This is a genomic window from Paenibacillus silvestris, assembly GCF_009882985.1.
In the GTDB taxonomy this organism is placed as follows: domain Bacteria; phylum Bacillota; class Bacilli; order Paenibacillales; family NBRC-103111; genus Paenibacillus_E; species Paenibacillus_E silvestris.
In genome coordinates, this window is the sequence record NZ_WTUZ01000022.1 from 346,029 (window position 1) to 403,699 (window position 57,671).

36 protein-coding genes (2 of these 36 cut by a window edge) are annotated in these 57,671 nt (G+C 47.0%); 32 read left to right on the top strand and 4 right to left on the bottom strand.

Features of this window, described 5'->3' with window-relative positions; all coding sequences use genetic code 11:
- The 32 genes from GQF01_RS22085 to GQF01_RS22240 all read left to right on the top strand — a co-directional run.
- Nucleotides 1-1,230, top strand: the 3' portion of a protein-coding gene (locus tag GQF01_RS22085; RefSeq protein WP_235960160.1) for a sn-glycerol-1-phosphate dehydrogenase. 87 nt of this gene lie to the left of the window's left edge; only the last 1,230 of its 1,317 coding nucleotides appear in the window; the start codon falls outside the window, past its left edge; the stop codon is at nucleotides 1,228-1,230.
- Between the two features lie 659 nt (nucleotides 1,231-1,889).
- The gene (locus GQF01_RS22090) at nucleotides 1,890-6,029 is read left to right on the top strand and encodes an S-layer homology domain-containing protein (protein ID WP_161408835.1); all 4,140 of its coding nucleotides are present in this window, start codon (nucleotides 1,890-1,892) and stop codon (nucleotides 6,027-6,029) included.
- A 203-nt stretch (nucleotides 6,030-6,232) separates the two neighbouring features.
- The gene (locus GQF01_RS22095; protein WP_161408836.1) at nucleotides 6,233-7,618 is read left to right on the top strand and encodes a family 4 glycosyl hydrolase; all 1,386 of its coding nucleotides are present in this window, start codon (nucleotides 6,233-6,235) and stop codon (nucleotides 7,616-7,618) included.
- 13 nt (nucleotides 7,619-7,631) lie between these two features.
- Nucleotides 7,632-9,011, top strand: a complete 1,380-nt coding sequence (locus GQF01_RS22100; protein WP_161408837.1) for an MATE family efflux transporter — start codon at nucleotides 7,632-7,634, stop codon at nucleotides 9,009-9,011.
- Between the two features lie 24 nt (nucleotides 9,012-9,035).
- Nucleotides 9,036-11,249 carry an alpha-galactosidase gene (locus GQF01_RS22105; RefSeq protein WP_161408838.1) on the top strand — a complete coding sequence of 738 codons (2,214 nt, stop codon included), beginning with the start codon at nucleotides 9,036-9,038 and terminating at the stop codon, nucleotides 11,247-11,249.
- Between the two features lie 2 nt (nucleotides 11,250-11,251).
- Complete coding sequence (locus GQF01_RS22110) at nucleotides 11,252-11,626, top strand: cupin domain-containing protein (protein ID WP_161408839.1); 375 nt, start codon at nucleotides 11,252-11,254, stop codon at nucleotides 11,624-11,626.
- Nucleotides 11,623-13,401 carry a glycoside hydrolase family 36 protein gene (locus tag GQF01_RS22115; RefSeq protein ID WP_161408840.1) on the top strand — a complete coding sequence of 593 codons (1,779 nt, stop codon included), beginning with the start codon at nucleotides 11,623-11,625 and terminating at the stop codon, nucleotides 13,399-13,401. Before GQF01_RS22110 ends, GQF01_RS22115 begins: the two co-directional genes overlap by 4 nt.
- Nucleotides 13,402-13,439: 38 nt before the next feature.
- A complete protein-coding gene (locus GQF01_RS22120) occupies nucleotides 13,440-14,432 on the top strand; it encodes an aldo/keto reductase (protein WP_161408841.1) in 993 nt (330 codons plus the stop codon).
- 38 nt (nucleotides 14,433-14,470) lie between these two features.
- A complete protein-coding gene (locus GQF01_RS22125) occupies nucleotides 14,471-15,670 on the top strand; it encodes a glucuronate isomerase (RefSeq protein ID WP_161408842.1) in 1,200 nt (399 codons plus the stop codon).
- 120 nt (nucleotides 15,671-15,790) lie between these two features.
- Entirely contained in the window at nucleotides 15,791-16,747 is a 957-nt protein-coding gene (locus GQF01_RS22130) for an ABC transporter permease (protein ID WP_161408843.1), read from the top strand.
- Between the two features lie 30 nt (nucleotides 16,748-16,777).
- The gene (locus tag GQF01_RS22135; protein WP_161408844.1) at nucleotides 16,778-17,647 is read left to right on the top strand and encodes a carbohydrate ABC transporter permease; all 870 of its coding nucleotides are present in this window, start codon (nucleotides 16,778-16,780) and stop codon (nucleotides 17,645-17,647) included.
- Nucleotides 17,648-17,692: 45 nt separating this feature from the next.
- Nucleotides 17,693-19,267, top strand: a complete 1,575-nt coding sequence (locus tag GQF01_RS22140) for a type 2 periplasmic-binding domain-containing protein (protein WP_161408845.1) — start codon at nucleotides 17,693-17,695, stop codon at nucleotides 19,265-19,267.
- A 125-nt stretch (nucleotides 19,268-19,392) separates the two neighbouring features.
- Nucleotides 19,393-20,967, top strand: a complete 1,575-nt coding sequence (locus tag GQF01_RS22145; RefSeq protein ID WP_161408846.1) for a type 2 periplasmic-binding domain-containing protein — start codon at nucleotides 19,393-19,395, stop codon at nucleotides 20,965-20,967.
- 166 nt (nucleotides 20,968-21,133) lie between these two features.
- Nucleotides 21,134-22,096: a Gfo/Idh/MocA family protein gene (locus GQF01_RS22150; protein ID WP_161408847.1), complete on the top strand. Its 963-nt coding sequence runs from the start codon at nucleotides 21,134-21,136 to the stop codon at nucleotides 22,094-22,096.
- An 18-nt stretch (nucleotides 22,097-22,114) separates the two neighbouring features.
- Nucleotides 22,115-24,253 (top strand): glycoside hydrolase family 31 protein, encoded by a 2,139-nt coding sequence (locus GQF01_RS22155; RefSeq protein ID WP_161408848.1) that lies wholly within the window; start codon nucleotides 22,115-22,117, stop codon nucleotides 24,251-24,253.
- Nucleotides 24,254-24,301: 48 nt separating this feature from the next.
- Entirely contained in the window at nucleotides 24,302-25,321 is a 1,020-nt protein-coding gene (locus GQF01_RS22160) for a response regulator transcription factor (RefSeq protein WP_161408849.1), read from the top strand.
- Nucleotides 25,322-25,434: 113 nt separating this feature from the next.
- Entirely contained in the window at nucleotides 25,435-27,138 is a 1,704-nt protein-coding gene (locus tag GQF01_RS22165) for a cache domain-containing sensor histidine kinase (protein WP_235960164.1), read from the top strand.
- A gap of 134 nt (nucleotides 27,139-27,272) precedes the next feature.
- On the top strand, nucleotides 27,273-29,168 hold the full coding sequence (locus GQF01_RS22170) for a PrkA family serine protein kinase (RefSeq protein ID WP_161408851.1): 1,896 nt from the start codon (nucleotides 27,273-27,275) through the stop codon (nucleotides 29,166-29,168).
- 613 nt (nucleotides 29,169-29,781) lie between these two features.
- Entirely contained in the window at nucleotides 29,782-30,012 is a 231-nt protein-coding gene (locus tag GQF01_RS22175) for a hypothetical protein (RefSeq protein ID WP_161408852.1), read from the top strand.
- 115 nt (nucleotides 30,013-30,127) lie between these two features.
- Entirely contained in the window at nucleotides 30,128-30,304 is a 177-nt protein-coding gene (locus GQF01_RS22180) for a hypothetical protein (protein ID WP_161408853.1), read from the top strand.
- Between the two features lie 99 nt (nucleotides 30,305-30,403).
- On the top strand, nucleotides 30,404-30,850 hold the full coding sequence (locus GQF01_RS22185) for a hypothetical protein (RefSeq protein ID WP_202556597.1): 447 nt from the start codon (nucleotides 30,404-30,406) through the stop codon (nucleotides 30,848-30,850).
- 406 nt (nucleotides 30,851-31,256) lie between these two features.
- Nucleotides 31,257-32,423, top strand: coding sequence for an ROK family transcriptional regulator (locus GQF01_RS22190; RefSeq protein WP_161408855.1), 1,167 nt, complete (start codon nucleotides 31,257-31,259; stop codon nucleotides 32,421-32,423).
- Nucleotides 32,424-32,439: 16 nt separating this feature from the next.
- Nucleotides 32,440-33,447 carry an asparaginase gene (locus GQF01_RS22195; RefSeq protein ID WP_161408856.1) on the top strand — a complete coding sequence of 336 codons (1,008 nt, stop codon included), beginning with the start codon at nucleotides 32,440-32,442 and terminating at the stop codon, nucleotides 33,445-33,447.
- An 85-nt stretch (nucleotides 33,448-33,532) separates the two neighbouring features.
- Nucleotides 33,533-34,861: an ABC transporter substrate-binding protein gene (locus GQF01_RS22200; RefSeq protein WP_161408857.1), complete on the top strand. Its 1,329-nt coding sequence runs from the start codon at nucleotides 33,533-33,535 to the stop codon at nucleotides 34,859-34,861.
- 78 nt (nucleotides 34,862-34,939) lie between these two features.
- Nucleotides 34,940-35,827 carry a carbohydrate ABC transporter permease gene (locus GQF01_RS22205; RefSeq protein WP_235960166.1) on the top strand — a complete coding sequence of 296 codons (888 nt, stop codon included), beginning with the start codon at nucleotides 34,940-34,942 and terminating at the stop codon, nucleotides 35,825-35,827.
- Nucleotides 35,828-36,667 (top strand): carbohydrate ABC transporter permease, encoded by an 840-nt coding sequence (locus GQF01_RS22210; RefSeq protein ID WP_145659858.1) that lies wholly within the window; start codon nucleotides 35,828-35,830, stop codon nucleotides 36,665-36,667.
- A 9-nt stretch (nucleotides 36,668-36,676) separates the two neighbouring features.
- Nucleotides 36,677-37,381 (top strand): copper homeostasis protein CutC, encoded by a 705-nt coding sequence (locus GQF01_RS22215; protein WP_161408858.1) that lies wholly within the window; start codon nucleotides 36,677-36,679, stop codon nucleotides 37,379-37,381.
- A 10-nt stretch (nucleotides 37,382-37,391) separates the two neighbouring features.
- The gene (locus tag GQF01_RS22220) at nucleotides 37,392-38,381 is read left to right on the top strand and encodes an ROK family protein (RefSeq protein ID WP_161408859.1); all 990 of its coding nucleotides are present in this window, start codon (nucleotides 37,392-37,394) and stop codon (nucleotides 38,379-38,381) included.
- 52 nt (nucleotides 38,382-38,433) lie between these two features.
- Nucleotides 38,434-39,168, top strand: a complete 735-nt coding sequence (locus GQF01_RS22225; RefSeq protein ID WP_161408860.1) for a glucosamine-6-phosphate deaminase — start codon at nucleotides 38,434-38,436, stop codon at nucleotides 39,166-39,168.
- A 293-nt stretch (nucleotides 39,169-39,461) separates the two neighbouring features.
- Nucleotides 39,462-42,905 carry a S8 family serine peptidase gene (locus GQF01_RS22230; protein ID WP_161408861.1) on the top strand — a complete coding sequence of 1,148 codons (3,444 nt, stop codon included), beginning with the start codon at nucleotides 39,462-39,464 and terminating at the stop codon, nucleotides 42,903-42,905.
- Nucleotides 42,906-42,953: 48 nt separating this feature from the next.
- On the top strand, nucleotides 42,954-47,219 hold the full coding sequence (locus GQF01_RS22235) for a S8 family serine peptidase (RefSeq protein WP_161408862.1): 4,266 nt from the start codon (nucleotides 42,954-42,956) through the stop codon (nucleotides 47,217-47,219).
- A gap of 197 nt (nucleotides 47,220-47,416) precedes the next feature.
- Complete coding sequence (locus GQF01_RS22240; protein ID WP_161408863.1) at nucleotides 47,417-48,199, top strand: alpha/beta fold hydrolase; 783 nt, start codon at nucleotides 47,417-47,419, stop codon at nucleotides 48,197-48,199.
- Between the two features lie 144 nt (nucleotides 48,200-48,343).
- Here GQF01_RS22240 and GQF01_RS22245 read toward each other — a convergent pair whose 3' ends face one another.
- From GQF01_RS22245 to GQF01_RS22260, 4 genes are all read right to left on the bottom strand, one after another.
- Nucleotides 48,344-52,612, bottom strand: a complete 4,269-nt coding sequence (locus GQF01_RS22245) for a S8 family serine peptidase (protein WP_161408864.1) — start codon at nucleotides 52,610-52,612, stop codon at nucleotides 48,344-48,346.
- Nucleotides 52,613-52,656: 44 nt separating this feature from the next.
- Nucleotides 52,657-55,992, bottom strand: coding sequence for a S8 family serine peptidase (locus GQF01_RS22250; protein ID WP_161408865.1), 3,336 nt, complete (start codon nucleotides 55,990-55,992; stop codon nucleotides 52,657-52,659).
- Nucleotides 55,993-56,512: 520 nt separating this feature from the next.
- Nucleotides 56,513-57,388 (bottom strand): LysR family transcriptional regulator, encoded by an 876-nt coding sequence (locus GQF01_RS22255; RefSeq protein WP_161408866.1) that lies wholly within the window; start codon nucleotides 57,386-57,388, stop codon nucleotides 56,513-56,515.
- A gap of 270 nt (nucleotides 57,389-57,658) precedes the next feature.
- Nucleotides 57,659-57,671, bottom strand: partial view of a nuclear transport factor 2 family protein gene (locus GQF01_RS22260; RefSeq protein ID WP_161408867.1) — the final stretch only. The gene runs 329 nt beyond the window's last position; the window shows 13 of its 342 coding nt (coding positions 330-342); its start codon lies beyond the right edge, outside the window; it ends in the stop codon at nucleotides 57,659-57,661.

Genomic DNA, 57,671 nt, shown 5'->3' on the forward strand with positions numbered 1-57,671 from the left:
ATTGAGCGAGATGCGCTGGGGCAGGTGGCCGGTTATTTGAAAGAAGCCGGCTACCGTGAAGTCACGCTTGTCGCGGATGAGAAGACGTATCAAGCGGCGGGCGTGAAGCTGCGCGGGCTGCTCGAAGCCGCGCAAGTCAAGGTCAGCATCAGCGTGATCCGTGAGAACGCGATGGGGGAAGTTGCCGCCGATGAGGAAGCGATCGTCCAGCTGATGCTGGACACGCCATTATCGTCGGAGGTTCTGCTTGCCGTGGGGGCGGGAACCCTGCACGACATTGTGCGCTTCGTCGGTCACCGCACGAAGCGGCCGTTCTTGTCTGTGCCGACGGCTCCATCCGTCGACGGCTTCGCTTCGGTCGGCGCGCCGCTCATCGTGCGCGGCTTCAAGACCACGATCCCGGCGAGCTCACCGGAAGCGATTTTTGCCGATCTCGCGCTGCTGGCGGAAGCGCCGCAAGCGATGATCGCAGCCGGCCTCGGCGACATGCTCGGCAAGCACACTTCGCTGGCCGACTGGTCGCTGGGACGCGTGCTCCTTGACGAGCACTACTGCGAGCTGAGCGCGCGGTTGACGCTGGAAGCCGTGGAGCTCTGCACGGCTCACTTGGACGAGATCGCGCAGCGCACGGATCTCGGCTTGTTGAAGCTGATGGAAGGCCTGCTGCTATCCGGCCTTTCCATGCTCTTGGTCGGCCACTCGCGGCCGGCCTCCGGAGCAGAGCACCATCTCTCCCACTACTGGGAGATGGTGCTTCTGCAGCAGCGCCGCCGGGCGCTGCTGCACGGCGCGAAGGTCGGCGTCGCGACCGTGATGATGGCGCAGCGCTATGCGTCGCTGCGGGACATCACGGCCGCTGAGGCCGCTGCGCGCCTAGCGCAAAGCCAGGCCCCAAGCCGGCAAACGGATGCGGAGCGCATCCGCAAGGCCTATGGGGCCATGGCGGAGCAGGTCATCGCCGAGAATTTCCCGGCGGATGGCGGCGTTGTTGATAGCGAGGCGCTGAAAGCGCGCATCGCGGAGAGGTGGGGCGATGTGCAAGCCATCGCCCGCGCGGTCCCTGCACCCGAGCAGCTGACGGCGTGGCTCGGGGCTGTGCAGGGACCGGTGGCGCCGGAGCAGCTCGGCGTAGAGCCGGACCTGGTGGAGGCGTCACTGCGGGATGCGCTGTTTGTGCGCAACCGGTTTACGGTGCTGCGTTTACTGCGACTGCTGGACGATTCCAAGTAGAGCCTAATGGACTGAGACGCTGCTAATTTCCATTATTGGCCGAGGTTTCATAGTGGTGTCTCATAGTTTCTTTTATTGGTTTCGGTTTCTTTACCGTATCTTACTATTATCTCTAACGGACCGAGACGCCGCTAATTCCCATTTTTAGCTCGAAAATAGAACCTAACGGACTCAAGAGCCGCTATCTGCCTTGAAACACCCCAAAACCAGTCTTGAATAACCAGATAAAGGCTGTACAGTCCGTTAGCTCTCACAAATACAGCCGGGAACCCAAATAGCGACCCGTGTGTCCGTTACATAAAAACTCCTGAGGTAAAGTCTCAGGGTTTTTTTGCCTTTTCACCGCGTAGCTCGAACTCACCAAATGATAAAAAAAGACAAAAGCATCGTAAAAAACTGCATCTAGTTTTTCCTGATCGGGGATTATGATAGAAGCATTCAAGGTTTGAAAGCGTGTACACCAAGGTTTCCTTGATGCAGAGCAGATGCAGATTGAGATTCAGATTGAGATTCAGATTCAGATTCAAATTCTACGGAGAGAGGAGGAATCTTACCGAGCAGCATGAGCCGACTTCATCAGCAACCTATAGAATCGCGGTTACGGGTAAATCCGGAATCCAGTACGCCAATCTATTACTATGAAAGGGGTTAGCCCCCGAATGAAATCATTTAAACATTTTAGAAGAAGAGTAGCTTTGTCATTGGCCGTATTCCTTATTTGTCATCTTGCTATTGGACAGTTTTCCCTATTGTCAATGACGAATGTCGCTAGTGCTGCCGGAGCTTCCTCTGTTGATGTGCTCGATTCGCAGTTCATTAACAGCCACGGCGGTAATTCAGTTTCCATACATGCAGACCCATCCAGATCGCCTTACGACGTTTTTGGCGAAGCATTTGGAACAGATAATCCTGTTGAAGGTGCCACCAAAACGGCAAGAGATATTCTCGGCGAAGAGGCCGAAAGACATGTGGCCAATTACTATGATCAGGCATTAGGAAAAGATGTTTTCAAAGTTGAAGTGAATGGCAACGATTGCTTTTCCTGTTATTTGCATAATACAACCTATGACAGTACAACCGGGCAGTTCGTTGGAGGGAATGATGACAGACAGCGAATTGAAATCAGACCGCCAGATGAGAACCAAGACCGAATTGGTTTGGAAAATGATATTACGGCATACAACTGGAAGTTGAAGATTGATAAAGACTTGACCAAGCCGGATGGTTTTTTTCATATTTTCCAATACAAGGCATACAACTCCTACGGATTGGTGGGTAACAAATTACCGCTTCATGACGCTGCTAATTATCCAAACTTCTCTAGCGCCGAAGATGGTAATCCGATACTTACGTTTACGGTTTCCTCATCTGCCACGCAGAATTTGGAGTTCCGCTATGCCAATATCGGTACGGATGCCGGGCAAGAAACGCTTGCCAGTATTCCGCTGAATGACGTGAAAGACAAATGGGTGGATATAACGGTTAAAATTTTAAACTCGGAATATGGTTGGGTCACAATGATTATGAAGGACGTCGAGACAGGCAAAGTATTGATGGAATACAACGATCCTAACCGGGTTCTTGATATTTGGAGACGTCCTGAGATCAAGTATAACGGGTCGACGTTCGAGGGGCCGTATCCTGCCGTGGATGATATGATTAACCGTCCGAAATGGGGTATCTATCGAAAAGCGGATAAGTCAAATCCCAATGTGAAGGATGCCAAGATTTACCTTGCTGACATGACGCTGTATAAGTCGGCTGTAGATGTTTCACCGGTTAACTTGGCTTACGGTAAAAAGGCATATAATTACGGCCCTGCAAGCGGCAATACGTTCCAGGTCGCGAATGCTAAACCAGAGAGACTCCTGGATGGGGTTCAAACAGACCCGGTAAAGTATACGAACGTGACGCAAGTGCCTCAGAACAATACATCAGCGTTAGGAGATCTGAGTTGGATCGGTACGGAAAGCTCCAAAAAGGGCAGCGTAGTCATCGATTTAGGGAAGAAAATGCCGTTTAGTCAAGTCAAGCTATTCGCCAAAACTTTAAGATTGCAGACGGTGAATATAGCCGTTTCAGATGACGAGACAGATCATACCGAAGCAGATTTAAGTACTATTATTTTTAAAGCAGATACCTCCTTTACCTATAATGGCCCTAATAGCGGGGGAGATGATGCGGCAGATAAGGAGTATGTGATTGATCTAGGGAAGTCGTTAACCTCCCGATATGTCAAATTTTATTTTGTAAATGGTACAGGTTCTAATGGTACGGGCACGCCACTTAATGGACTACCTACATATGTTATGACAGGACCGCCTCGGATCACGGAGCTTGAAATGTACAATGCGCCTCAAACGCCATCGAATGTGGTAATTGAATACACCGGCGGATCTCAAGCGACTATTTCCTGGAATGAGGTTCCTGCCGATCATTTCATTATTTACGATAACGGAAAGGTACTTGTTGATGGGGTGGGCGCTAATAGCGTTAACCTGACGAATTTAGACCCTGGTGCCTTATATAATCTTTCTGTTAGGACGGTTTATACGGATCCGTATTCGTTCAAGCCGTTGCTTTCAGCGGTAAGTGAAGTGAAGGTGCTGCACACCGATGGAGACCCGATTATTCCTAATCCGCCTACATCCGTTACAGCGACAGCGTTATCTGATAAATCTATCCAAGTTGTATGGGACGCTGTAGCAGATGCCCAGAATTATAAGGTGGCACTAGTTAATGGTGATACGGAAAGGATCGTGGCTGCTGAGGTTCAGGATACCTCCTATACGATCAAGGATCTATCTCCTGGTACGACTTATAAAGTGAAGGTTTACGCGATTCGCAGAGGTACTTTGTCAGCTACCGGCGCAGAAGGCGAAGTCACGACTACAGGTATCAAGAACGCTTCCGACAATCTGCTATTCAATAAGGAAGTCCAGTATCCACGAGTTTGGAACGATGATACAAGCAGTTATAGTGCTGGCAAGGCTCTGGACAATGAGACAGGTTCCAGGTGGGTTGCGCTAAAAGGCTCGACTTCCTCATGGATGATGGTGGATATCGGGGAACCGACGTCGGTAAACAGCCTTGCATACAATAGCTTTCAAAACAAGCTGAAAAAGGTTTCGTTTTATTATGCCACCGACAGTGAAGCGTTCACGAATCCAAACAGTGATAAATGGATAAAGTTATTGACCGATGACCGTGTAAGCCAAGGGAAATACGGCAATCCGAATATTACGAGTATAGATGAGAAAATATCACTCCCTGCGCCTGTAGAGGCAAGATATATCAAATTTACAGTCGATGAGGTCGATGGTGATATTAATGTCAATGAGGTTAAAGCTTATGGACCGATATCCTTTACGGGGAATTCTGCCCTTAAGGCGACGGAAATAACGGATCGCAGTGCTGCTTTAAGCTGGTCTGGCGCCACGACGACCTTACCGGTATCTGCGTACGACATTTATCAAGGAAATACCAAATTAACAAGTGTGACAGCCGATGTCTATACCTACAGTGCAGTCGGATTGATACCAAGTTCAGCTTATACCTTTAGGGTGAAGGCTGTTAGTCAGTCTGTCTATGGCTCCGTGTACGAGACACTGGGCGGACTGCCGCTTCAGTTAACTACGTTAGGACCGATCACGCTTCCGCCTACAGATTCGGATTCAGAAGGCTCTGGTGGCACAGGTTCTGCTTCTGGACCTTCAACCCCTTCAACGCCTGCGAACCCCGACACTACGAACAGTGCAGGAGTGATTACAGCTGTTCGAGTGCAGGGAGAGAACGCCTATTTAGCTGCTATTCCGGCCGAATTCCTTAGTAATGGCTCCCTGACAAGGAAGACAGAGGTCAGGTCGGAAATTGGGAATGTGATCTTGCCAGGGAATATGTTTAGCTCCGGCGCGCTTGGAGATAACAAAACGGTTGAATTAAAGCTTACTATGACGGATAAGTCGGCGCTCCCCGACACACTTCAGACGTTGATTGGAGATAGACCAATTGTTGATTTAACTCTATGGGTAGAGGGCAAGAAGGTGGAATTTAATAATCCTTCCGCTTCTGTTGAAGTAACCATGCCTTATCAACCGACAGCCGAAGAGTTAGCCAATCCGGAACACATTGTTGTTTGGTATGTGGATGATAGTGGCGCTCTAACACCAGTTCCGAGCGGGAAGTATGATGCTGGCAGCGGAACAGTCACGTTTAGGACCACACATTTTAGCAAGTATGCGGTAGGATTCGTTGTAAAAAGCTTCGACGATCTTACGAGTGTTGAGTGGGCTAGGAAGTCTATTGAAGTGTTGGCGTCCAAAGGCATCATTAACGGAAAGTCTGACGTAGAGTTCGCGCCGGGCACGCCAATAACACGAGCGGAATATATTACGCTGCTCATGAAGACGTTAGGTCTATCAGCTGCAACTGAGGCTGTATTTGATGATGTGAAAACATCCGATTACTTCTATCAAGAAGTCATGATCGCGAAGGCGCTTGGGATTGTGGAAGGGAAAGATCGGAACGTGTTTGCTCCCAATGAAGAGATTACCCGCCAAGATATGATGGCGATGACAGCAAGAGCCTTGAAGCAAGCAGGCAAGCTGAATACGTCGGTCCGTACAACGAGTCTAAGTGCATTCGCAGACTCTAAAGATGTTGCGGACTATGCCGCAGAAAGTGCCGCTTTATTAGTTGGTAAAGGCTTGATTCAAGGTAACGGTAATTTGCTGCAACCGCTGAATAAGAGTACACGAGCAGAAGTAGCCGTTCTGATGTACAGAATTTATAACGATTAATTTTATCTATGCAGGCATGGTCTGTATAGATGGACTGGACGCCCTGGGGAGCATGCTCCCTGGTTGGCGTCTTTTTTATGCATGGCTCCGTAGCAAAAGTGTAAAAAATCACAACCCAGCTAAATTTTTGCCATCCCTTTCATTCAGATTGTTTTCTATACTTGTAGCGTATGCATGACTGCACGATGGTGAGGAGGAGCAAAATGAAATTCAATAACGGGAAAGTAAACGAGATACAAATTGCTTATATTGGTGGAGGCTCTATGTATTGGGCCAAAAATCTCATAGCGGATCTTGCGCTGGATGAACAACTGTCGGGTACGATTAGGCTCTATGACCTTGATTATGACAAAGCTAGAAATAACGAGAAATTAGGTAATTCAGTTTCTGAGTATGCTGAAGCGAAGTCCAAATGGACCTACAAGGCATATCCGACTCTGAAGGAAGCCTTGAGCGGTTGTGACTTTGTGTTCATTTCGATTCTTCCCGGTACATTCAACGAGATGGCATCGGATGTGCATGAACCGGAAAAATACGGCATTTACCAAGCGGTAGGCGATACAACCGGGCCAGGGGGGCTCGTTAGGGCATTGCGGACGATTCCAATGTATGTGGAGATTGCTGGGGCTATAGAGCGTTTTTCGCCGGATGCTTGGGTGTTTAATTATACGAATCCGATGACGCTTTGCACGCGGACGTTATACGAAGTATTTCCAGGAATCAAGGCGCTTGGTTGTTGCCACGAAATCTTTGGCACACAAGGATTATTGATACGCATGCTGCGTGACATGGAAGGGATAGAGGGCGTGCATCGCGATGATGTGAAAGTGAATGTGCTTGGGATTAATCATTTTACATGGATCGATCAAGCCACTTACCAGCATCTAGATTTACTCCCGATGTACAGGAAGTTTGTTGATAAGTACTACGAGTCGGGCTTTGAACATAACAAAGATGCCTGGATGACGAACACGTATACAGCCGCTAACCGAGTGAAATTTGATTTGTTCCGACGTTACGGCATTATTGCGGCGGCAGGCGATCGCCATCTGGCCGAATTTATGCCTCCTTGGTATATGAAGGATCCGGATACGGTTCGCTACTGGAAATTTGGCTTGACGACGGTCGAAAGCCGTGTGGAGAAGCACATTGCGACAGAACTTTATTACCGCAAGCTGCTTAGCGGAGAGGAGAAGCTGCCGCTGAAAGCATCGGGAGAAGAAGAAGTTAGACAACTTAAAGGATTAATTGGCCTTCAGCCTTTTGTTACCAATGTCAACATTCCGAATGTGGGACAAATGAAGGGGATTCCGCTGGGAGCTGTTGTCGAGACGAATGCCTTGTTCTCAAGCAGCAGTCTGCGCCCTGTATATGCAGGTGAGCTCCCGCTCGCTGTTAATAATTTGGTGCTGCAGCATACCGTGAATCAAGAGCTTATTTTGAAGGCTGCTCTGCAAAAGGATAAAGCGCTAGCGTTCAATGCTTTCGTGAACGACCCGCTTGTGAATATCGATGTGAACCAGGCAGAGACGTTGTTCGATCAAATGCTGCAAAATACGAAAGCGTATTTGCCGGGATGGAACATCTAATGGCGGCCTGGTCATGAAAGCAGCAGAAGCCTACAGTGATTCCGTCACGGTTGATCAGCAAGATAATAAGGCGGTGCGCCGGATCATTTTTAAGCTTGCCGGACCCTCTTTGGCGGAGATGCTGCTCATTAACATGACACAGATGGTGATGATGATTCTGGTGGGTCATTTAGGAGCGGTAGCTGTTGCAGCAGTTGGATTAACGAGCCAGCCCTATATGTTAATGACCGTCCTTTTTGCAGCGCTAAATACAGGTACAACGGTTATTGTTGCTCGTTCCACGGGAGCAGGCAACATGGGGGATGCGAACCTGGCTGCTGGCCAATCGCTCATGCTCGGTTCTGTGCTCTCCATTCTTATCGTTGCACTTGGCGTTCTATTCTCAGAAGCGATGCTCCGAATGATGGGGGCAAGTAGCGAGGTTGTCCATTACGGACTGAACTATGCACGGCTGATGTTTCTATCCATTGGATTTTCCTCCATTTCTTCGAGTTTGTCCGCTATTTTGCGGGGGGCTGGAGATACTCGGACTCCGATGAAAATTAATGTCTTGTCAGGATGCTTGTCTATCTCCCTAGGGTTTGTATTGATTTACGGTCATCTTGGCCTGCCTGAAATGGGAGTTGCTGGAGCGGCTATCGCCACTTTGGCGGTTCAGGGCATGGCGATGATTGCCTTTATAACGGTTCTGTTCAGTGGGAAATTCGCGGTGAGGATTGGTTGGGTGGAGATAAGCCGTTTGGATAAAAGCATGATTCACCGCATGTTGAAAATCGGCATCCCATCGAGCCTGGAGCAGCTCATTATGCGTTTAGGTATTATGACGTTTGTCAAAATTTGCGCAGGACTTGGGACGGTTGCTGTTGCGGCCTCTCAAATTGTTACGAGTATAATCGGCATCTCGTTTATGCCTGGCGCTGCTTTTGCCATTGCGGCTTCAACCTTGGTCGGTCAAACGCTTGGCGTAGGCAAACCCGACCTTGCTGAGCAGTATGTTTGGCAAATCCGTAAATACGGCATGATCTTAGCCGGTGTCATGGGGGCGGTGTTTATCTTGTTTGCCCCCTATATTTTTAGGCTGTACACAAGTGACGCCACCATTATCCGAGAAGGAGCGTGGGCTTTGCGGATCGTTGGTTTTATCCAAATTTCCCAAATCTCACAGTTCATTCTTGGCGGAGCTTTGCGGGGAGCTGGGGATACACGATTTCCTTTATACTCGACTTTGATTGGTGTCTGGGGCGTACGGGTCCTGCTTAGTTATTTATTTGTGTATATCTTTTCGTGGGGGATGTTCGGCTTGTGGAGTGCGGTTGCCTGCGACCAATTCCTGCGGTCTAATCTCATTTATTTCAGGTTTAAACGGATGGTTTGGAAACATGTAAAAATTTAAGGCCATAGAAAGGAGCTGCGGGATATGGGGATTGTGTATGATCCGAACTCACAAACCTTCCATCTTCAAGGGAAGTCGACCAGCTATATCATGCAGTTGGTAAAATCCAAATACCTTGCCCACGTTCACTTCGGGCGCAGGGTTCGCGGAAGCAATCTTGGCGGCTTGCTCGCTATACGGCGTCGCTGCTCATTTTCGCCATCTACGGATCCGAACGATTTGACACTGTCGCTCGACACGCTGCCTCAGGAATTTCCGGCGTATGGCGGCAGTGATTTTCGTGTACCTGCTTATCAGGTGCAAATGGAAGACGGAACGACCGTCAGCGAGCTTATATATGAGTCTCATCGCATCTATGCGGGGAAACCACAGCTGGAGGGCTTGCCAGCCACTTATGTGGAAGAGGACAGTGAAGCGGAGAGCCTCGATATCGTTATGACGGATGCAGCGATCGGCTTGCAAGCCGTTCTCACCTATACGGTTTTCCGCGATCATGATGCGATTACTAGGTCCGTTCGTTATAGGAACACGGGAAATCGTTCGATGAAGCTGCTTAGAGCCTTAAGCTTTGGCCTTGATTTACGCCATTCTGAGTTCGATATGCTCCATTTGTCTGGAACATGGGCGCGTGAGCGTCATATCGAAAGACGCCCACTTGCATCAGGCGGGTCTGTGATTGAGAGCCGCAGGGGGAGCAGCAGCCATTCGCTGAACCCGTTCATGGCTCTGCTCTCGAAGCAAGCGGATGAAGATCATGGAGAAGCCTATGGGTTTAGTCTTGTGTATAGCGGAAGTTTTGTTGCACAAGCAGAGGTAGATCCTTACGGAACAACCCGTGTCATCATGGGGATTAATGCCTTTGACTTTTCCTGGCTGCTAGAGCCGGGTGAAGCGTTCCAATCGCCCGAGGCTGTTCTTGTATTTTCAGCAGAAGGAATTGGCGGAATGTCGCGCATTTATCATAAGCTGTACCGCACGCGACTATGCCGAGGAGAGTTTCGAGATCGTCACAGACCGATTCTCATCAACAATTGGGAAGCGACTTATTTCAACTTCAATGCGGATAAAATCGAGGAGCTTGCGGTGGTTGGAAAGGAGCTCGGCTTAGAGCTTCTAGTCCTTGACGATGGTTGGTTCGGCAAAAGGGACAATGACAAAAGCTCGCTCGGAGACTGGTTCGTCGATCTGGGCAAACTGCCCAAGGGCATGCCGGATTTGGTTAGCCGTGTGAATCGGCAGGAGCTAGCGTTCGGTCTATGGTTTGAGCCGGAAATGGTTTCACCGGACAGCGACTTGTATCGCGCGCATCCCGACTGGTGTCTGCATGTGCCTGGCCGGCGCAGGACAGAAGCGAGGCAGCAGCTGATTCTGGATTATTCACGCCAAGATGTGAGGGATTACATTGTAACCGTCATAACGGATATTCTTGCCAGCTGTCCAATCGCCTATGTCAAATGGGACATGAACCGCAATATGACGGAAATCGGTTCGGCCCTTCTCCCTCCGGAGCGGCAGCGGGAGACAGCTCACCGCTATATGCTTGGTCTCTACGAGGTGCTGGAGCGGATCACGTCCAGATTCCCGAGTGTGTTGTTCGAAAGCTGCTCCGGCGGCGGCGGACGGTTCGATCCAGGCATGCTCTATTACATGCCACAGACGTGGACGAGTGATAACACGGATGCTGTGGAGCGGCTGAAAATCCAATATGGAACAAGCATTGTGTATCCAATCAGCACTATGGGGGCGCATGTTTCTGCGGTCCCGAATCATCAAGTGCATCGTACGACACCTTTGGATATGCGAGGACATGCTGCCATGTCGGGGAATTTCGGCTATGAGCTGGATTTGACCACATTTACGGAAGCTGAAAAAGAAGCCGTAAAGCGGCAGGTCGCGCTCTATAAGCAGCTGCGCCCCCTGATTCAATTCGGCGAATTTTACCGGTTGAGCAGCCCATTTGAAGGTGTTGATGCCGCTTGGATGTTCGTGTCAGAAGATCACAAAGAAGCGCTAGTTGCTTATTTTCAAGTACTGGCTGAGCCTAATGCTCCGCTTAAGAAGCTGCGTCTGAAGGGTTTGGAAGCAGGAAGCAATTATCTTGTGTATGATGCAGATGCTCCTGAGGAGAACGAGGAACTGATCTTCGGTGGTGACGATTTGATGCACATTGGTTTGAATGTACCAATCTGGAAAGGCGATTTCCGAAGTCGTCTTTACCATTTGATTATGGAGGGGTAACGATGTTAAAGCTGCGTTTGAGTGAGCTGCGGGATAGGAAGAACGGACACATTTTGCAGGATATTTTACCAGGTGATTACTTATCTTCGGGCGGCCTTTCCTTTGCCAAACGAGGAGAGCGCAGTCACACAAATGATGGACCTGATGGCAGAGACTATCATATCCATGGGGACTGTGAGGCGTTCATCATTCTGCAGGGGAGCGGAACCATGGAGATTAACGGGGAGCATACGCCGGTTACAACCGGGGATATCATCATCGTTGAGCCAGGTGAGGATCACCACCTCAATTCGAGCGAGGACGATCCCATTGTAACGGTATGGTGCCATGCAAGCTTGAATCGCCATAAGAATCAACAGCAGGAGGGGTCTGTATGAACCAGCAAATCACGACGGCATCCCATACCTTTACGTTAACTGGAGAGAGTCACCCGTTCACGGTTTCACTTCTAGCGGAAAAGCTGCAGGAGGGTCTGGATGTAATTACACTGCGTCTGGATGCTGAGGAAGCTTCAGTCCCCCCTGCTTTAACGCTGAATTGGTCACATCCGGCGTGTGATATTCAGGCTAGCTGGCACCCTGCGCAAGACCGGAATAAGAGCTTTAAGGCTGACTGGATGCGCACGCTGCGATCCAATGCTGCTGCCTCGGCCCCTGTCTATGCGCTGTTTAACAGTCTTGGTCATAATCGACTTACTTTCGCTTATTCGGATGCGCTGAATACGGTTCATTACTCAGGAGGCATCAGCGAGGAAAAGGCGGACTTTCATTGCCGGGTACAACTATTTGCCGAGACGACAGCACCCTTTCGTTCCTATGAAGCCAGGCTTCTCGTGGATACGAGAGATATTCCTTATTACGAAAGCTTGCAAGGCGTGCAGGAGTGGTGGAGTGCAATGCCGGAATATCTCCCTGCTTTCGTCCCAGCCGCCGCCAAAGAGCCGATGTACTCCACTTGGTACAGCATGCATCAGAATGTAACGGATGAACAGATTGAACAGCAGTGTCAGATCGCCAAGACGCTCGGGATGGAAGCCGTCATCGTCGATGATGGCTGGCAGACGGAGGATAACCGCAGAGGATATGCCTACTGTGGCGATTGGGAAACATACGCAGGGAAATTCCCCGATATGAAGCGGCATGTGGATGCGGTTCATCAACTGGGCATGAAATTTATTCTATGGTACTCTGTGCCTTTTATCGGGAAATATAGTCATGTGTGGGATCAATTCAAAAACAAAATTCTTCGGTTTAATGAGAATCATGGCGCAGCCGTGCTTGATCCGAGATACCCGGATGTCCGGGAGTATATCATTCATAAATATGAAGAAGCGGTGAAGGAATGGGACCTCGACGGCTTCAAGCTCGACTTCATCGATACGTTTTATTCGCCGGAACTGCAGCTCCCCTCGACGGTTGAAGGGAAGGACTATGAGTCGATTCCAGCGGCCGTTGACCGTCTTTTAACGGATTCGATCGGCAGACTGAGAGCGCTGAAACCCGATATCATGATCGAATTCCGCCAAATGTACATTGGGCCAGCTATGCGCAAGTACGGCAATATGTTCCGTGCGTCGGATTGTCCGAATGATAGCATTCAGAACCGGGTGCGGACACTGGATATTCGACTGATTGGCGGAAATACGGCAGCTCACGCGGATATGATCATGTGGCATCCCGAAGAGCCGGTGGAAAGCGCTGCACTCCAGCTGATTAACTGCTTGTTCTCCGTACCTCAAGTTTCTGTACTGCTGGACAAATTGCCATCTGACCATTTGACGATGTTAGGCTATTGGCTTGCTTTTTGGAAAGAGAACCGCGATCTGCTGCTAGACGGCAGGATTGAACCGATGAATCCAGAGCTGTTATACCCGCTTGTACGTTCTGTTAAAGAGGATAAAGGGATCGTTGTCGCCTACCATGACAGCATTGTGGCTATCCCGGCGGAAAGTTCAGTTGTGAAGTGGATAGTGGTGAACGGCAGAAGGCAGGATGGACTTTACCTTGAGCTGCCCGAAGCTGTTGAGTCAGCTAAGGTGGTCATTACATCGTGCACAGGTGAGATTGTGGAGGAAGTGTCTGCCCGACTTACGGCAGGTATTCATAAGCTGGAGATTCCGGCTTCCGGAACGGCAGCGCTCTACTTTTCATAGTCACCTATAAAGTACGTACCTATTAGGAGGTTTCTTTCATGAACTATTTGGCTGACGAACAGCGATATTCGAAAATGACGTACCATCGGACGGGATCAAGCGGTCTTAAATTACCGCCGATCTCACTCGGTTTATGGCATAACTTTGGCGGCGTAGATACTTTCGAGAGCAGCAGGACACTATCTCGACACGCTTTTGATTTGGGTATTACGCATTTTGACCTTGCGAATAATTATGGACCGCCGGCAGGCTCTGCGGAATCAACTTTTGGTCAGATTATGAAAAAGGATCTGTTCCCCTACCGCGATGAGCTGATTATCGCCACGAAGGCAGGCCATCGTATGTGGGAGGGCCCTTATGGTGATCGTGGCTCCCGCAAAAGCATGCTGGCTAGTCTTGATCAGAGCCTGAAACGGTTAGGCTTGGACTATGTCGATATTTATTATTCGCACCGTTATGATATCGAATCGCCGCTTGAAGAAACAATGGGCGCTTTGGATCAAGCTGTACGCCAAGGGAAAGCATTGTATGTTGGCGTGTCCAATTATAATGCAGAGCAGACGGAAAGGGCAGCGGGTATTTTGAAAAGCTTAGGAACTCCGTTCGTGATCCATCAAGTGCACTATTCTATGTTTGAAAGAAGATTAGAACAAGGTTTGTTGGATGTGCTGGCTCAAGAGGGCATTGGTTCGATCGCTTACAGTCCGTTAGCTAGGGGGCTGCTCACCGATCGCTACTTGGAGAACATTCCGGCAGACTCGCGTGCAGCTGGGGGCAGCGTATTTCTGCGGCCTGAAGACATAACCGAAGAGAAAATTGCGAAATCACGGCTATTGCAAGTGTTGGCGCAGGAGCGAGGACAAAGCTTGGCCCAGATGGCCTTGGCGTGGGTCCTTCGCAAGGGGCGCGTCACTTCCGCTTTGATCGGGGCAAGTAAAGTGAAACAATTGGATGATAATGTGGCAGCGTTGAACCAGCTCCATTTCACAGAGGATGAATTGGCTTTAATTGATCAAATTCTTGCAGGGTGAAACATCAAAATATCGCAGCAACAGAGGAGGAAATAGCAATGAGCACGGGGATACAACTCAGTAAGGAAGCGTTCACGAAGCATATTCTGCAGCAACCGGTATTGGATACTCACACCCACCTAGTAGGGGATCGACTTGCAGCTAGAGATTTCTGGGAGGTTGCCCATTACTTCTGGCTGTTTCGCGAAATGCAGGCAGCAGGTTATCCGGCAAATGCCATGGAACTCCCGGAGGATTTGCGAATCCCTGCGTTCTTAGAAGCCTACCAGGCAACCCGAAATACTTTGATGAACATAGCGTTTACGCACGTTTTAAAAGACCTCTATGGGATAACTCTCAGCGATAAGGCTTCCGTCCTCGAAGCAGACTGCGCCATCAAGCAATCTGCCCAAAGGGCTGACTGGGCGCAAGAAGTGGCTAACCGTATGCAAGCGAGACGGTTCGTCGTGAATATCCCGGAGCATGCCGAGTTTCAAGGTATGGAACACAATGCCATTCTCATCCCACGGATTGATGGGAAATTGGGGGCATGGGTGAAAGAAATTGAAATGTCGAGTGACCGAGCTGCGGCGTTTGCAGAAACACGTGCGAAGCTTGGGCAATTGTTGGATGCGTACACAGAGGATGGCGTCAAGGGGATCATGACGACGCTGCCAAGCTATAATGCTAGCGCCAATCATAAAGTTGTGATCGGACAAGACAGCACCAAAGATGAGATCCTGATGATGCTCTTGCACGAAATCGGAGCAGCAGCCGAGCAGAGAGGGCTGCTTGTTCAGCTATTTCTCGGCGTTGAACGTTCCTGGTGCGGAACGGCTGTGCCCGTGAATGATCCAGCGCGTATCTTGAAGCTGTCCGCCTTATTCGAGGCGTATGCCTGTCCTTTCGAGCTCGTCGTTGCCTCGGAGCTGAACAACCTGGATATCGTGCAGGCTGCATGGAACTTCCCCAATGTGCACGTCGGCGGGCATTGGTGGTTCAACTTCCGGGCGAGCACATACCGTGACAGCATGCAGTACAGGCTGGAAGCTCTTCCTGCGATCAAGAGCTCACTGATCGTGTCCGATGCACGCTGCATGGAGTGGAGCTACGGCAAAATTATCGTGATCAAAAGGCTAGTGAGCGAGTTCCTCTGGCATCAAATCGAAGCGGGCTGGATTGACCAGACGGCGGCGATTCAGATTGCAGAAGACTGGCTGTATCGAAGTGCAGCGAAGCGGTACGGTATTGAGTCTTGATATGATTGTATCAATCGTAAAAAAACACAAAGCGCTATAAGTTTCGCCATCGCTAGCTACTGCCAACCCTTGTAAGATATAGAAGTACATTAATGCAGCAGGCATGAAGGGGAGGAGAACATGGCCAGTAAAATTCAGCCATCCGATCGAACAATTTATAATTTCTCATCGCAGAGTCAGAAATGGGCTTTTATGCGAAAACATTGGCCGATTTATGTAATTTCATTACCGGGTATTATTTATTTCTTGCTTTTTAAATATGTCCCCTTATTCGGTTCCGTCATTGCTTTCCAAAACTACAACATATTCAAAGGCATTAAAGGGAGTGCATGGGTCGGTCTGGAAAATTTCCAGCGCATGTTCCAATATACAGAGTTTCTGCAGATTTTGAAAAATACGATTCTAATCGGGGTCTACGATTTGGTCTTCGCTTTTCCGGTTCCCATTATACTCGCCTTGTTGATCAATGAATTACGGATCATGGCTTATAAAAGAATTGTTCAAACCGTCGTTTATATGCCGCATTTCCTTTCATGGGTCATCGTAGGCGGGGTTGTCGTAGGTGTGCTATCCCCATCTACGGGAATTGTCAATCATCTTCTCGGCCTGTTCGGCGTCGATCCGATCTACTTTTTAGGGGAAAATGAATATATCCGTACGATTCTCATCTCCTCGGGGATATGGAAAGATAGCGGTTGGGGGACGATCATCTATTTGGCAGCCATTGCGGGTATTAACCCTGATCTATACGAAGCCGCCCAAATCGATGGTGCAAGCCGGTTCCGACAAGTATTTTCTATTACAATTCCGACGATTCTACCGACTATTGTTATTCTATTCTTGCTTCAGATCGGCAACTTTCTCGACTTTGGCTTTGAACGCGTCTTCGTATTCCTGAACCCGCTCAACAACGAAAATGGCGAAATTATTGATACGTTTGTATATCGTGCAGGACTTGTCGACCGTCAGTACAGCTACACAACGGCTATTGGGTTGTTCAAGTCGGTTGTCGGCTTAGCCTTAATTATGTTCAGTAATACCTTCAGTAAAAAAGTAACAGGCGAAGGCTTGTATTGATGACACAGATACGAAAGGAGGTAACTTGCTATGATTATGACAAGAGGCCATAAAATTTTTAACTTTTTTAATGTTATTCTGTTGGGAGCTCTCGGACTCAGTATGGTGCTTCCCCTCATCCATATTATTGCGCAATCTTTAAGCAATAACGTCGCGATTAACGCTGGGCAAGTCTCGTTGTGGCCGGTTGGTTTTACACTTGGCAGCTATAAGCTCATTTTGCAAGATCCGACCATTTGGTTAGGATTTCGAAACAGTGTCATCATTACCGTATTCGGCACATTCATTAATTTGTTTATGACAACGACGCTGGCTTATCCGTTATCCAGACCTGAATATTTGTTCCGTAAATCGATTCTGATCATGGTGCTATTTACACTCATTTTCAGCGCGCCACTAATCCCGAATTATTTGTTGATAAAGCAGTTAGGTTTGCTAAATACACTCTGGGCTTTAATGCTCCCGATGGCGATTAGTGCTTTTAATCTATTTGTTATGCGATCATTCTTTCTTAACCTGCCGGTTGAATTGCTGGATTCAGCAAGAATGGACGGTTGCGGCGAGTTCCGGATCTTGTGGAACATTGTACTGCCGCTTTCCAAGCCCGCTATGGCAACCATGGGTATCATGTATGCAGTTGGACACTGGAATCGCTATGCCGAAGCCGTCTTTTACATCGATCACCGAAATTGGATTCCGCTGCAGGTTCGCTTGAGGGAGATTGTATTCACAGATCAGTTCGGTCAATCGGATGTATCGTCCGAATTAATGCTCTTTCTTTCACCCGAAGGGATCAAAATGGCCGTTATTGTTGTCGCAACGATACCTATTCTTCTTGTCTATCCGTTCCTGCAGAAACATTTTATTCAAGGTATGATGGTAGGCTCAGTCAAGTCTTAACCGTATGGAAAAGCATCTAATTTCGATTAGAAAGAAGGGATTCCATTGAAAAAAGTAGCCGTTGTGGCGCTAGCCGCAGCATTGTCTGCCGGTACGATGGTCGGATGTTCCACGGGAACTACCGAGCCGCAGCAAACCGCTGCGTCTACGGCGACGCCGGAGGCGAAGAAGCAGCCGACGAAATTTTCTATTTCATATCCGACGACGACCAACACTGGCTATCACACTCGCGTTGATATTAACAATGACAAATGGGTAAAAAAATTAGAAGAACTGACGAATACCGACCTCACCTTGAAAGTAACGGAAGTAAGCAAAATGGGTCTTATGTTCGCAAGCAATGACGTGCCCGATGTCGTGGGAAGCTTGGGGACAGCGACGGACAAAGCGATGTCAGGCTCCGTAGAAGCGGGCATGTTCATGCCCCTGGATGATTTGCTGAAACAGAATGCTCCGAATTTGATGAAGATGGTACCGAAGGAAGCTTGGGAAGCTGTCTCGTATAATGGCAAGATATACGGCATTCCCAACTGGTTGAACAATCCCTCCAGGCGTGCCACGTTTATTCGGACCGATCTATTGGAGAAGGCGGGATTGCCGGCACCGAAGACGGTTGAAGAGTTTGTGAATGTCCTCCGCAAATTCAAAGATATGGGGGTTAAGTACCCATACGGCGGGCGTGAAACGTTGAAATATGCGGATACCATCCTCGGTGCATTCGACGTGCTTCCTTATAAAGAACAGTTCGAACTCATAAATGGTCAAGTTGTGCCGAAGTTTTTCGATGTGGAAAATATGACGAAAGCATTAACCGTCTATAAAACGATGTATGATGAAGGGCTGATGGCTAAGGAATTCGCTACGACCTCATCGACGGATTGGTTGAAAAATATTCGTGCCGGCGAGGTAGGGATATGGTCTTCCAATTTGGTCAGCTTAAATGATTTCCGAACGAATATTCCGAACGCTGTGAAAGGCGCGAAAATCGACGTTATCTCTTCTCCAAAAGGTCCGGATGGCAAAAGTGGCTATCTCATGTATTTACCGGTTACAAGTGCGCATTATATTAACAAAAATGTAAAGCCTGAGACGGCTGCAGACATCGTGAAATATTTCGATTGGATGTCGTCAGACGAAGCTTATAAGTTCTTCACTTTCGGCATTGAAGGTGATACGTATACAGTGGTCGATGGTAAAATCAAGTATAAAGAACCGACCAACAAAGAAGAACAAGAAGAGCAGGACCATAGGGGCACCTTGCACTCCGCTCATGAAAGCACGGTTAACCGTCTGAAGATGGAAACAGATCCGAATGGTCCCTACATTTTGAATGCTTTTGATAACATTCTTGCGCAAGAAGGATTGTCTGGCATTGGCTTTGCTCCGGATCTGGAGGCAAATAGCAAGTTCCCGGATGCTGCTTCGCCGGGTTCGGATGCAGCTCCGAAAATCATTATGGATCATATGATCAAAATGATTTATGGCAAAGAGTCCATTGCGGACTGGCCGAAGGTCATCGAAGAGTATAAATCCAAAGGTGGCAATGAAATCATTAAAGAAGCAACCGAGCGTTATCAAAATAAAAAGGGCGTTCTGTTCCTTGGAAAAAAATTAGGATGACCCCTTGGCAATCGTATAAAATGACATAGCTCCTTAAATTTATACATTCAGAAAATGATAAGCAGTCGTTATGATAACACTGAGCAGTGAAACCGCTTGCAAAAAAGCTAGAAAGAAGGGGTTATATGAAAAAAACGATTAGTCTCACTCTTGCTGTCATCATGGCAGCATCCGCACTTACCGCTTGTTCAACAGATAGCAAAGTAGCGGAAAAAGCGTCGTCACAGCCGTCTACAGATGCGAAGAAAGCACCGGCGAAATTCTCTATCCTGTTCCCGACGACAGTCAGTACTGGCTATCATACTCGTGTGCCGGATTTGAACAAGGACAAATGGGTATTGAAGCTTGAGCAGCTAACCAACACCGATCTGGACGTCAAAGTGATGGAGGATGCCAAATTCGGCGTCATGTTCGCAAGTAACGACATCCCGGATGTCGTCGGTAGTATTGGCGGTCCCGGCAGCAAATCGATGTCCGGTTCTGTTGAGAATGGTGTATTCATGCCACTGGATGATCTGCTGAAACAGTATGCTCCGAATTTGATGAAGTCGATTCCGAAAGCAGCTTGGGATAGCGTTTCGTATGAGGGCAAAATTTATGGGGTGCCAGAATTTTTGAGCAATCCTTCCCGCCGTTCGACCTACATTCGTACGGATCTGCTGGAGAAGGCAGGGCTTCAAGCGCCGAAAACCGTTGATGAATTCCTGAATGTGCTGCGGGCGTTCAAGAAGCTTGGCGTCGAGAACCCGTATCAGATGAGGGAGAACTTCAAGTATGCGGACGTTATCCTGGGAGCATTCGACGTGCTGCCGTACAAGGATCAATTTGAACTGGTGAATGGTCAGGTTGTTCCGAAATTTTTCGATGTAGAAAATGTGCAAAAAGCGCTTACGACTTATAAAACGATGTACGATGAAGGCTTGATTCCAAAGGAATTCGCTACAATTTCCTCAACAGATTTCTCCAAAAATATTGAGTCAGGCAAAGCCGGTATCTGGTCGCAGAATGCTTCAGGCTTGCCGGGTTACCGGACGAAAATTCAACAAGCTGTTCCAGGGTCCAAGGTTGAAATCGTAGGTTCACCGAAAGGTCCGGAAGGAAAAGGCGGATACTTCTACTACGCGCCAGTCATTCGTACCTTCTTCATTAACAAAAATGTGAAGCAGGAAACAGCCATAAACATCATTAAATTCTTCGATTGGATGATTACGCCAGAAGCTGAAACTTTCTTCACTTTCGGAATTGAAGGAGATACGTACACCAAGGACGCAAGCGGCAACATCAACTATAAGTTCCCGACGACCAAGGAAGAAACAGATGAAGAAGGTTTCCGCAGCGGAACGATGTGGGCGGTGCATGACTCCACTTACAATAAACCAAGATTGCTGCTCAACGAAGATGGCAAAGCCACTTTGAAAGCATTTGATGAGGTGTTAACGAAGGAAGGGCTGCCTGGTATTGGCTTCTATCCGGATTTGAGCACATTCTCGAAATTCCCGGATCTTGCGGCGCCGCAACCGGATGTTGGTCCCAAAATTATCGTTGATCATATGATTAAAATGATTTATGGCAAAGAACCAATTACCGATTGGCCGAAAGTCATTGAAGAGTATAAGTCCAAAGGCGGTAACGAAATTATTAAAGAAGCGACGGATCGTTGGAACAAGAAGCAAGGCGCAATTATGATTGATATCAAATAAGGGTTGTAACGAGAAAAGTATCCTTCAGTAGAGCAATCTGCTGCAGGATATTTTTTTCATAGGTAGAAATCGTAAAAAATGACATACGATCTTAATTTTATCCTTTCTGATTGACGGATTAATTTCTATAATGAAGGCAACGAAATGATGGAGAGGTGTGTTGCGTGTGAAAGCGATATTGGTAGGGTTAGGCTCGGCAGGATTCAGCTGGTATAAGCGTCTGCGAGATCAAGGTTTATTGGCAGCCGTTGTTGAAGTGGATGCAGCGATGAAAGAGAAAATGCAGAATGATCCTTTTCCCTTCTACACATCATTAGAGGAAGCTTTGCAGCAGGAAGAGGCGGATTTTCTTGTCAATGTAACTTCTCCAATGGTGCACACCGTGGTGAATCATGCAGCATTTGACCGTAAACTGGCGGTTTTATGTGAAAAACCGATTTCTTTTGATTACGAAGAATCCATGGAGGTTGTGGCTCGTGCAGAACGAGAAAAGCTGCCTTTCATGATTGCCGAAAATTACCGCAGGATGACGCATATACGCAAAATGAAACAGCTGCTGGACGAGGGCGTTATCGGCAGCCTGTCCTCTATGGATGTACAGTTTTACAGATATCACAACGTCCAAAGAAGATATACGGTCAGCATTCTGGATGACATTGGTGTTCACCACTTTGATTTGCTTCGTTATTTTAGCGGAAGAGAAGGCAAAACGGTGCAGGCGAAGCTGTATAACCCGATCAATGCGTGGGAGCAAGACGGCGCCATTATTAATGCTTATGCATTCTTAGAAATGGATAACGGTATTACGGCTTCGTATAACGCCTCCATTTCGGCTAGGGGCACTGAGACGCCATGGAGCGGGAATTGGCGATTGGAAGGCACGGAGGGTGCCATTGAATTCATCGGTAAGGAGATTCGCGTCATTCGGGACGGGGAGGTTCAGCTGATTGAAGATTACAGCGGCATTGATGTAACCGATACACTTGCTGAGTTCCTGGCTTCACTGCGTGAAGGGCGGGAGTCGGAGTCAAGCGGCAGGGATTATTTGAAAACGCAGGCTCTTGTGCATTACGCCAAACTGGCCAGCAGTTCCGGTCAGACTTACGCCATTGATGTTCCAACATTATAGATGAATGGGGATTCGAGCATGCTGACTAATCATTGGGAGCAAACAGCGACTGGGATATGGCGTTTGACAATTAGAGAGCCTGAGGGGATCACCCCGTTAACTTGGATGGGGGTAACACCTAAGGATGAGGTTTTGCAGCAAATGCCGCAGGTAGAGCCGCCTTTGGCCTGGGATCGTATTCAGCTTGAGGAAGCAGGACGGAACTTCATGCTGTCTTTTCCGCTGAACCCAACCGAGAAGCTATATGGGACAGGCCTTCAGTTGCTGCGCATGAATCAACGCGGAAGAACCCGCTATTTGCGTGTAAACAGCGATCCTAAGCAGGATACGGGTGAAACACATGCGCCCGTTCCATTTTATGTGAGCGATCAGGGGTATGGTGTCTGGGTGGATACGTCACGAATCGTAACGATGCATCTCGGCTCATCTTTGAAGCAAGAGGATACGCGGCTTGAAGAAATTCGTGATCGCAATACGGATAAGGGATGGAAAGCGACGCCGGTGGCTTCTCGGGTGGAAATCCAGATTCCTGCCGAAGGTGCAGTCGTCTATTTATTTGGCGGGCCTACCCTTTCGGATGTGGTAGCTAGATACAATTTAATGTGCGGCGGAGGCGTCTTGCCTCCCAAATGGGGACTAGGTTTCTGGCACCGCGTCCCGACACTATATAGCGATCAGCAAGTGCTTGATGAAGCCGAGCAGTTCCGTCTTCACGATATTCCTTGCGATGTCATCGGACTGGAGCCTGGCTGGCATAGCCACAGCTATCCTGTCACCTATGAATGGGAGAAAAGCCGGTTCCCTGATCCAGCCAGCTTCGTAGATGAACTGGCGCACAAGGGCTTCCGCGTGAACCTCTGGGAGCATCCATACGTTTCGCCGCAGAGCGAAATGTATGCCGATCTGCAGCCGCTTTCGGGGACCCATACGGTGTGGGGCGGGCTTGCGCCGGATTACTCGTTGCCAGAGGCGGCAGCACTCTACAAAAAGCAGCATGAGGAACAGCATATCCAAATCGGGGTCTCTGGGTACAAGCTGGATGAATGCGATGGCAGTGAATTGACGAACAATTCCTGGATGTTCCCGGCACATGCTATGTTCCCATCAGGTCTAGATGGCGAGCAGATGAGACAGATGTATGGGTTAATGTTTCAAAAAATGACGGCAGATCTGTTCCGAAGCCAAAACCGCCGAACGTACGGACTAGTCAGAGCCTCGAATGGTGCGGCCTCGACGATGCCTTATGTCCTGTACTCGGATTTATATGACCATAAGCAGTTTATTCGGGGCATCTGCAGCTCCTCTTTCAGCGGTCTGTTGTGGACACCGGAGGTTCGCAGAGCGAGAAATGCCGAAGATTGGGTTCGGCGGATGCAAACCGTCTGTTTCTCGCCGATGGCTATGCTGAATGCATGGGGAGACGGGACGAAACCATGGTCCTTCCCTGAGGTAGAGGGCACCGTGCGGCATTATATCAAGCTGCGGATGAAACTTCTGCCGTATTTGTATACCGCTTTTGCCGTTTATCGCGAGCAGGGAATTCCGCCATTTCGGGCGATGCCGTTTGTTATGACGCCAGCTGAGATTGCCGGTGCTGAAGCCAAATTAGCGGCAAATGAGCAGCAGCATTTGAATACGACAGATGGCGCATACGGCAAGAAGAAGGCGAGAGAATGGGACGACCAATACATGGTCGGTGATGCGCTGCTTGTAGCTCCTTTGGTTGAGGGTGAAACAGAGCGTGAGGTGCTTCTGCCAGCTGGCATTTGGTATGGATTGGAGACTGGGGAGCGGTATACCGGTGGCTGTGTGATCCGGGTGCAGGCGGGCCTTGAACATATCCCGGTTTTCGTTAAAAGCGGCTCCATCCTTCCTATGATGAGTGCGCTTTCGCATGTTCCGGCAGCTGGGACGCCTACGGCGATTGAATTGGTGCATTTTGGAACCGAACCTGGTACAGCAAGACTTTATGAGGATGATGGCGAAACCTTTGACTACGAGCAAGGCAAGTGCAGTTGGTTCAATCTGGCTGTCACAGTAGATCAAGATGGGAATTATACCGGTGCTTGGACAGGAGATAACGATCAATCGTCATCGTATGTTGGCGTCACTTGGCGGTTCGCGCAAACGCGTTTGTTGATGAACGAGCAGCGGTGAGTTATCATAATTGGATTAGCAGCGCAGAGAGCATGAGGAGGTCTGGACATGCACGTATTGATCGTAGACGATGAACCTGTTATTCGCAGAGGAATGGTAAAAATGGCGGAACTGTACACCCCCGCTTTCTCCAAAATTCAGACGGCCGAGAACGGCGAGGCTGCTTTGGAGCAAATTCGGGCGTCAGAGCCTGATCTGGTGTTGACGGATGTTCGCATGCCCAAAATGGACGGACTGGAATTATGCAAAATTATTCATGAGGAGTTTCCTCATATCAAAACCGTTGTCATATCCGGTTACAATGACTTTGAATATGCACAAAAAAGTATGAATTACGGCGTTAGACATTATTTATTGAAACCGGCGACCAAAAGCGATGTCCATGACATGCTGGATCAACTGATCAAGAAACCGAAACACGGTTATTTATCGCCTTCCCGTTATATTGAGTGGATCGATCAGATGGAACAGCAAATATGGGCGTTACAGATGGAGGAATTCAGGAATCTCATCATAGGCTGGCGCGAATATTGCCTGTCGGCGAATATCTCGCTAGCCCAGCTGAAAGAGCTGCTGGATGATTGCAATGCGCTTCTTGTGAAACGCTTTCAAGCGCGCCATTTCTCACCTGCGTCCGTACCTGCTCATCTGCAGGCGGATAATGTGAAAGAGGCGCTAGACGCGTTTGAGAAGGGGCTTTTGAACATGATCAGCGGGCTGCAATCCGTCCGCAGCGGTCATTTCAAAGATCCGATGGAAGAAGCCAAGGCGTATATCGACAGCCGGCTGTCAGAGGATATTTCTTTGGATCAAGTCGCTGCTATGGTTGGATTAACGCCGACGTATTTCAGCTCGCTTTTCAAAAAAATCACGCAAGAGACCTTTGTCCAATACCGGATTAACAAACGAATGACGAAGGCGAAAGAAATGCTGTCCGCACCACATGTTCGAATCGTTGATGTTGCTGCGGATGTCGGGTATGACGATTACCCCCATTTTACCAAAACTTTTAAAAAAATTGTCGGCGTTTCCCCGACGGAATACCGCGCCAGTTTAGGTATCAAATGAAAATAAGAGGATTTACGAAAAAAATATTCGCGTATTTCCTCATTGTTATTATCCTTTCACTCAGCTGTGTAGGTATCTTCTCCTATATCATTACTTCTGGAGAACTGGAAGAAATGGTAGAGAATCAAATGAATCAAATTGCCGGCAACGCTGTTCACCATACCGATCTGTATCTGCAGGACTACGAACGCTCGATTGTCTCGTTGTTAACGAATAGACAGATTATGGAGTTTATTGATCTGCCGACCACAAGGGAAGAATATGACTACTATTTGTATCGTAAAACAATCCGGGAATTTAGTGTGGACCCTTTATTTATACGTAATCCCAAACTCGCTTCTGTCTATCTGATCAGCGATAAGAAGAACGCCGTTTATTATTATAATAGTGTGAATGAGCAATCGTTCAATGCCGAAGACATCCAAAGGCAGCGCGATTATTTTCTCGCGAATACGACGCCTGACGGACAATTAAGCATCTTGAATCACACGATCATTGAAGGGCAAGAGAATCAAATGCTAACGATCGTTCGCCGGATTCGCGGCTACACATCACCGGAATTGTCCGGCTTGCTTGCGATTGAGATGCGGTCTGCCGATCTATCTGCTCTATGGAAAGGTATCGATTTAGGGAAGTATGGGTACCTGTTTATCATCGATGATAAAGGGCGTTACATTTATCACCCGGATAGGTTGAAAGTCGGCACGACCGTTCCGAAGGCTTTTTCTGAAAAGCTGAATCAGGCAGGTTCGCATTCTTTTACCGACGCCTATGAAGGCGATGAGCGCATGTATGTAAGCCGCAAATCGGAGTCTTCCGATTGGCAGCTCGTTGTGTCCATGCCGGTTCGCGAGCTGCGTAAACCGCTCTCCAACATTCGCTCGACAACGCTTGTCGTTGGTCTGTTCACTTTGATCTTGGCGATGCTGCTTGCTTACAGGTTCGGCAAATCGATTGCCAAACCCGTTCAGACGCTCAAATCCGGCATGCGGGAGACCGAGAAAGGGAATTGGGCTACGATTCCGCTCCCTCCTCACCGAGATGAGATTGTTGAGCTGATGGTTCGCTATAATTTGATGGTCAAGCGGCTTTCTGAAGCTGTGGACCGCGTCGTGCAAGTGGAATTAAGCAATTCCGAAATTCGGATGGAGCGTCAAAAGGCCGAATTTCAATCGCTTCAGCTGCAGATTAATCCGCATTTTATGTACAACACGCTGGAGACTATCGTTTGCTACGCGACCATTCAGGACTCCGAGGAGATTTCTGAAATTGTGAAGGCGTTGGCTTACATGCTGCGTTACTCCGTTCAGACGAATCTCGAAGAAATAACGGTAGCTAATGAGTTGAAGCACGTCATGTATTATTTGGTCGTATTAAGGCACCGCATAGGTCGCGAGTTCGAGATTGATGTGGCGATTAAGCCTGAGTATTTGCTTCATGTTATGGTTCGTTTGACGCTGCAGCCGCTAGTTGAAAATGTATTTCAACATGCCTTCCCGGATGGCCTGGAGGATTATCATGTTGTCCGGATTGATGGCGGCGTTAGCGACGGCATCTTTTGGATCAGTGTGGAGGATAACGGCTCTGGGATGTCAGAAGCGAAGCTTGGGCAGCTCCAAGAGAAGTTGAATACCAATAGACTGGCCGATGGCGAAGTAGATGAAGCGGGTAAAAAGGGCGGCATCGGCGTTTTGAACGTTCACCGCAGGATTCAGATGGTCTATGGCGAGCAGTATGGGCTGCGAATTGAAAGCAAGCTTGAGCAGGGCACCAAGATGATCATGGTCATGCCGGCTTCCCCAAGAAAGCTGGAGTAGGTGTTTCTTATGAAAACTAATTCTCATAAAAATTTCGGGCAAGTTCTCTTCTGTGGGTGCATAGGATTGTAGTACACAATTCACCATCACGAGCTGACCTATATTTTGAAAGGCAGCAGTGAAAGGAGGTACCCATGGACATATTCAAAAGAATTTCGGAGCATCGTACGGAGAAGGATGCATTGAGCTGGACCGGTACGTTCGCGGAGTACATAGAATTGCTTCGCAGTAATCCTGGACTCGCAAGAACTGCACATTCCAGAGTCTATGATATGATTGCTTCGCAAGGGATTAATGATCAATCCGGGCACAAGTCTTACAAATTTTTCAACCAAGAGATTTTTGGCCTGGATCGAGCGATTGAGAAGCTGGTAGAAGAATATTTCCACTCCGCTGCCCGTCGATTGGATGTTCGTAAACGTATTTTGCTGCTAATGGGTCCTGTAAGCGGTGGTAAGTCCACAATTGTGACAATGCTAAAACGTGGATTAGAGCAGTTTTCCAAGACAGATCTGGGGGCCGTCTATGCGATTAAAGGTTGCCCGATGCACGAGGAACCGCTTCATCTGATTCCGATGGAACTGCGCCCCGAGATCGAGCGAGAGTTAAATGTGAAGATTGAAGGCAGCTTATGTCCTTCCTGCCAAATGCGTTTGAAAACCGAATACAATGGCTGCATTGAAGACGTCATGGTGGAGCGTGTGTTTGTTTCAGAAGAAGGTCGTGTCGGTATCGGGACATTCAGTCCTTCGGATCCCAAATCACAAGATATCGCTGATCTGACGGGAAGTATCGATTTCTCGACGATCACGGAGTTCGGTTCCGAATCCGATCCGCGTGCTTACCGGTTCGATGGGGAGCTCAACAAAGCCAATCGCGGGATCATGGAGTTCCAGGAAATGCTGAAGTGCGATGAGAAGTTCCTCTGGAACCTGCTATCCCTTACGCAGGAGGGGAATTTCAAGGCGGGACGCTTCGCGCTCATTAGCGCCGATGAGTTAATCGTTGCTCATACCAACGAAACTGAGTACAAATCCTTTATTGCGAATAAAAAGAATGAAGCGTTGCAATCCAGGATGATCGTCATGCCGATTCCGTATAACCTTCGAGTAACCGATGAAGAGAAAATCTACTACAAGCTCATTGGACAGAGCGACATGTCACATATTCACACAGCCCCTCATTCGTTACGTGTGGCTGCGATCTTCTCCATCTTGACTCGCTTGAAGGAAACGAAGAAGCAAGGGATGGATCTGGTCAAAAAGATGCGGATGTACGACGGCGAAGTTGTCGAAGGCTACAAAGAAGCCGATCTGAAAGAAATGCAAAATGAATTCCAAGAAGAAGGCATGAGCGGTATTGATCCGCGTTATGTCATCAACCGGATTTCGAGCGCACTGATTAGGCAGGATCTTCAGTGCATTAACGCACTGGATGTATTGCGTGCCCTGAAAGATGGCTTGGATCAGCATCCGTCGATTACGAAGGATGAGCGTGAACGGTTCCTGAACTTCATCTCTGTCGCGCGCAAAGAGTACGATGATATTGCGAAGAAAGAAGTACAGAAGGCCTTCGTGTACTCCTTCGAGGAGTCAGCCAAAACCATTTTCGACAACTACCTCGATAATATTGAAGCTTATTGCAACTGGGGCAAAATCAAGGATCCGCTCACCGGTGAGGAGATGGATCCAGATGAGCGCCTGATGCGTTCCATCGAGGAACAAATCGGCATTTCTGAAAATGCCAAAAAAGCGTTCCGTGAAGAAATTCTGATCCGAATTTCCTCCTATTCCCGCAAGGGCCGGAAATTCGACTACAGCAGTCACGAACGTCTGCGTGAAGCTATTGAGAAGAAGTTGTTTGCTGATCTGAAGGATATCGTGAAGATTACGACATCGTCGAAAACACCGGATGAGAAGCAGCTGAAGAAGATTAACGATGTCACGAAGCAGTTAATCGATGAGCATGGCTATTGCCCCGTATGCGCGAATGAGCTGCTGCGTTATGTGGGAAGCTTGCTGAACAGATAAAGAGGATTTATAAGCCTGAGGCGCTGGTGGTGGCGCTTTGGGCTTTTTGTTTTGGGCAGGGGCAGGGCAGAGCAGAGCAGGCTTGATGCTCCCACATCTGTGTGGCAATGGCCGCAGTGTGGATGTCTGCGCGGCGATGGCTACAGGGAGCTATCGATGCCAAGGTAGCGAAACGGCCATTGTGGCAGGGAGCGGGGTAACAGAGAGGGAGGGGCTGTTTGGAATTAACGCCAATTCCTCCTGCTATTTATCGTGTATTATCCACTTTTTCCCATTTAACTGGATTTTCTACCGCTATTTCCATTGAATTTGGAAGATTCGTGCAGATATAGACGAGATAGATGGAGTTTCTCCCGTTATTTCATTCACTGCCACACAATCGTGCTGATTAACGGTAGTTTTTCCATGTATCACAGCTGAGGCGGCTTCAAGGATCGCTCGGATCACTTCAATGAAGCCCGCGCGCCCACATCCCGTGTGAACATACCTGCGTGCTGAAATATTCAGGCCGCGGCATCGACGCACACTTGCTTTTATTAAGTAAATAGGAACACGGAATCTAGCAATCTATCATATACTATTTTAACTTCTAGCAAGGGAGGTGTAACAGATAATGAAAGTGAACTTCATGAAAAAAACGGGGATTGTTTTCTTGTTTTTTATAAGCTTAATGGCTGCGCTCATGACTTGGCAAATGAATATATTATCAAACTTTGGGGGGATATGCATAATCGGATTTTGTTTCGGCGCAGCAATGCTCATGTGGTTGGATGTGCTGGAAGTCAACGAAGCCATTCGACGATCTGTAAAAAAGGATGACAAACGAACAAAAGCCGAACACTGAACCTCCAAAGGACAATTCCCCCCAGAAAAAATCCAATGAACCGAACAAATCTTCAGATCTTTTCGGATTTGGCAGGATGATGGACAAACTTCCCCTTCACAAGCTTTCAGCGCGTATGGCGTATTGTATGTTTTTTGATTTGCTTCTCCTCCTCTTTGTCATTATTTTGCGTGTAACAGGAACCCAAGTGAATGAATTCCCCAATGCGTGGGATTTTCGATTTATTGTTATGACGACGATCATCGTCTTTTTTATTGGGCTTTGCGATCTTATGGGTCTTAAGAAGAAATAGGTTGATTGTTTTTTTTCTTCCGCCCAATTTCAGCGATCTATTCACCAACTAGGCATTCACACACATACAGTGTATTAGGCATATCAACTATACAAGAATGTGAGTGATCCTTTAATGACGAATCCTGAAGAACAAGAATTTCGTCCGCCGGTTGGTGGCGGTTTACATGGTGGCGGCATCGGTGGAGGCCCTGGACATGGTGGTATTGGCGGTATTGGTGGAATAGGTGGCCCTGGTCATGGCGGTATTGGTGGCATTGGCGGAATTGGCGGCCCTGGGCACGGTGGCTTTGGCCCTGGATTCGGACCTGGCTTTGGTCATGGCCCGGTTGGTCACATTGGACCCGGCTTCGGCGGACCTGGATTCCATGGCGGTTTCTTTCCCGGCGGTGGCTTCAACAATGCACTTCCATGGCTAGTAGCTCCAATTGTATATAATTCTGTTGATCCCTACTATCCATATCCTCCATATCCGGGGTATCCTTACCCTTACCCGTACCCGCCTAATCCCTACTATCCATATCCACCAGGCTATCCTGGGATTTAATGCGATCGTTGTAACCGAGGAGATTCTCTTAAGGAGAAACCTCGGTTTTTCTTATTGACTGAAGCTGTAGCAGGGAGTTGCGCTCACTCTGGCACCATTCGTTAACGCGCCCAAAGCTGAAATACCATTAACCGTGTTATATAAAATAACAATGTTCCAAGCGTCAATCTTGGAAATATGAAAAAAAATAGTTCAATTCAAGCTTTTGTGTTATATTACATGACATAAAAAACAAAAATTCTTGACAGCGTATAGATCTCTTGATAATATCTTATTAATAACACCGAGGGATTAATTACTGTTGTATTCCTTAGTTAAATCGCCTATTACATATAAATTTATTTATTATCTACATTTTTTTTGTTTAATTAATAACACCAGTGGATTAATTAAAGGTGGTAAAGAAATGGATATTAGCAAGCACGATCAGGAGTTTATTAAGAAAAAAAATAAAAATATGGTGCTGGATATTATCAAGAGCAGCCGCCCGATATCTAGAGCGAAGATTGCTAAGCTCACCTCGATGAGCGCCACTTCTGTAGGCCGCATTGTCAACGATCTTTGTCAAATCGGTCTGGTCAAGGAGACGGAGCAATACTCTTCGGGTGTAGGAAGAAAAGCGACGATGCTAGACATTGATGCTGGTTCCGTGCTTACGATCGGTGTCGAGATGGATAAAGGAGTAATTAAAATAGGGATCGTCGACTTTGACGGTCACATCATAGCTGAGAATAAATTGACGAAGCTGTATCACTTAGATGATCCGGTTAAGGTGGCGCGTGAGCTTTCCGAGTACATTCAAGAGCTTATTGATCACAATGAGATTGTTATTTCTAAAATCATTGGAATCGGAATTGGCGTTCCGGGAATCATCGATATGGATAAGGGAACGATTGTTTTCTCTTCACAATTAGGATGGGAGAATGTCAATTTCGCTGCTTTGGTTGAGTCACATCTCCATATCCCGACCGTGATAGATAATGATCTAAAGGTTAAAGCGCTGGGTGAAACGTACTACGGCTTCGTCAAAGGTTCCAAAAGAGCGGTACTGCTTGGTTTTGGCAGCGGAGTCGGTTCTGCGCTCGTCATTGATGGCACGGTTTACCGGGGAGAATCGAATATTGCAGGTGAGATTGGCCATTCAACCGTAGACCCGAATGGCATGCTCTGCGAGTGCGGGAAACGTGGTTGCCTGCAAACGTATATTGCGGATTTCACCATCATTCAGGAAGCCAATAAAGTTAAACCTATAACGAGTATTAAAGAAATATTTGACAGTGCGCATAATAATGAGACGTGGGCCGTGCAAATTATTGACCGTGCCTGTACGTATATCGCGATTACCGTCAGCAATGTTGTGTGCATGTATAACCCAGACACGATCATACTTGGTGGACATTTGATCGAGCAGCATGTAGAAATGCTTGAAACTGTGAAACAAAAAATAAATCAGTTTATATGGGGCCCATTTAACGGAACGTATAAGCTGGTAAGTTCTAAACTGCAAAGTAATGCGGTTATTATCGGTGCGGCAACTCTCGCATTGCAGCAGCGATTGGATCATGAAATGTAACCTAGGAGGAAGTCATATGGACCAAGTATTGCTGGAAGAATATCGAGGAGACACGCTCGAATGCGTGCATCGGGGGCACATTTGCGGAGTTTCTTATACGGGGGAAGTGAAGTATGTTGTCGGTGATACGAACGCAGTCACGTTTCTAAGATCTGCTGGCAAGCCGTTTCAAGCAATTCCCGTGCTGCGCCATGGCGCTGATGTCCACTTCGGGCTAACCGGTAAGGAAACGGCCATCATGATGGGTTCTCATCGCGCCGAGCCATTTCATGTTGATGCGCTCGAGTCGATGCTCCGGAAGATTGGCGTGGCGGAAGACGGGCTTGTATGCCACCCGACTTACCCGCTTAGCGTTTATGCGACGGAGGATCTGCTTCGCAATCAAGCGCCTAAACGTTCGATTTATCATAATTGCTCTGGCAAGCATCTGGGGATCTTGGCCTTGTGCAAAATGATGGGATATCCGTTGGAGACCTATTTTGAGCCTCAGCACCCAGCGCAGTTAGAGATATTGGAAACGCTCTCGTATTTGTCGGAATGCGCGATTGACCAGATTGGGCTTGGAACAGATGGCTGCGGTTTCCCCGTGTTTGCCATTCCTTTGAGGAACCTGGCAACAGCCTTTCTCAAGTTGGCGTGCCCAGAACTTATTGAGGATGCAGCGATTCGAACGGCTGTTCAGAAGATGGTTGGTCTGATGAATGAACACTATGAGATGGTTGCTGGTTCTGACCGCATTTGTTCAGCTCTGCTTATGGATACGAATATTGTTGCGAAGGGTGGGGCCAAAGGCGTCTATTGCTTCGGGCTAAAAAAAGAAAAGCTAGCTTTCGCCTTGAAAGTGCTAGACGGTTCCGAGGATGAATGGCCGTTAATCGTCGCGTCAATTTTGGAGCAAATCCACTATGACAATAGCAACACGATTCAGAGCATGTATGAGCTCGCACCTATAGAAATCAAGAATGATAACAAGAAAACTATCGGTCGCAACACGGCTGTATTCACGCTTCAAATTCACTCATAAGTGATATGAGCATTGTCGGACAAGCGCAACTAACGCTCCGACAAGTTACATATATAATTTCGAGGAACAATCGGGAGGGGTTATTTTGAAAAAAAGAATGTCAACAATGGTGATGAGCATGGTTCTTGTGCTGACGGTTGGATTAGTCGGCTGCTCCAGCGAACCTGCAGGAAATGCAAGTAATGCAGCTCAAAGTTCAGGCAAAAAAGAAAAAATCACGTATTTAGATCCGCTTCCAAGCCCAGAGCGAACAGCACTCATGCAAGATTTCATCAAACAATTCCAAACAAAAAACCCGAACATTGAAGTCGAATACACTTCCGTTCCTTGGGATGATGCGAATAAGAAATGGATGGCTCTCGGTGCTGCCAAACAGCTTCCTGATGTCATCAGCATCGACGACACCTCTCTCGTAGCTATGTCAGCCGCCGGTTATATCGAAAACCTACAGCCTTATTACGATAAATGGGATCAAGTAGGCAATTTAACCGAAGCGTTCAAACAGGCAAGAAACAAGTATCAAGACAAAGTCTATGCAATTCCCGATGGATTTTTGCTGCAAGGTCTATTTATTCGCAGCGACTGGTTCAAAGAAAGTAACTTGCCGGAGAAAATCGATACATGGGATGACTACTTCAAGCTTTCCCAGCAGTTAACGGATGCTTCCAAATCAAGATATGGGATTTCATTCCGTGGTGGCGCGAACGGTGTTCTTAGAGCCATGGAATATGTTATGGCGGCGACGCATAGCGAGAGCTGGTTCGATAAAGACGGCAAATCGATTCTTTACAAACCGGAAGCGCAAGCGGCATTCAAGAAATTTTATGATATCTATCTCAATGGTAATTCTCCTAAAGAGTCGATCAACTGGGGCTTTAATGAAATGGTGCAGGGCTTCTTGAACGGGCAGACGGCCATCCTGAATCAAACCCCTGAGGTCATTATCACGGCTCAAAAGAACATGAAGGAAGGCACATGGAACGTCGTTCCGATGCCAAAATCCGATGACGGCAAACGTTATATTTTCTGGGGTTACACAGCTGCATATGCGATGGCAGCCAACTCCGAGCACAAAGATGCAGCTTGGAAGTTTATTCAGTTCTTAAGCTCCCCTGAGATCAATTTACAATATAGCATTAAAAATTCGAGCATTCCGATCTATAAGGACAATCTGAAAGATCCGTTCTTCAGCAAAGGTCCAATTGCCGGATATGCAGGGGCTATGGCGGACTCCAACATTGTATTTGCCGGACCGCCGAGCCATCTGACCAAGCTGGGGCAATTCTCAGGTACATTCGCTGTACAAGAAACTCAAAAATATTTGAGTAAAACGCAATCCTTCGAAGATACGATTAAGCATTTGGCTGATTTCCTAACGAAAGAGCAGCAAGACTATTTAAAAAATAATAAATAATAAGATCTAGAAGCAGACAACCGAGGCGGAGTTCTGTCCCGGTTGTCTTTTCCTATCCAATGGGGAGGTGAAGCGGCTTTGAAATTGAGATTGAAACTATGGGAGCCTTACTTGCTTATTGCTCCTGCCATCCTAATCCTGTTAGCTTTTTTTGCCTATCCACTGCTCCAAGGTTTTAAGCTCGCCTTTATGCACTATATTTTGTTTGAACCGAACGACGTTCGTTTTTCTGGTTTGGAGAACTTTAAAGCCATATTTACGGACAACAATATTGTTAGAATTTTGTTAAATTCTTTACTGTGGGTCGTTTTGACGGTCGGTCTGCAATTTGTTCTAGGGTTTGTTCTGGCACAGGCTTTGAATACGAAGTTTAAAGGAAAAAACATCTACCAATCCGTTGTATTTCTTCCATGGGCGGTCTCTGCTTTTTTGATCGGGATGATTTTCAAGTGGATGTTCAGCGAGCAAAATGGATTGATTAACTATCTGTTAATTAAGCTGGGAATCGTGGAGAAAGGCATTTCATTTTTGGCGCTTCCAGGCATTTCGATTTTTCCCATCATTATCGCGATGGTTTGGTACGGCGTACCATTCTTTGGAATCATGCTGCTGGCCGCTTTGCAATCGGTGCCCAAGGATATTTATGAATCCGCAGATATCGATGGTGCCGGCAGGTGGACGAAGCTATTTTATGTAACAATTCCGTTCATTAAGTCGACGATCATCCTTACCGTTTTGCTTCGAGTTATTTGGGTGTTCAACTCGGCGGATCTTATTTATATTATGACAAATGGGGGACCAGCTAACACTTCGCATAATCTGTCATCATACATATTCAATCAGATTTCCTATACAACGGATTTCGGGCAAGCGTCTGCTCTTGGCGTAATCATGCTGATTATCCTCATTATCTATACGTTAATTTTCCTTCGTGCAACCAAATATGACGATGCAGGTGATTTCTAAATGACTTCCTTCGGACGAAAAGCGGCTCCTGAATTAGTTCGATTTGTTGTGCTGTTGCTTTTTGCGTTAGGTACGCTGCTTCCTTTTTATTGGATCATAGTGACCTCTTTAAAAACAAGACAGGAAATTTATAGCGGCCAATTAACCTTGTGGCCCAAAGCGTTAACGTTGGCAAACTATATAGATACCCTGCAAAATACAAATTTTCCCCGATATTTATTGAACAGCTTTACAGTCAGCATGAGTAGTTCAATTCTGGTTCTACTTGCTTCCATCTTGGGAGGATACAGTTTGGCCAGATATCAGTTTAAGGGCAAAAAATTTGTGCTCGTCTCCTTTTTGGCTACCCAAATGGTGCCGGTCATGGTCATCCTAGTGCCTTTGTTTATTACATTTAGCCAAATTCATTTATTGAATAAGCTGCCCGCATTGATTATTACGTACACAGCGATGAACATACCGTTTTGCTTGATTACGATGTCCAGTTTCTTTCAGCGTATTCCGGTTTCTTTGGAAGAAGCGGCCATGATTGACGGCTGCAACAAATTCCAGACGATGTCTAAGGTTGTCTTGCCGATGATGCAGCCAGGTATCGTGGCGACATTTGTGTTTGCTTTTATTGGTTCATGGAACGATTTGTTCTTCGGGGTTATGTTCACAAACAGCGAATCTGCCAAGACAGTTCCTGTCGGTTTAAGCAGTTTTGTTCAGAAATTCGATATCAACTGGGGGCAAATGAGTGCGGCAGGCATCATATCACTCATTCCTGTCGTTATTATGTTTGCCATCGTGCAAAAATATATCGTTGCTGGTTTAACACAAGGTGCTGTGAAAGGTTAGGTGAAACATATGCTGCTCGAAGTTATTGCTACGAGTGTGAGGGACGTGATTGCAGCTGAGCGGAGTGGCGCCGATCGGATCGAACTAATTACGGGCATGCTGGAAGGCGGGCTTACGCCAAGTTATGGGCTCATTGAAGCAGCGGTTCAGGCTACCAAGCTGCCCGTTCAGGTTATGATTCGACCTCACTGCTATTCTTTCTGCTATGATCGTCTAGATGTTGCCGCCATGATTACGGACATTCGCATGGTCAAACAACTTGGGGCTGCTGGTGTAGTGTTTGGCGCGCTTACGGAAGACCAGCGTCTGGATTTGGAAGTGATGGCGAGATTGTTGGAAGAGGCGGAGGGGCTCTCCGTGACCTTCCATCGTGCGTTCGACGAAGTCCGAGATGTTCAGGAAGCGCTAGATGAGCTAGATAAGTTCAAACAAATCGATCGCATACTTACTTCGGGCGGCAAGCCGAATGTGCTGGATGCCGTCCAGGAGATGAAGCGTCTGGTCGCTTGGAGTCAAAAGACGTCCATACAGATTTTGGCAGGAAGTGGACTTACGTTGGCGTCATTGCCTGCATTTGCAGCCGAAACAGGAGTTCAAGAGGTGCATTTCGGAAAAGGTGTACGAAAGAATGGCGATCCGCTTGGTCTGATCGATCCCGTTACGATTCAACAGATTAAACAACACAGGTACGAGTCTACCAAGACAGATGTATGAAGGAGCAACTATGACAATTGACGGGTACTTTTTAGGGATAGACATTGGCGGAACCAAAATGTTGGCTGCCTTGGTGGACGCTCAAGGTCACGTACTAATCAAGGATCAACAGCCTACCTTAGCAGCTGAAGGGGAGCATGAAGTTATTAGACGGCTGATCCATATGATCGAGTCGCTGCTGTCCTCTGTACCCAATCTCAATGCCCGCAGCATGGTAAGTCTAGGTATCGCGACTGCGGGTATCCTTGATATGGATACGGGAACAATTGTTCTATCAACAAATTTAGGCTGGAAAAATGTTGCCTTAGGGCCGATCTTGGAACGGAGATTTGGCATTCCTGTCCGCTTAATTAATGATGCAAGTGCAGCAGCGCTGGGAGAATGGCTCGTTGGTGCTGGTCAAGGAACAGAGGACTGTTTGTATGTAACCGTGTCCACGGGAATAGGCGGCGGTGTTATAAGTGGCGGCCACATGCTGCTGGGTGCTTCGAATAATGCAGCGGAGATCGGCCATATCAGCATAGATCGGAAAGGGCCAACATGCAAGTGCGGGAATAGAGGCTGTGTAGAAATGTATGCCGCAGGCAATTCAATAGCCCGTCTAGCCGCTGAAGATATCCTTGCCGGCAAGCCGCAAACCGCGCCGCTAGCGGAGTTGGCCGGACATGATCCGAATAAGGTTACTGCGAAGCTGGTGTCAGAGGCTGCTTCAAGCGGTGACCCTTATTCCATCTCTTTGCTGAAAGAGGCGGGGGAAGCGCTTGGGACAGCGATGGTGACGATCATTCATCTGTTCAATCCGGAAATTATCATTTTCGGTGGCGGCGTGTCCCTAAGTGGGGATGTGCTTTTCGAGCCCATGTGGAACACGATTCAAAAACTTGGCATCGAAGATATGGTGAAAGATGTGAAAATTACGCGTTCCTCTCTTGGTGTGGATGCGGGGGCAATCGGCGCCGCTTTATTATGGAAGTATGAAAATCAAGCCGTTACAATTTGAAACGGTAACATTCCTATGGTTAGTTAGATAAAGGAAGGCGAGGAGAATTCGCTTGAAAATTGAAGTATTGCCAGCGGAAGAAATTAAAACTAGAGTTGCGAACCTGCTGTCGGAACAGATCAAGCGCAATCCGAAATCGGTGCTTGGCATGACCACAGGCTCATCACCTTTAAAATATGGGATCTATCAAGAGTGGATCCGGCGAGAGCAAGCAGGTGAGCTTTCCTTTCTTGAAGCGAGATTCATTAACCCTGATGAGCTGGTCGGCATTCCGGCTGATCATCCGGAAAGTTATCGGACCTATATGCAAGAGCATTTGTTTGGTCAGCTTCAGACACTTCAATACGAGCCGCAAATTCCTGATGGCAGTTCAATGGATCTAATGGCTGAATGCCAGAGATTTGATCAATTGTTGTCCGATCTGGGTTACGTTGATTGGCAGCTTATGGGACTAGGCTTAAACGGACATATTGCTTTTATCGAACCAAGCGATCATATACCGGCGAAAACCTATATTTCGCAATTGTTTGAAGAGAACAGACCTACTCACTCGCCGCATTTTGGTTCCGAGGAAGAGGTTCCCAAGCAATCGATAACGATTGGTTTGGAGGCTGTTATGAAATCACGGAACATCGTTCTGGTTGCTACAGGCGACAATAAAGCCGACATGGTGGCGAAAGCTTTTGCTGGGCCAATAACAACTAGTGTGCCAGCATCTTTCTTGCAGCTGCATACGAGTGCGACGATTATTCTCGATGCTGCGGCTGCTTCAAAAATCTCGTTGTGATGCCTTTGTGCAAAATATTACAAAAAAGCTAATGGGATCGTCCCTCAATCAGAGGGGTGAGCCATTAGCTTTTTTGCATCTTTAATCAGATTTTATGTTAACAAAAATAACATAATTATATTATGGGGTTTATATGTCATATTATTTGACGTTTATAATTGGAAAAATATATAATTCTATCAAACTTAATCTATTTTTATTTGCTTTATAGCGAAAATTATTGACCACGTGTTAGTTTTTATGACATTATATAAACGAAAGGGGGCGAATTAGAGCATAGAACCTGTTTTCAAATGCAATCCAGTTCAGAATCTATTAATCTGGTAGGAGGAGAAGCACACTTGAAGAGCCACTCGAAGAGCAAGCTGTTCACTACGTTGTTGTTATCTTTTATTTTAGTTTCTGGTGCTGTTGTTCCGAATTACCAAGGGCTTGTCCTTGCGCAGGGAACCGATACTCCCGAGAAACTCCGGAAGACGAAGTGGGCGCTCAACGGGAATATAGCAGAGCCGACTATAGAAGTCCCGGAGGGACTTCCTGTGGAGACAAAACAGGTCCCCCTTAGCCCTCGTAAAATGTCTAAAGCCGACAGTATTGTCGTGAAATACAAAGATGGAATGAAACCGATTTCACTCGCTGCAACTTACGATATAGCATCGGTACATCCACTTCCAGCACTTGGCGCCGAGCTCATTAAGCTACCAGAAGGTGCGGATATCAACTCCATCCTCTTAAGGCTTAAGTCCGATCCGAGCGTTCTGTTCGCGGAGCCGAACGGCCTGGTCTTCACATCCGATTCGGTGACAACTGGCGAAAGTGTCACAACAAATGTCTATTTCGGTCCTCCATTCTATTCGTCACATCCTGTCACAACGAATGTCTATTCTAGCCCTCCATTTGCTTCGTCACGCCCAGTCACATCTGATGTATATTACAGCTCTCCATTCGTTTCGCCATACCTCACCTCGCAGGGGGCCGAGTTGGAGAATTTTATCCCGAACGACCCGTTGTTTCCTGAACAGTGGGGGCTGCACAATGCGGGAAGCAGCAATGAAGATCCAGAAGGTTTAGCGGATATTGACATCAACGCTCCTGAGGCTTGGTCGATTATGAAAAAAGACAGCAAAGAATTAGTCGTGGCGGTGATCAGCGACGGTGTTGATATTAATCATCCGGATTTAGTGGAAAACATCTGGACGAATCCCAAGGAAATCGCAGGCAACGGCATCGACGACGATGGTAACGGCTTTGTCGACGACGTCCACGGTTGGGACTTCTATAACGATGACAACAACACTAACGACTTGATAGACCCACCCAATAACGGAACAGCGATTGCAGGAACCATAGCCGCTTCCATGAACAATGCTATCGGTATCGCTGGGATCGCTCCGAATGTGAAAATATTACCGGTCAAGTCGCTTTCTTGGACGACGAAAAGTGGATACGCCAACCAAATCGCCGAAGGTATAGCTTACGCAGAGCGGATGGGTGCCGATATTGTTGTCCTCGATTTCTATTATTATGAACCCAGTGATTTGATCCTGGACACTCTTAAAGCAACCAAAATGCTAATCGTCGCGCCAACCGACAATCAAGGTAATGACATGGACAAATATCCTGTCTATCCGGCATCCTACAGCCTACCTAATCTGCTCACGGTCATGGGTATGCTTCGAAGTGGCTCCGTAATTACTAGCTACGGCAAAAAAAGCGTAAATATCGCAGCACCCGCTGCTTTCCAGGTGATCACTACCGCGCCTTCAGATAACCCTGCATATGCTGCGCAAATCGATACTGGTGTGTACAAGGCAATTTTTAACGGGATAGGCTTCGAGAATTTTAGTCCTCCTTTTCAAATGGATTCAGCCCGCATTGCGCTTGATTACTTAGCCGAAGGCTTCAACAAACCGTCCGTATTGCTCGTCCAGGACGACAATTCGGTAGGCGGCAAAGAATGGGAGCAGAGTTATCTGGAAAAGTACATGAGCTTTCTACTTTCTGCTGGTTATGAGGCCAATAACATCCAAATCGTTAGTGTTCCTAAGAACGAGAGTGGCCCCTCTCTCGCGTCCATGAAACCGTACGATATTGTCGTATGGTTTACCGGCGATGCCGATCCTCAAATAAATCCAGAACCTAATAATCTCTCAATGCTGACCGAGTTCGACAAGGCAAACTTAACAGACTACCTGAATTCAGGCGGCAGACTTCTCCTAACAGGCAGGAATGCGCTCTTCGGGAACGAAACGTCCTCTTTCGTTACTGACATGCTTCACATGGACTATCTGTCTGAATCGTTTGTTGGATTATACGAATTGCTTGGCGGGTTAGGAACCATTTATGACGGTCAATCAACTCCAATGCCGGAAATCTATAATGGCGAGATGATCGCAGCAAGGGATTCATTCGCCCGGACCAACCTGTTGCTCAACAAACCAGACTATGATTATCACTCCTTTTTTAGCTCTGCCGCAATCGCACACGCTGCCGGAGTTGCAGCTTTAGTGCTCGGTGCAAACCCTAAATACGATGCAAAGATGGTTATTCAACGATTAATGAATAGCGGGAAGAAAGTCAGCTCCCTGCTTAATAAAAACATCTCTGGCAAGATGCTTGATGCTTATCGCGCGTTATCTGACAAGGATATCCCAGGAACTCCGCTTCAGGTTCCAGAAGTGAGCGAACGCCTCGATGAAGCAGTCGATCCAGACCGCGTGTATGCGATAGAACTGAATGCGGGTGAAACAATTCAGGCAACGTTGACCGGGGAGGAAGGGACAGACTTTGATTTATACCTCTTTGATCCCTCCACCACTAGCGTCAACGGCAAAGCCGGTATTGTCGCCGCATCCGAACATCCGGGAACATCTAACGAAGAACTTTCTTATTTGGTTAAGAAAACAGGCACTTATTATTTGAATGTCTATGCGTTCGCAGGATCGGGCATCTACAAGCTGCGTCTACAGCACGCCAACTCTTCTGGCACTTACGAAGAGAATTCAAACGCTGTGACTCTCGTTGGAGATTGGGCATCTGTTATAGATTCGAAATTGTCGGGGGGGAGTTCGAAGCGTCTTGATGCTCAGGGATATGTGGAATTCACCTTTGAGGGCAGCTATGTAGAGTGGGTCGGGACCAAGAACGTCGAACAAGGGATCGCCAACGTCTATCTCGATGGCAAACTCGATAGCCCCGTATCCTTGTATAGCGAAACTGAATTGAAAAAGCAAGTGCTCTTCAAGAAAGATGTCTTATACGACAAGCATACGATCAAGATCGAGTGGACGGGCAAGGCCGATCCGAAGGCTCGGAAGAACGCTCCCGCATTCGTGAACGTCGACGCTTTCGTCGTCAAACATCTCATTCAAGATTCCGATATCTCTCAGGTGCTCTTCGAAGGCACGTGGGCAAGGAGTTTTAGTTCATTATATTCGGGTCATTCCATCCAAACTTCCTATGCGAAAGACAGCTACAGCGAAATAACATTCGTCGGAACGAGGGTCCGCCTCCTCGCGCGGGTCGGCGGCAACAGTGGAATCGCGGATATCTATATCGACGGACAATTTGTTAAATCGGTGGACTTCTACCGGAAAACTCGGCAATATGAGGCTGTTATTTTCCAATCGGAGCCGCTTTCCGAAGGGAAGCATACGATCCGTGTCGTGAACAAAAGCGAGAAGCATATCGACTCCACGGGTACTGCCATCTCGATCGATGCCTTCGAAATTGACTGATGATTCCATGCGATATCGACAAACTCATAGGGAATGGGGAAACCGGACTTGAAGAACACATATAAGCGCATCCGCAAGATGTCATCCATATTCATTGCCTCAGCTATGTTGGCGAGCGGTCTTTTTCATTCAGCCAATCCCGCAGCAGCTAACGCTTCCCTAAATGGTCAACTTCCTGTGGTCGCCTCAGGGGCAGATCTTGATTTGAATTCGTTTCAAGAATTCACCTACGATTGGAAGAAGAGTTTATCTCAATTTTCCGAGGACCCAGCAATCGTATTTATTTCACCTGACATTGACACATCTTCTACAGAACCTGTCAGCGTCATCATCCAATTGAGTGGACAACCTGCAGCAGTCGGGAAATACGCTGCGAGCAAGGGATATACCGCTTTGGCCGCTGAAGCGACTGCGAAGGCGGTTCAGAATGAGCAAACCGTATTCCTGAAAGCTGCTAAAAAGGACGGAATGTCGCTGGACGTAGAATTTCAGTATAACCAAGTGCTGAACGGAATGGCTGTTACGTTGCCGGGCAGTCGCATCTCCAATCTGGCGAAGCTCCCAGGGGTGAAGGCGATTTATCCGAACTTGACCTACACGTCGAAGCCGATTCAAACATCCGATGAGGAGAAGGTCGACCCCCGGATCGATATGGTTCCGTTGCAACAGTTAGGTGTCGAATCCGCTTGGGCGGAAGGCTATACCGGCAAAGGGCTGAAGATCGGCGTCATTGATACGGGAATCGATTATTTACACCCCGATCTAAAAGATGCTTTTAAAGGTGGATACGATTCCTATTATAACGATGACGATCCTTATGAAGATCTTCCTGAATCTGGCGGGACGATGCATGGTACACATGTGTCCGGCACGATCGCTGGACGCGCTGCGAATGCCAAAGGAAGCTTTCTGCAAAAAGGCGTCGCGTACGAGTCGGATTTATACGTTTATAAAGTGTTGGGCGGTCCACAAAGCTACGGCACCTCGGCTATGATTGTTGATGGCATCGAGCACGCCGTAAAAGACGGCATGGACGTGATTAACCTATCGCTTGGTGACGACGGGTCGAGAGATCCTCACTCTGCGGAGGCGATAGCCGTCAACAATGCTGCGTTAGCCGGCGTAATTCCAGTCCTTGCGGCGGGTAATGCCGCCATGGACGCGCCGTACTACTATTCTCTTGGCGCACCTTCGACGGCAGAATTAGGCATCACGGTTGGTGCAGCAACCAGCGAGATCAACACCTACCAGACGGTTGCTACAAGCTCCTTGTCCGACCAAGACTACACCCTTCGTGCAATGGTATGGGAGCCCGGAAACACGGATTTCACCAAGATCCTCGGAACGGATCCAATCGAAGCCGTCTATCTCGGCTTTGGCGATGATGGGGGCGGCATAGATGTGGATTATGCTGGGAAAGACGTTGAGGGCAAAATCGTCATAGTGACGAGGACACATATCGGTCAAAATCTTCCATTCGGCCAACAAATTATGAACGCTAAAGAACATGGAGCCAAGGCGATCATCATATTCAACGGTACTACCAATGATAGAACAGATTTTTTTGGAGATAGAACCGTTAATTTGTCGGATTCGATTCCGGGCAGAGACGGCTTTATCGGGTACATGGGCTTCCAGGGCGAGTACTCCGATTCCATTCCCGCATTCGATATAGCCGGCAAAGAAGGCCGAGCATTGGTTCGAGCGATGATGAAGCAACCTGATGTACCGGTAACGCTAACCTTCGCTAAGCCCTTTGAGAAAGTCTTGCTGACAGGAGATACGATAGCAGAATTCAGCTCGCGCGGGCCGAACAATGACGGCAGATTCGGGATCAAGCCGGATGTCGTTGCACCCGGACATCGTATTCGGTCGTCTATTCCCGCTTACGGGATTGTGAATCCGGAAGCCGATTATACTGGTGCTTACGGCCGCGAAAGTGGAACTAGTATGGCTGCGCCGCATATCTCTGGCCTTGCCTTACTGTTGAAGGACAAATTTCCGAATTGGACGCCCTCAGATGTTCGGGCGGCTTTGGCGAATACGGCCGATCTGTTGTCTGACGAGGATGGCACCCTATATGACACCTACTCGCAAGGTGCGGGACGCCCAGATATATCGAATGCCCTTCATACCTCATCTTTATTGAAGGCGCTTAATGAAATTAAAATATATGATAAGGAAATGAATCCTATCACTCTACCGAGCGAAGCTAGCAGTGTCTCGTTTGGAATCATTGATCCGACTGTCCGTACCACGGCATCAAGTCCTCTTCAACTTAAAAGTGTTACCGATAAGCCTGTGACGTATACGGCCAGGGTAGGCTTGCATGATGTGTTTACAAATAAGCCTGGTACGACTTCGAATCCGAATTGGGACGGTGTCTCTGTCAAGCTAACGGGTATTGACGCAGATGGCAAGGTTTCTGTCAACGCAGGAGAAATCCGAACCTTTACACTGTCCGTCGAAGTGAAACCGGACGCTAAGCAAGGGGTTTACGAAGGGGGCGTAATCTTGGAAAGCTCAGGAGTCCCTGCCTTGCACCTGCCATTCGTGTTTCATATCGGGAAGCAGTCGATCCAGAACGAGAATGCAGTTAGTATTAGCGTCTCGAATCGGATTGTTTCGCCTCATGCACCAATTGATATTACCTTGAATCACAGAGGTGGAGGGTTTAATAAACTTCTGCTCGACATCTACGGAAACGATGGCCAATATTATGGGCGGATTGCGGATTTTAATGGCGTGAAGAATGGCCTTCCAACCTATCTTCAGAAAGGTGACTATGTCATTGAAGACTTCAATGGCAGCTACAGCCTAATGAGCGAACAGGAAAATGGTGAATCCGGTATCTTTAAACTTTCCACTTTGCCTGATGGTCAATATGTTTTAATAGCAATTACAGCATCTGTCGTCTTCGGAAGTCCGACACAAATTCTTATGTCCAATATAACGATCAATGTAGACAATGATTATAAAGGTAACGACGAGCAGCCTGGAGGCGGGAATCCACCGGGTGGTGATCCAGGCGGCGAGGATCATTCACAGGGAAGTTCTGGAACTACGTATACTCCAACTCCGACTCCGACGCCAAATAAATTCAATGCTCAAGTAACGGCGTCTGTCGTAAAGGAATCCCAAACATCGACTTGGCTGGACGCGAAGGCAAGCAAAGCTGACGGAGTTCTAGCTGTAACCGTTAACGATGCAGACCTTAGCAAGGTGCTCGGAAACAGAACAGGACCCATCGCAATCATTGCTGGCGTATCCTCCACTGAAACCAATATAGCGGAGTTGAGATTCACACTTCCGCAAGCGCAAAGCTTGAAAGCGGCGCCTGAAGGGAGTTCGGTTGTGTTCACCTGGAACGACGCGTCTATCGCTCTCCCGACTTCCGCTCTAAGCGGTGTTCCGGAGGGAGCGGGTCTCCTAATTCGCATTAGGAAGGAAGAGGCGAGCGCCAAGCGCTTTGAAGCCTCATATCCGGAAGCCGAGGTTGTCGGCACGCCAGTCGCCTTCGAAGCGAACGTCGTCATGGACAACCGCGAGACTCCGATTCCACTTTCCACAAGCGAAAGGGTGGCACGCGCCTTCCTGGTCGGTGGAGACGTCAATGCAACGACAGCTGGTGCTTTGTATGAGGCAGGCGGCGTAGTCCATCCGGTGCCTGCAATCTTTACGGCAAGTAAAGACGGCGGGACCATCATATCCATTACGCGTCCTGGCTTCTCGACACTTGCGGCAGCTAAGCGAGACATCGCGTTTACGGATATTGATAATTCATGGGCGAAGGAGTATATCCAGAAGCTCGCTGACAAATTTATGATGAATGGCGTAACATACGACACGTTCGCCCCAATGAGCAGCGTCACTCGAGCTCAATTCACATCGATGTTGGTTAGAGCGGTCGGTCTGCCATCGACAGACAAGGGAGCTCCGTTTAAGGATGTTAGCGAGAACGATTGGTTCGCTGGCGAGGTTGCCGCCGCCCATGCGGTAGGCTTGGTGACAGGTTATGATGGAACTTTTATGCCGAATGCGAATATCAGCCGCCAAGACCTGGCTGTCATGCTGAATCGCGCGCTAAAATTTCTTGATGCGAAACCTTTAACCAGAAGCGACATCGTCTATACAGATGCTGAGACATTCGGCGCTTATGCGAAAGGAGACATTCAAGCTGTCACTGAAGCTGGTCTGATGGATGGAGTCGCAGACCAAGGCGCCTACGTCTTTCATCCTGCTGAGGTAACAACGCGAGAAGCAGCCGCCAAGGTGTTGTACCAATTGCTTAAGGTTTCAATCCTTATAAACTGATCGTGAATAAAAGGCTGTCTTATCATGAGATGTATCTCTTGATAGGACAGCCTTTGTTAAGTTTTGATAACATGATCAGATCCTCATCTTACTCATCAAGAGCTTGATGCTTTGGTAAGGTGGAAGAACAGGTATATAGACATGAACGTTCAAATATACTTCTAAGGTGCTCCACTTTCATCTAAGGAGGTAACAACTTGGAATACTTTATCACTGTAGAATCAGGAGTGCGGGTATTTGTGCAGGATTTAAATCCGATGGGGAAAAAGACGATCTTGTTTATTCACGGCTGGCCTTTAAGCCATAAACAGTACGAATATCAATTTAATATTCTCCCGTCGATGAACATTCGGTGTATCGGCATGGACTGGCGAGGATTCGGAAATTCGGATAAGCCATTCGTCGGATACAATTTCGATAGATTGGCGGATGACATTCGTGTCATTATCGAGACGTTGAAATTGAAAGACATAACGCTTGCTGGGCATTCCGCAGGCGGTGCGGTAGCTATTCGATACATAGCGAGACATCAAGGTTACGGTGTATCCAAACTTGTTCTTATTGACGCCCAGTCACCCGGCTCTGTACCGCAACAAGACGCTAATATGTTCATTTCAGGAACGTTAACCGACCGACCCAAAATGCTTGCCGGATTGACCGATTTATTTTTTTTCAAACATATTACAGCCCCCTTCACCGAATGGTTCTTTCAAATTGGATTGCAAGGAGCAGGTTGGTCGACTGCAGCTGTTATGGTGACGTTAAGAGACGAGAACGTTAGGGGCGATCTTGGACAAATACACGTGCCTACTTTGATTATTCACGGCCTCCATGATAAGGTCGTTCCGTTTGCCAATGCTGAGGAAACCCATAAACTCATTAGCAATTCTGTTCTCGTTCCGTTCCATTACAGCAGCCATGTTCCATTTCTAGACGAACGCGATTATTTTAACCGCCTTTTGATGCAATTTGTTGAATGATAAGAAGCTTTTTTGGCACTTTATGATGACATAGGTAAATAGGAGTGAACGCAGTATTCGGTGCATAACCCAAACGGATCTTATTTCACAAACGGCCCATGTCCCGGTTTTGCAACAGGGACATGGGCCGTTTGAGTGTTGAGTTTAGTTAATAAGCTTGGATAATTTCAATAGAGTGCTTAGTACTTTAGCAACAGCTTCACGCGTAGTTGGTTCGCTTGGCTGGAAGTGGATGCTTCCATTCAAGTCAAGACCGTCCATGAGTCCGGCATCCGTAACGTACTGAATGCTTTCCTTCGCATAGTCGCTGAATTGCTCAGAGTCAGCGTAAGTGATTGGCGCTTTCGCTCCAGGTTGCCAATCTTGACGCAATTTCAACGCTCTTGTCAGCATGACAGTCAGATCTTGACGGCTGATGCTGGCGTTCGGCTTGAACGTTTCACCATAGCCTGTGATAAGTCCGGTTTCATATGCAATGGCTACGGACTGTGCGAACCAGTCACTGCTTTGTACATCTTGGAACGGTGACGCTAGGGTTGGCTTTTGTAAGCCAAGAGCGCGCACAAGCAGAGCAGCAAATTCGGCACGTGTTACATTGTTTTTAGGAGAAAATGTGCTGTTCGTTGTTCCGTTCAAAATAAATTTGTCTGCGAGCAATTGGATTTGGCTCTTCGCCCAAGACGAATCAATGTCCGTGAAGGCTGTTTGACGTTGTGCAGCAGCATAGGTGGAGAAGCCTGGGCGACTGATGGTAACTATCGTTTTGCCTGTACCAGCAGAAGTGAAAAGGGCAGGCACCGAGTAAACTTGACCATTTTCGATATACAACGCGCCCGTCTTGCTCGCGTTCACTTCCTGATCAACGAGGAAGGCACGCTTGAACACTTGCTTCGCTGTCAAGTTCAGCGGAGTTGTAGTTCCGTTGATGTGGGTTTTCGCTTCGAACGAGTAAGGTGTGCCTACAACAGTTGTATCCGGATATTGCTCAGTAAATGTGGATACGCTGCCTGCGTCCTTCGTGATACGAACCAGATATTCTGCGCCGGCAGGGACACTAGCAAGTGCGGAAGTCGGTGTAGCAATTGTTGCACCTTTCCAAGCGAACACGATCGTGCTGCCTTCAGCAGCCTGCTGCAGCTTTAGCACTTGAGCATTCGTTAGTTTGAGCTGAGCTTCTGACGAATCGTCGGCAGTCACGTTGATAACGATGGAAGCTGAAACCGATTTTGCAGCATCGACTGCCTTTTGAATCTCGCTGTCGGCGACAGTTACTGTCAATTGTTTGCCCTCGATAGCGGTTGAAGCTGTAACAGAAACGGTTGTTTGTCCTGGTGTAACGATAGATTGAATCAGTTCCAGATTCTCTTTAGGTACTTCTGGTAGCGCACCACCACCACCACCGCTGCCGGTGCCGGTATTTCCGCCACTTGGAGGAGTTGAAGGTGGAGATAGAGGTGAATCGGCAGAACTAATATAGAACGATTTTAATGCAACGACACTCCCCTTATCTGGTTGGTTGAGGTCCGGAAGGCCGACAAGCACGAAATTATACATCCCATCGGGAAGTTTGACCGTGTTGACATTTAACTCTGTATCTTTCGTAAATCCAAAGCTGTTACTAATATCTGAGAAATGAAACTTGCCTTGAGGCAGTGTTTTGTAGATATTCGTTTCTCTATTATAATCGAAGATTTCTCCGACAGTGGGAACGGATTGTTCACCATCTGTGCCTTCTAGGGGTGTAACATAAAGTGCGACATATTCTAACGCATTGGAATTAATCGTTGCCGATAGATCAATGGTTTGATCGTTGTACATCGTCTGATTAAACAAAGTCACGTCTTGAATATCGAATTGATTATTGTCCGACTCTTCGCCAACATGGATAACAAACGGAAGGTGCAGGTCTGGATGCCCTGTGCTCTGAAGTAGCACGTGTCCTTCGTAAACGCCATTCGGAGCGTCGGCAGCAAGTGCAGAGAGGGTGAAACGCTGTTTTGCGTTCGGGCCTACGGTGATGGCTTGCCCTGAGCTAGCGTTTAATCCATCAATGGACATGTGTATTTTCTCGACATCAGGCGTTGGAATCGGCTTGTTTGGATCTGACGTCACACTGGGATGCATGACAATTGTAGCTGTGTAAGTCAATGTATTGTCAGATATGTTTTTAAGTTGAAGCGGCTTGGTAACTGTTTTGTTCGATTTAGGATCTACTAATCCGAAGCTCACGCTGCTAGCATCGCTTTCCATGGTGATAGGATTGAATTTGGCGTCATAAATCGTTAGCGGATCAATAGCTTGAAGCAGAGCCGGAGTTTCCATTGCATTGGCAATATTAGCCCGACCGGCACCTTGGGAATATACATCGTAAGGTGTTCCGCTAATCGTGTTAATCATATCGGATGTATTTGCTAATGCGGCACGGTAATCCATCGGGGACCAGTCCTCAATGCCATCATGATTCTTATCCACAAGTTTATATTTTTGCTTCAAGAGTGCAACAAGTCCCGTGATGTGGGGAGCTGCCATGCTTGTGCCGCTCATTCGGCCGTAAGCTTCCTTATAGCTAATGGAAGGGTTGTCTCTTCCATAAGCAGGCACGGAAGACATAATATTTACACCGGGAGCACTGATGTCGGGTTTGATACCGTAGTTTTTATCAGAGTTAGGTCCACGGGAACTGAAATCGGCAATCGTATCACCAATCAGATCCACTGGATTGAATGTGTTTCCGAACGAAATTTTCAGAGTCGAGTCAGGAGTGGTCAATAATGCTCTGACTAAGGCACGTCCCTGCTTCCCTGGCATATCGAACGTAGGCAAATATTTAGCTCCATCACCAAGCATGGCAAGGGAACCAATGGGCCCGTCCCTGCCAGGAATTTCTTCCCTAAGATCAGGTAAAATAACAGGAACTTCTCCTGCATCGTGCACTTCGGAGTTTCCGTTGAAAATGACAGCTGCAGTGGCATGAGATAAAGCAGCGTTTTTAACTTTATCTTCAAATGAGAGTTCACCTCGTTCGATAAAAGCAACTTTGCCAGTCAGGTCACCTGCGTGTTCAAAGTTACCTTTACTACCCAGACCGACAAAAACGGCTTCCAGCTGTTGAGAACCCAGCAAGCTCTCGAATTGCGTTTCACCTGTTTTCCAGCTGATCAAGTTAGGGCTTAGTTGATAAGTGGCATAAGTCACGCTCGACACAGAAACCGTGCTCTCGAGGGAAGATGTGTAGTATCTGCTTGGGCTTGTTGCGGCAGCGACCGAAATAGCAAGCTGCGCAGAAGCTGGGGAACCCATCGAATAATAATAAGGGCCGTTTTGTCCGTCATTCCCGTTCGCTATGACAGCTACAACGCCTGCCAATGCAGCGTTGTTCACTGCAATTGAATCAGGGGAGTTGGGGTCCTTATAGGCACCTGTTCCTAAGGACAAATTAATGACATCCATTCCATCTTCTACTGCTTTCTCAATGCCGGCAATGATTTGAGCAGATGTACCGGAGCCGTGTTCGCCGCCAAGTACTTTGTACAAATAAAGTTCGGCATTGTAAGCAACGCCTTTCTGAACAAGTTCGGAGGTCTTGTTTGCGAATCTGCCGAGGATTGTTCCCGACACATGTGTTCCATGGGAACTGCCTTCTGTTCTATCCGTCGGGAAGTCTTCGTACGGATCGTTATCCTGATTAAAGGCATCATAGCCCTTGTAATCACGATTAATGGCATCTTTAAGATCAGGGTGCACATAGTCGCCTCCTGTATCAATGACGCCGACTTTTACTCCTGAGCCTGTTAATCCTTTGTCCCACGCTTTGTCCGCTCCGATTTGTTTTAACGGATTGAGATCAATGAGTGGGTTGTCTAGTCCTTGCGTTGTTATGTCCGTTGGTACAGGGATGGCATAATAGACCTGATTCTGATGGATGGATGTTACGCCTGGCAGCTGTGCTAACTTCGTAATTTCATTCGCCCGTACAGTGACCTCCATGCCGTTCAGGACTGTATCGAACTGATGATGAACCTTAAGCGAGATCCCTTGCTTCGCAGCGCTGCTCAGGAAGGATGACTGTTCGGTCAGGACATTGGCTTCGAGTGCTTCGGTATTCAAGGTGCGGTAACCCATTTTTGCAGCATATCGGCCTACAGCAGCCGGCTGATTGCTAAGCTGAATAATGACGTTGATATCGTCTGTAGAGGAAATATTGATATCATTTGCAATGATAGACGGTGCTGATTTCTTTGCATTATTCTGCATGCTTTGCGCATTTTGAATAATGGTACGCAGCTGGGCCTGAGTAATGACAGGAGGCTTTGGTTTGGTCGGCTCAGCAGCATAGGTACCAACACTCAGCATACTGCTGAGAAGTGTGGTGATGGTCAGGAGTGAGGCCGTTTTATGATAAAATGTGTTCAAGTTCGTTTTCCCCATTTCGAACAGGATAAAGTGCGGAAGGATGTTTAGTCTACGAAATGCAGCGAATCAATGGTGATGAGCGTGCCTGTTGATTTGTCATTCTTTATGCCTGAATTGACGACTTTAAGGGTATGCTTTCCTTTGCTTAGGGCTGTCGTGAATACAGGGACTTGATAGGTTGTAGTCGGGCTGTACAAATCAACGTTAGCGATATGCTGATCGTCAATGTAAATGTCAGCTTTTCCACGGTCTTTACCTGTATTAACAAGCAGAGTTACCGCAGAGCCTGAGATGGTATATACGACCGAGCTATCTTTGGTTTGCGTAAAACGCTGCTCGCCACGGCTATAACTTTCGCTAAACGCGGAACCCCAAGGTCCATTGAAAACAGCGCTTGGGTCGTTGGCTCGCATTAACGTTGTAGCTCTGAAGGCATCAACATTGATGTAGGAGTACGCTGAGTTAGTTATAGAAGGATCACTCTGACCTGTCCATACGATTTTGATCGTGTGGTGTCCGTTCGACAACGACTGCTTAAACAAGGTTTGCTCATATAAGACGGCCTTGCTGTACAGAGATGGAGAAGCGACTTTGTTGCCATCAATGTAGACATCGGCAATACCTTGATTTTGATTTTTGGTGCCGATCCATTCAATCTGATTGCCCCTAAAGCCAAATTCTACGCTTCCAGCAGCATTGATTTGTCGGAATGTGCCAGTTGTACTATTCGCAGTTGACCATTGGCCGTTATAAATAAGTGAGTTATCCGTGTCCTGGAAAGTACCCGCCTGATTGCTAGAGTTCAGGTGGAGCGTGTAGGAGCCAGCTCCTTGATGGGCCCTGACGTTGATGTAATAAGTTCCGGTTGCTGTTACGGTGTAAGTAATGCTTTCCGTCGATGAATCACTTTCCGACTTGGCAAGGATGCCCTTTTTACTTTTTACCGTGGAAGCCGTTGAATCATATAAGTACAGATCAAAATCAGTCCCTGCGTCTCCGGTTAAGGTAGCTGTAAGGCTCTCCCCAGCGCTCAAATCAAGGGTATACACGTCGTCGGATTCGCCGACATTGGCGTCGAGCTTCTTGGTAACGGTGGAATCATGCAACGGTGTTCCAGGAATATCATTACTCGTCAAGGCCCGGAAAGCGTTGATCATTTTGCCACTAGCGTTCATATTCAATAACGAGCTGAGCGACGTTCCGCTATTCATGATTCTCTTTCTTACAGCAGCAGCATCCATAGATGGGAATTCAGACATGACAAGACCTGCGGTTCCAGCAGCAAGGGCAGCGGCAGCATCCTCGCCCTCATAAGTATAAAAGTCTGAAGGTGATGCAAGGTTAACTTTTGTAATAGAAGGATCATTACTCGCCACATTAGTTGTAGAGACACTAAAATAATTCATTTGATACCTGTGATTATCGTAGATGGTAGATGGCACACCGAGAGCAATGTCGGAATTAGTTCCATCCCCAAGGTCCCTCAGATGCAGCATGTCATGAACAAAGTAAGTACTTTGGATGTAATCAATCGAATCGGGACCCGTGATCATGAGGCGGCCGCCGCCGTTCAGATAAGCCGTTAAATTGGTTCGGTCAGTTTCGGTGATCAACTCTTGTACGGCACCAAATTTCGTTCCTGTAGCCCAGATAACGATATCATGGCTCTGCATCGTACTAAGATCAGGGCCATTCTCGGTTATGTCTGCAGGTGTGAACACGTCGATTTGACTTTCTGGATAGCCTGCTTTATCCAACAAATCTTTGTAGGTAGCTACCAATGGATCTTCCTCAGCAGATGCCCAAGGATCGAATTTATCGTCTTGAACGAATAGCACCTTGACATTCTTACTCGGCTCATAGTCATCCAGAAATTTCATTGCTTGATTGAACATATCTTGACTTTGTTTAGGGTCCAAACCATCCACAATCGGCAATGTCTCAAAGCCGATTCCATTATAGATGGCTTTGTATTCAGCGTTGTTGAGTCCAGCATATTTATGAATCTCAGCCCCATAACCCGCTTGTACCTGAGCTCCTTTAACGGTTAATGAAAGACCGGGAGCCGCTACGTCAACGTTTACTTTTCCGACAGTTCCATAAGAGGGGAACTGGCCGGTGTGATCTACAGAATTGACACTCAAAACATTGTCTGTATGATAAGCTTTTGGATACATAGGCAAGTAATCGGCATTCTGTACCCCTGCTCCCACAACAAAGAGCATTTTGGAATTAGAAACGGCTTCGTATAGTTCCTGACTGTAGTTGGGTAAAAGCCAACTTAAAAACGCGATTTTGGCACCGTTTGCCTCGGCATAATAGATAGCTTCAATCGCATCAGAGAGATATCCGCCTTGTCCGCTAAAAACTTTCAACGGCATCAATTTAACTTTTGGAGCCACGCCGATGGTACCGTACTCATTGTTCATCGATGCCGCAATAAATTGACTATAAAATGTGCTTCTGAAGTCTGCGACGTAATCATCGCCATCGAAAAGCGTATTGTCATGATGAGCGAAATCCCAGCCGTGAATATCGTTGGGGTATCCGTTATTATCGTCATCATTGTCGGTAGAAGGATCTTCATTCGGATTCGTCCAAATATTATCGATTAAATCCGGATTTGTAATCTCTGTGCCTGCTGTAATTACAGCAATGGTGACATCGCTGCTTCCTTGCGTAATCTCCCATGCTTCAGGTGCGTGAATGTCAATACCAGGCGTAGCATAGGGTTCGTTTGTTGGGACGTCCACTTTCTGCCCCGTGTTATGTAAGTACCACTGTTTAGGATAAAGTGGATCGTTTGGTGATACCGCTTTGGTTGTATTGAAGGTCTCAGGTTTAAGTGCGGCTTTCGATTGTGTTTTTTGGGAAGCTTGTTCTTTAACTATCTCAGGGGTGAGAAGCTTAAAGTCTGGTTCTGCATAAAGAACATTCGGATCCTTTTTGAGTTCATCAATGACTTGAAGAAGCTTGGAGTTTTGAGTTAATTTGAATACCTTGCTACTGAGTGCGGGGAGTTCTTTGACTTCTTCTACTTGTGCGTTGATTGCGCTTGAAAGCGCAGAGACTTTCAAAGTACTATCTTTATATTTCACGATGATGCGGTCCGTCGCGTTTGCTGCGTCTTTAATGGCTTGGACATTACTTGAAGACTCGTATGTCTCTGCCTCTGGTTGAGGGGCAGTTTGAGAACTGGAATCAGTTTCCGATTCTGATGGCCATTGGCTCTTTTTTAATTTGGATAGATTACTCGTACTTGACTCAGCACCAATACCTTGAACCAAGGATGTATCCTTGGCGTAGACGGGGGTGACCATTGAACATGTGATAAGGAAAGATGCAATGAACGATAAAGTCTTTTTACGGTTCGAATACAAGTTGTCACTTCCTCTATGAAATTTTAGTAAGCAATGTGCCAAATGTGAGGTGGATGTGATTTCGTTACATGAATCATCCCCTTTAGGATATTAAACTATGACTATCACAGACATCATGTAAAGTATACTAACATTATTTTACTAGAAATAATATAGCTAATATTAAAAAGTAACCACTTATTAGAAGATTAATATATCCTATTAATTTATTAATATATGCAATAAATGTGTCGTATTTGCTATTTTTTACTAATTATACTGATTTTATTGTAAAATAAAGTAAATTAAAGTAAATTAATAACTAGTGATTAAGTGTATTTGTGTTTCGTATGATTTTAATAGGGCAATTTTAATTGGAGGGGGTTGTCAGAAATGATTTATATTAATTTATTAAATGGTAGAATTATTAACATTAAATGTGAGTTAAATGATTCAAGCAGGCTCGACTCATAGAGTGAACAAAAAAAGACCGCCACTTGGGCGGTATACTATTGTATCATTTTGAAATTTTCGTACATCCTTAATCATGTTCCTTTATATGATTTATAAATTCATTGATCAAAAACTTATTTTTATGTTTGCATTTGAACCCAACTAATAATTCGTTGCGGACAACCATATTTTCAAAAACTATTCTCCATTTTGGTTCTCTGATTTTGTCATCTTTCAGCATATAGGTTGGAAGCAAACTCATCCCTTTGCATTCCTCAATCGCTCTTAAAATTAAATGCAGGTTAGGAATGACATGGGCGGGAATAATCTGCGGTCCTACTTTGAAAAATTCTTTCCAATACGATCGAATAAAGGGAAGTTCAAGACCATAGCTGATCCATCGCTGCTGCAACAGCCATAGTTCCATATTTTTTAAATGCGTAAAATCTGGCACAACGGTTTCAAATGGAGCAACAATGACAAACTCCTCTTCCTTAAGATGTAGATACTCAATACCAGGTGTCGAGGACTTTTTGTTCGTTAGGATGATATCTACACGATCTTCTCTCAGAAGATCCAATAATTCATCAGTCTCGCAAAAATAGGTGATTGTAGTCAAATTCATTTTAGATATAGGTGCCAAAATTTTCTCGGCAAACAAATCCCGAGTTGTACCAATTTTAATAGTTTTTGTTGTAGATGAAGGATTTATTCTTAATTCCTGCGTCTTTTCTTCTAAAATATCGATATGAGGCGCGAGAAGTGAATACAGTTGTTTTCCTCGTTCAGTTGGAATGAGTTTTCGCGTTGTACGAGTGAATAGTTGTTCGCCAACTTCGGCTTCAAGCGAGGCGAGGTGTTGGCTCATCGCCGATTGCGTCATGATCCGTGATTTAGCGGCTAGCGTAACGGAATTATGTTTATAAATGAAGATAAAGCTTCTGTACCATTCAAAATCAATCATAGCTCCGTTACTCCTTCCTTCTTTTGTATTATAAATCAATGGAAAAGTATGTATATATTTATACTAATGTGTTCTAACAGTTACAACAAATTATGAAATATCAGTCATATATAAAATAATTTATCAATCTCATTGAACGATATGAAATATTCATATTAAATATAAAAACAGCCCATCAACAAATAAGTTGATGGGCTGTTTTCTTCTGGGACTCTGGCTATAAAAATTCCCTATATTGGTATTAGGTTGAAATTGCTTTCTTCCTCCATATTAAGGCAAAGAT

Excerpts from the sequence above, each read along its gene's own strand:
- GQF01_RS22090 (WP_161408835.1), top strand. The coding sequence starts at position 1,890 with ATGAAATCATTTAAACATTTTAGAAGAAGAGTAGCTTTGTCATTGGCC.
- GQF01_RS22095 (WP_161408836.1), top strand. The coding sequence starts at position 6,233 with ATGAAATTCAATAACGGGAAAGTAAACGAGATACAAATTGCTTATATT.
- GQF01_RS22100 (WP_161408837.1), top strand. The coding sequence starts at position 7,632 with ATGAAAGCAGCAGAAGCCTACAGTGATTCCGTCACGGTTGATCAGCAA.
- GQF01_RS22105 (WP_161408838.1), top strand. The coding sequence starts at position 9,036 with ATGGGGATTGTGTATGATCCGAACTCACAAACCTTCCATCTTCAAGGG.
- GQF01_RS22110 (WP_161408839.1), top strand. The coding sequence starts at position 11,252 with ATGTTAAAGCTGCGTTTGAGTGAGCTGCGGGATAGGAAGAACGGACAC.
- GQF01_RS22115 (WP_161408840.1), top strand. The coding sequence starts at position 11,623 with ATGAACCAGCAAATCACGACGGCATCCCATACCTTTACGTTAACTGGA.
- GQF01_RS22120 (WP_161408841.1), top strand. The coding sequence starts at position 13,440 with ATGAACTATTTGGCTGACGAACAGCGATATTCGAAAATGACGTACCAT.
- GQF01_RS22125 (WP_161408842.1), top strand. The coding sequence starts at position 14,471 with ATGAGCACGGGGATACAACTCAGTAAGGAAGCGTTCACGAAGCATATT.
- GQF01_RS22130 (WP_161408843.1), top strand. The coding sequence starts at position 15,791 with ATGGCCAGTAAAATTCAGCCATCCGATCGAACAATTTATAATTTCTCA.
- GQF01_RS22135 (WP_161408844.1), top strand. The coding sequence starts at position 16,778 with ATGATTATGACAAGAGGCCATAAAATTTTTAACTTTTTTAATGTTATT.
- GQF01_RS22145 (WP_161408846.1), top strand. The coding sequence starts at position 19,393 with ATGAAAAAAACGATTAGTCTCACTCTTGCTGTCATCATGGCAGCATCC.
- GQF01_RS22155 (WP_161408848.1), top strand. The coding sequence starts at position 22,115 with ATGCTGACTAATCATTGGGAGCAAACAGCGACTGGGATATGGCGTTTG.
- GQF01_RS22160 (WP_161408849.1), top strand. The coding sequence starts at position 24,302 with ATGCACGTATTGATCGTAGACGATGAACCTGTTATTCGCAGAGGAATG.
- GQF01_RS22165 (WP_235960164.1), top strand. The coding sequence starts at position 25,435 with ATGGTAGAGAATCAAATGAATCAAATTGCCGGCAACGCTGTTCACCAT.
- GQF01_RS22170 (WP_161408851.1), top strand. The coding sequence starts at position 27,273 with ATGGACATATTCAAAAGAATTTCGGAGCATCGTACGGAGAAGGATGCA.
- GQF01_RS22175 (WP_161408852.1), top strand. The coding sequence starts at position 29,782 with ATGAAAGTGAACTTCATGAAAAAAACGGGGATTGTTTTCTTGTTTTTT.
- GQF01_RS22180 (WP_161408853.1), top strand. The coding sequence starts at position 30,128 with ATGGCGTATTGTATGTTTTTTGATTTGCTTCTCCTCCTCTTTGTCATT.
- GQF01_RS22190 (WP_161408855.1), top strand. The coding sequence starts at position 31,257 with ATGGATATTAGCAAGCACGATCAGGAGTTTATTAAGAAAAAAAATAAA.
- GQF01_RS22195 (WP_161408856.1), top strand. The coding sequence starts at position 32,440 with ATGGACCAAGTATTGCTGGAAGAATATCGAGGAGACACGCTCGAATGC.
- GQF01_RS22210 (WP_145659858.1), top strand. The coding sequence starts at position 35,828 with ATGACTTCCTTCGGACGAAAAGCGGCTCCTGAATTAGTTCGATTTGTT.
- GQF01_RS22215 (WP_161408858.1), top strand. The coding sequence starts at position 36,677 with ATGCTGCTCGAAGTTATTGCTACGAGTGTGAGGGACGTGATTGCAGCT.
- GQF01_RS22220 (WP_161408859.1), top strand. The coding sequence starts at position 37,392 with ATGACAATTGACGGGTACTTTTTAGGGATAGACATTGGCGGAACCAAA.
- GQF01_RS22230 (WP_161408861.1), top strand. The coding sequence starts at position 39,462 with ATGCAATCCAGTTCAGAATCTATTAATCTGGTAGGAGGAGAAGCACAC.
- GQF01_RS22255 (WP_161408866.1), bottom strand. The coding sequence starts at position 57,388 with ATGATTGATTTTGAATGGTACAGAAGCTTTATCTTCATTTATAAACAT.